The following is a 54898-nucleotide window of genomic DNA, read 5'->3' on the forward strand; positions in this document are numbered from 1 at the left end:
TTCAGACTTCCGGCATAAATATAAGGCTTATCGTTCATATCATTTTCCTTATGGATGAAATGACAGTAGGTAAATGTTATTGAGGTTTTAAATGCTCCAGCAAGAAAATCATGGCTCGCGTGTCGCCTTTCTTGGCTTTGATAAACAGAGAATTGGATATATCCGCTATCCCTTTAGCTTTTCCCCGGCGAACAGCCAGCCGGTAAAGTGAGATTGCTGATTTATCCTTCCTTAAATTATCAATGTCGATTTCCAGTGTGTCGGCTATCTGCTGTTCCGTTAATCCACGCCCTGCCAATGCCTCCACCTTATCGAGCGTCGGCTTATCCATCGTCATGCCCTCTTGGGATAGGGTTTATGACGTGATATCAGGATTTTTTTCATTTTCTTGTCGAGGGGCATCAGATATTTATGCTTTCCTGACGTTTTGAATTCTTGGGCGTTGGGATCTAAATGCTGGCGGATTGATTCAAGGTTTTGCTTTACCCCTTTGGCTGAAATACTGCGCGGGTGGGTTTTCTTACCTTTGATGATGAATGCACCCACCGTTCCGGCCCCAAATAGCCCCTCATATATCCAATTGGTGGCCTGATAAATTCCGCCATGATGATTTTGGTCTTTATCTGCATAGGAGACGATTAGCCGCAGACCAGGGCAAACATCAGCAAGAAATTTAATCGCTTTAGCCAATATCTGACTAACCGGGGATATATGCTGGCGTAATGCTACGCGGGTAAGTTCGCACACTTGATCCTGCTGCAAACTGTAAGGTTGCCCGATATGGTTATTGGCACCGCGGCTAAAAATAACGACACCAATAAATTTTCCATCTTCCCACGCCCCCACTTTTACCAATTTTCCCACTGGTACCGCTTTGGCATAATGCCAATTAAGACAAGCAAAGCTGGCCGCTTGATGAGTTGCCCAATCAACCGTGAGTGTTGTCATAAAACACCCCCACAGTGTGGACAGAGTTTGGCGTCCAGATGATCGAGCTTTCCCTGATCATCTTCGTTACCAGGCAGAAAATCGATATTCAACATTTGATCGATTTCATCAGACGAAAATCCGGTTAGACCAAGGTCAAAATTTTCTGCCAATAAATCACTTAATTCCAAAGTTAAGAGATCCTGATCCCATCCGGCATTCAGCGACAATTTATTGTCAGCAAGACGATAGGCTTTTTTCTCAGACTCCGTTAACCCAGATAATGTGATGGTAGGAACTTGTTCAATACCCAACTGTTCCGCTGCCAATAAACGACCATGACCCGCGATTACCTCACCCCGCTCATCAATAAGAATTGGGTTTGTCCAACCGAACTGTTTAATACTCGCCGCAACTTCATCTACTTGCTCCGCTGAGTGTGTTCTGGCATTTTTTGCGTAAACAATCAACGAATTGAGTGATTTATAGGCTATCTCTAATTTATTCTGATTTTTTACTATGGTCATTTTGCATGTTCCAACTATTATGACCCTGCTCTCGAGAGCAAGTGGGCCTTGGTTCGTACTCATGACCTTACCTGTGGGTATGAATGGCCGTTAGTAGCTACAACTACCAGCGGCCGCCCACCTTCCTAAATAAAAAAAACCACCAGCAACCATGCTCAGGGTGAGCGGAAGGTGTTACTGATGGCTTTGCTTGCGCATTATCAATGGCACTCAGTGAATGCCATCTGTAATGCAGTTAATATTATAATTGCGTATACAATAGGTAATACATTGAAGATTCAAGACATAAACCTAGAGTATTTCAGACCCTTTAGTAAACTAATAACTCAATCATGCGCAAGCATCGCAAGTTATTTTGTAGTAGTAAGTATCGTATTCTTAATGAGCTTTAGAGCCTCCTGTATTCATCCTACATCTGATAATCTCATTAGAAATATTACGGTCGCTATCAGCGTATTTTTAATACTTTGTTGTGCACTTGACCTAACTATACGCATCAAAGACACTTTACAGCCCAAAAGTCGGCCAAATATGATGATTTTATGGTTCTTCGCTACTTGCGCGTTTTTGATGTCGGAATTCACCTTGTTTGCAGCTGTGGACCAATTGTTTTCAACAAATATGACATGTGAAAATTTAGCTATTAAAGCAAAATAGTTCTGCTGGTGGTCAGTGATATTGACATAACCGCCAAATATACAAAAGCCGTGATTAAACGGCTCATCCATTATTTGTGTTCAAATACAAACCTACGTGAATATAGATTTATTAATAATTTTACAAACTCATCTTTAGTTGTATTGCCAGCAAGGTAGCCATTGAATCTATCGATAAGCTCATTAAATAACTCACTCTCTACCTTTCCATCGAAAAGATGTTCCGTCGCTACCCAACACCCATTACAGTTCTCATAGGTTGCAACTAAATTTTTTAGGCCTCTCGCATATTCAATGAGATTATATTTCTCAGAACCTGCGGCATCACCCATAAGTATCAAACTGTTACCTGCCGCAGCCAACTGCATGTCAAATCTATCAGGCATAAATATGAACGACTGCCTAAAGTTTAGAAGGGATTTTTTGAAACCCATTTTAGCTTTTACTTTTTCCTGCTCCCTCCATGTACTCAAAGCTTTTGCGGCATAAATAAGAGCTACACATGTCACAATAACTGAAGCCCAAGTTCCTAACGCTGATATAGCTTCCCAATTCATAGCTTTCTCCCTCTAATGAGATAAGGAAGATTACCATTATTGGTACTGATCAATGAGTTTCCTTCAAAATATTCTGTCGCCAGCCAATAACATCATCGAGCCGCCCCTTACAGATCCGTAGTTCGCGTTTTAATGCCAGCGCATAAAGACCACTATCTCCCCAAGTGGTACCGACGAATTCCGGCACTTCACATTCAATTAATGCAGACTCTGGCGGTAGCAATACAGGGCAGGTAACTGCCAGCCGTGGTACCGACTTACTCGCGCAGGATGTTAATGCTAGCGTCAGGCATGTGCTGAATAGCACACTTATCATCTGACGCCACCGCCAGAAACCGCTTGAGCCGGTCTTCACTTTCATTGCGTAGTTTCCTTTCGTTCTCTAGCTGGCGAGTTGTGGCTGCACGGTTAGCGGCTTCATTCACTTGGTATGCATCAATGATGTTGCCCAGTGCTGTGTTTGTGGTTTGCTCATCACTCAGCGCTTTTTCCGCTTTTTGGATATCATTTGAGAGGCGATAACTGTTAAAGAACAGAGCCGACACAATAACCACCAGTACAGCAATGACTAATCCGATGGCCTTATTCATCCAGCCCCCAGCATGTCAGCTCGCTTTCTTGCGCGCGGCGTTCTATCTGGCCGTAGCAATTATTAGAGCGAATATGGCAATCCTTGCCACCGTCATATACCCAGCGTTTGATTTCAGCGCATGCGCCTTTGCGGTCGCCAGCATTAAGTTTGCGGTAAAAGGTGGAGGTAAAACATTTACTCGGGCCGATGTTATAGGGGCAAAACGAAGCGATACCGGCCATCTGTGGTTCAGTCAGCGGTACCCGGACATTTTTCTTCACCCAGTTGATGGCCTTGTCAGCCTCCAGCTTATTCACCTCAGCGCATTTCTCCGCTGACAGCTTCATGCCTTTCACTACCGGCTTACCATCAACTACTGTGGCACCACGGCAAATAGTCCAAATCCCCTTTCCATCTGGATAAGCTACAAGCCGGTTACCCTCTTTCTCATTCAAAAGCTGATCAAGAATTATGGTTGCCGGTGCTGCAACCATAATCAGAGCCAGGACAGCTGCGCTTAATTTGCTTTTGGTCGAGGCCATCACTCACCATCCGGTTTATAGCCGTGGCGGCGATCCCAAATTTTCACACCTGCATTAAGCAAGAATGTCAGGGCCATAAAAAACAAAGAGCCAAGTACACCGATAACTGTCCACTCATCAGGTGTGAATCCAGCAATTAGCTCTTTAGCCCAAAAAATGAAACTACCACCCGACACGGTATAGGAGACCGCTGTTGTTATATTGCTCATTTTCATAGTCTCCCCCTCCCTGATGGGTTGGGTGTTTTTAAAAATAAAAAGGCCACGCAAAATAGCGCAGCCCCACAATTATTGGCTTGTCATTTTTCTATATCTGTTATTGATGTTAATATCCCATTTCTCATATTTAAAAAAGGAATACATCATGCGTAACACTGTAATTAATGCTCTTGAATGTTGGGCATCTAGACCGACGTGGTTCAGTTCTCATCCAAGTGACGCTATCGAGTTAAGAAAAGCAATTTCAAACCTAAAGAAAATATCCCCACTGCCAACTATCAGCGAGCTAATTGAAGCTATCACCCATCATGTTGAAGATGCACCAACCATGCCTGGCACACCGAAAAACATCGACACCGCAGTTAATGAGTTCGCACATAAAATTGTTTCAAAGTTATAGGAATCAATTTTAGTCAAATTGATTCCATATATATAAATAAAGGAAGGTGATTAATGAAAATAGAAGGACTCTCTGCTCTGTATCAGAATATGCGCACTCAGAGCATCAAACGTACTACCTTCCAATACCGTCACAATAATGTGTATTTTGATGTAATGTTTATTATAGATAGCAAACCATTCAAACTTCTTTTTGGCGCTATTGGTCATGATTGTGGGTTCTATGTAAACGTCAACCCGGGTTTTGACATCTCACCAATGATCCAGCCAAGTTCAGCATATTATGATTTATGTAAAGCTTTAGGACTAACCAAAGATTCCAACAATCCCTTTAGTACTAAAAAATTTTTCGAGCATTTTGCGGCAAAAATACCGACAAGCTGCAGTAAGGAAAACATATCACCAATTCCTTCATCTATTACTCCAAATATTGATTCCGTAGATAAGACATTTTTTAGTCACTGGAAAAATAACAGTGAGAAAAGTGGTAATGTTACAGATCAAAATCTTGCAAAAACACTTAAAGCATTTGGTTCAATCATTAAGGACTTCTGCAAAGAGATGAATATCAGTAGCTGTTGGTCTGTTATTGATAAAAATAAGAAAACCCGCGAGTAGCGGGTTAATTATAATTATGACAACATATCTAATTAACGTTAAATATGCGCTTTTTTGTTCGGTTTTGCAATATCTAGTCGCTAACTTCGTCAATAATAGGATCTGGACGACGATTTAAGACCAGTTGTAGCGCTTCTGCATCCAGTTCCTCAAAAGCCTGTTTCAGTCGTGCCCAATGCGGCGCATATACCTCACACCACGTTGAACGAGAAATACTCATAAGAGTGGCTAGCGCACTACCCGCATATTCTTTGTAAGTCTCATTGTTATTTTTTGCAGCAACGTCTTGTGCGGCAAGCCAAACGAGCGAAATAAGGCGTTTCTTTACCTTGGTTTGTACCGGATTATCAGATAGGTGCTTCTGGTATATCTCCCAAATATGTTTGCAAAATAACACTTGGTACTCAAATTTTAAATTAAAGCCATAGCAGTAATTCAGCCACGCATTTTGAAATTCATTAAGGGTGTTCACCGCTCGCCGCCATGAACACAAAGAAAACTCAAATTCATTCATTGGTGGCATTGGGCGTTTACGGCTCCGAGTTTCAAGAGCATAAGTGGGTGTCGTTAGCATGCAAACCTCCCGCCCCCCTTCGAGCTGAACTTTATGGATTTTCAAGCGACGGTAATGGTCTTTATCTGCTGGTGGATTTTCACTAAAAGCCTCAAGCTGGCCTTTGGTTCCGCCAGATATATCCACCAACGCCTTGGTTAATTCAGTGCGCGCATACTCAAGTTGCTGTGCGTTCATCAAATGAACCCCTCTTTCTTCCAAATAGCTTGTGTCCGAAAAACACCCTCGGCATGCAAAAGCCGTAACTCATCGCGGGTGTAATCTGATTTTTTTCTTCCGTCGATCGCGTCGTGGCAATCGCTGCACCCAATTGCAGCCTGTAGATCATGCGGCTTTATACCCGTTCCACAGGTACCGGCCATGCGGTAATGTGCCAATACGCTAGTTTCAGCATTACCGTTACATATTCCGACGATACGAATCTGGCACTCACGGCCTCTTGCCTCTTTGCGTAAATTAGCCATAAATCCCCCTATGCATAACTTAATAGCTGGCTGGCGGCATTTTCTGCGGCAGCAGGTGTACTAAAGGTTTTGTTCAAAATGAATTGCCAAAGCACATCAAGAGTGGCTTTGTAGAGTTCGGAGAATTCGGTATCGTCCATCGATGCAAACGAAATGGATTTAGGTTCTTTAAATTGGGAGCCGTCCGGCATTTGAATAATGGCAAAGTAACCGGCTTGAATGGTTGTCCAGCGTCGGAATGCATCAAAGGATTTAAGGAGGGTTACACGGTCTGCTCGCTGCTCTGCCAACGTATCGAGATATTGACGGGCTAATTCTTCCAACGTGTCACTATGACCGGCGTATTCAGCCAAATAGTTTACATAACCACGCACCAGCTTCTTTTCTTCAGGCGATATGGTGCCACCGGAGGGTGTCCAGTAATCAAAACCCAGATTCAATAAAGAGAAGTATTTACGGTGAAACTTTGGATTGCGGACTTGCTTAAAATCAGCGGTGAGAATAGCCCCCAGCTTGACTTTATAATGCAGAAAATCCCTAACATCGGGTGTGGCCGGTGTCAGTGTTTCATTGCCAGATTTGATAAATGAAAGTTGTGCCATCTTGCCCCCAAGGGTGATGACACAACAACAACTTAGGTTGTCAGTTGTTCAGGCTGACTTGGTTATTATACCGTTAAATATCAGGGATTGTAATGATATACCCCGCTCTTTCTGCCATATCGATAAAGGCTGGCAACGTTGCTATAAACTGATCCGATCTTAATTGTTCAATACTTATTATGTTACCTTTTTCACTATGAATTACAGTTCGACCATCCGTTGGTAAGTGTTGAATCAAGTTTTCTATAGTAATCATTAAGCTAATACCTTTATGATCTCAATAACCCCATACAGGGGACCTGGTTCAACCGATTTCATGTGAATGTCAGTTAAGTAAAGTTTCATATTCTAAATAGCGGATATAACCACATAAAAAGTATGAATATCAGCAATTTCTTGTTGATTATGCCGCCATATTCAATATTGAATATGCTTACAATTTAAGTCTCTAATTAGCATGGTTTGTAGCCGATTTCTCATTGTGAGAAATCGGCTACAAACTGATATATAAAATAAGTAAAAATAAGATGTCTAGGTGTTAAAGTAGGCTATAAAGCATAATCTATTTACGTTTAAACATATCGACAACATTTGTTCGGTGATCAATCTCAGTCAAAATATTTTTACTATTCTTGAGTTGTATTTTTGATTCAAAGCTAAGTACTGCTGACTCAGCGAGAAAACCTTTAGGAAGTGAGCATAAATCCTCAACATCACCTCTAGCCAAATTCACAAATTCAAGAAATGTTTGCTTTGAAAACACACCAGACTCAAGCAATAAATTTACACATCGAGGCAACAATCTAACAGACTCTGGTTTTCTTTGGTCATCTAAAGGCTCACCTTTACGCCATCCCCTTGAAGAAAGGCTTTTATACAACCGTTGGTATTCTATAGAGGATATAAGCTCAAGATCTCTTGCTCGTAATATCATTGATTGCGCCGACATACCCCAACGATTTTTTAATGACACAAAATTTTCTAGACTTGGGAACGAAGGCAGTTCAGCAGAGAAAGCCTCTTCAGGAAGCATAAAACAAGCGGCAAATTTATGTGCTTGTTCTTCAATAGGTTTGAAATTAATACTATCTAATCTCTTAACATATCTATGTAAAACTAAATGGCCAAGTTCGTGTGCGGCATCAAATCGACTCCGAAAATAGTTATTTTTATCACTAGCAAGTACCACATAAGGCCTACTTTCTTTTTCATTCCATTGAGAATAACCATCCATCATTACACTCCCTTGTTCAAATCGAGAGCATACAATTCCAGCATTTTCCATTACTAAGAGAAGGTCTTGAATTGGTGCGATACCTAATCCCCAAATCTTTCTACAATTCGATGCCATTCGTTCGATGATTTCATCATCAATGGACCTATAATCGTCAACATCCAAATGTGGGACATTTATATTTGGATAGTCTAAGTATTCTTGTAATGATGCAGAAATTTCCTGCAGCCACCCCATGTACACTTCCGAGGCGCTACATAAATCTTTTGCTGTTGCTGATAGTGTTCTGAAGAATACAGGATTATTTTCTTTCTCACTGGTAACTTTAATAAACCAGCTTTCAGGACAATTTAAGGCCCTACCAAGACTAGCTAAACCTTCAGCATCAGGGGAATGACTACCATTTTCCCACTTTGTAATTGTTGATGGGGAACGCTCAACCAACCTACCAAGGTTTATTTTCGATAACCCTCTGGCTTCTCTCATTTGGGTTAATCTTTTTGGCTGAAATCCTGATATTCCCACTCTCATAGTACCACCGACTTAATTCTCTTGATCTTTCAGATGCCGTTTTAGTTGAGGTAAAACATTATCAGGAATGATAATTTTTTTCTCGCCTGTATACAGCTCTAACAGTTCAATTAATGACCAATTGAAATGGAATCCTTTTAAATTGCTAAAAGGTACCACAACCCTTAAATCGAGCATTCTGCTCTGTGACTCATGGTAAGGGGGATTAATATTCAAAAGTAAGACACCCAAAGTTCCCGCTGGCCCTTGATCTAATGTCTTTTCACTAAAAAGGTCAGGCGTAAAGCCCTCTAAACTTTCGTTGAGTTCAGCTAGAAGTGTCCGATGTTTAGCTCCTTTGATGTTTGGTTCGTCATGGTTAAGCCCAATGCGACTCATTTTTACACCAGCAGAGCTAAGAACAACAAAATGCTCCCCTTTTGGGGAAGTCTCAACACTGTTATGGATCACCCCAGAATTCAATGCAGCCTCTTTGAAGGCAGCATTTAAAGTATAATGTCTTATTTGAGGCCTTAAGCGAATTTGCCCAGGGAGATCGAGTTTTAGCGCTGACCCCATAGTCACTTGTTGCGCAGCATCATACTGGGCATGAAACACATCTTGTATGTTTAACCATAAATCTCGAGGAAAGGCATTAACAATCAAATTACTAATGTCCTTCTGTATATCGACCTTACTCATTTAGATACCCTGATTTCGTTAACCGGATTTTATCTTAGTTTTTTTTCGTTTTGGCTTCAAGATTAATATGAAATTTATTGTGATTGAACACTCAAAACCAGTGCTAATAGAGAGTTAAGACCGCTACTAGCTCTGCATCACTAGTGCGGCCTGCTATCTATTGATTTACTGAGCATATTGATAAATATAGCAATTTATGTTGTTAACTCATTTACTTCTAATTGGCTTCAACTTTTTGAATTAGCCCTGAGCATCGAGTCCGCATAAAAACGCTCACTGACACTGTGCAAGGTAAATTCCGCTACCGGTTTTTCATGGCGGGTAATGTCAACATGCGGCGATTTCATCAAACCAATCATACGCATCTGCAACATGCGCAGCGTAATGCCGTGATCCGGATAGGATTTATCAAGCACGGCAAGAATGCCGGTATAGGTCAATGTTTTGCCCAACATCACCGCCACCAACTCACTGGCTTTTAGTCGCAGTGCTGATGATGTGTTAGATTTTTTGGCCGCTTTAAGCTTCTCTGATTTCGTTGCTGCCGATGTAGGAATTACCACCTTTTTCGGCTTGACCGGCGGCGTATAAGGCGCTCGGCATCTGGCGCGAGCCGCCATTCCCCAGGCATCAATGATGCAGGATGAATGATCACATTTGTCGTCAATCACTGGCCGATTGTCATTGATAAAATTATTACAGTTATTAATTTCCATTGGTCATACCTCGCTCACTACAGGGAATTCTTGTAATCCGTTGCTAACTTTTGCACCCGCCGACATTGGTCTAAATCAAACATGCCGATATGGCATTGAGACATTGAAATCTCTAACTGTCCTGCCAACCATTCATATGCTTCTGGCCGCTTCATGCCAAACTCTTGCCACAGCGGATCAAATGCGGCATGTGCCAACCGCTTCGCCGCTCGTAACTGAGCGTTAGCCAGACGGCCAAGGGGATAAGCATCACTATTTTTGTGACAGCCCACATAGGCCCCACAAGGCGCACATGACCAAAAGAACTGTGAAGCTAAGTCTTGCCGCTGAGGGTAAATTTCATGTCCCCGCACCAGCTTCGCCCCTTTGCCGCAGTAATCGCAAAAGACCGCTCGGTTGATATTGATCGTTTCCACTTTTTAATCTCCGCTATAGGGCTGTTCACCACTTTCGGTGTAAGCCTGTTTGAGATAACCCCGCCAGGCGTTATGAGCTATCGTTTCGTTTTTCATACGTAAATTGGCATTTTGGGCTTGTTTCAATGCCCTGCGTTCGGCTGAGTTTTTTGGCTCATTACCCTTGAGTACCAGCCGCCGGAATGCGCCTTCAAAATCAATATTCAAATGCCCTGCATGGGACTGGCTGGCTTTCGGCTCAAACAATCCCTGCCACTCATTGGCAATGCTTTGAGCAATGACCACCGCTGGTGCATGGCCGTTTTCCTTGAATATCGCCAGCTGATTGATTGCGCCCATTGCCCCCTGTTTGGTTTTAATTGGTTTTTTTAAATCACAACGAAATTGAACCCACTCTTCCCACAACTCAGTCGGTAACCATTCCGGCAGTTCGATATTTAACGGATCAAATGTCTTACCTTCCCTTTTCCCCTTGGGGGGTACAGGGGGGTTTTCTTTTAGTTCTTTCTCTTCCTCTAACTCTTCCTCTGGTAACGCTTTTTGATCCGGTGGTGTAACGCCGCCAGCGTTACCTTTGTTGTTACCTTTTGATTTCGAATCTCTGAATTCTGTAACGCGCCGACTGGTAACTGCCCGTTTTTTAGAGCCTTTTCCGTTATGGCGTTCAAAATGTGGGAAATACATTTTTGTGCCATCATGTTTTAACCATCCAACGGAAAGCAGTGCGTCAGCGAAGCCCGACATAAAAGTGATACGGTCAATGCCAATTCGGGTAACGCTAACGGCGTTACAATCTGCGTTACCGTCGATGGTCTGCTGATCAGCCCAGACCCAAACACGGATTAACTTTCCGAGTACGGTATCCGGGTCAACATTCAGGATTTCAGCCAGTTGGAAGATCTCCGGTTTATCTGGAGTAATCACTTCGACTTTTATCCAACTTGATGCCATACCTACCCCGATTCAGTGCTGCTCTGTAACGCTGATAACGTTACATTTGGCGTGACTAGTATTAAAAAGAGCGTTAAATGCTCTCCGTTGCCCATGCATGGCTTCACGGGTAAATTGCCGTAAAATCACCCGCGCCATATTTGCTGTAATTGGCATATTTCCGTAACGGTAACCATTGCGATAAGTCAGTTTTTTAGCCATGTGACACCCGCCACGGCTTTTTAGCTTTAACGACTTTTGCTACCGGTTTATCCCGCATCCGCTTATAGGGTTTGGCATAGGTCTTAGCCCAAGCCAATGCACTGGCAAATGTAGAGTTCGGCGTATCGGTGTAATGCTTACCGCCTTGAATAGCCGCCGATCTGGCGACTGTCTCGCTAAAACCGACACGTTGCAGTTCATCTCGTAATTGTTGCTCGACTTGTTCTCTGGAAAATCTGGCCATTGGTCATACCTCGTTATGCAATCAACTGCTGTGTCACCGGAATAAGTGCATGTATTGCCTCAGTTGCTTTAATTAATTTCTGTGACATATCAGAGCAGCCCAACAACACCGCACTCATCGCTAGCGAGAAATCGCGCAATGCTTGTGCCGCCAAATAATTCACTGAATTGGGGTTTTCCAATCTGGCACGCCGCTCTCCTGGCAATGCCTGAAGTATGGCTGGAGTAAGTTCGGCGATTTTTGCTCTGGCCTTGTCAGTGTCACTATCAACCCAGCGGAACAAGCGCTGTTTGTTGTTGTGGGTGGCGTGTTCATCCACAATGGGCGTGAGTGGAAGCTCATCACCACCGAGATCGAAATAAGCCTGTGCTACTTCTGCCGCGACAATTTCTTGTTTGGTTTCTGCTGCCCAGCTCCGCAATTCTGCGCAGATGGCATCATGTTTTAATTTCACAGTGACCTCCTTATGAAAGCTGATTTTTAAAAATCAGCGTTTACTGTGCTGGTGCTATAGGCTTGTCATAGTCAATAGGGTCGTAATGCAATTCGCCATTAGAGGCTTTCTCTAATCGAACGGCCCTTTTCTCTGGGACTAAATCACCCCAAGCAGAAACCGATGGCGGCTTAACCCCCGCAGCTTTTGCCAGAGCACTCTTGGTGCCGAAATATTGAATGGCATCTTTTTTTAACACGTCGCCTCTCCTGTTGTTAGATTTAGTTAACAAGTTATTTGTTCAGGAAATTTAAGTCAAGAGAATTTAGAATTACCTAACTATGAAAAATCCCGGTGAACGCATCAGAGAGCGGCGAAATGAGCTGCAACTAACCCAACGCAGCCTTGCAAAGGCGGTGAAAGTGTCCCATGTCACCATTTCACAATGGGAAAGCAACGACAGTTCACCTTCTGGCAAAAATCTATTTGCCCTGAGTACCGCATTACAGTGCTCACCAACGTGGATTTTATACGGGGATACAGATCAATCCCCCTCACCCGCAGTAAAGATCCCACCTGAACTTGATGAGAGAGAAGCTGAACTAATTCAATTGTTTGCGTCTCTTCCTGAATCAGAAAAAGAGCGGCACTTAACAGACCTTCGGCTTAAAGTTGATGAGTTAAACCGACTTTTTGAAGAGCTGTTACAAACCAGAAAAAAACTCGCCAAATAAATATTCATACTTTTCAAATTCTTACCGCTAATTTCGCCCTTATTGTTAAGTTTATTTAAATTTACGATTGAATTTATTGTTAGTTTAAATTAACTTTAGCCCATCAACGGCACAACAGCCGCTTAGGTAAGCAAGTTCTGACAATCTGAAAGCAGATAAAAAGGGATAGACAATGGGAAAGCTATTGGATGACCACAGTAAATATGTTGCACAAGCTAAAGCCAAGGGGGTGAATTTCATCACTCTTCGCTGCCCAATATGTAATAAAGAAATTGAAACACGCAGAGGAATAGATAACGCAGTTTGGGATTCACTAGCGACTTGCCCTCATTGCGAATCGATTTATCTAAAAATTACTGATGGTGGGAAAGCAACTGCCGAGATAATTTAACCCTTAATATTCAGGAAATTTATGGAGCAACTATTATTCGCTTTAGTTGTATCGGTATGCCCTGCTCATGAAATTTGTAGAGATATTGTCTATGAAGTTTATGACACCCAACAAGAATGTGAAAAAGTCATTTTCGAAAATAGGTTATTCAACGGCAACTGCTACCCAGTCGATGCCATTATTCATCAACAATAACGAGGTATGACCAATGAAATTTAAAGAAATTAAATTATCTATTAAACCACTTCATAATGACGTTGCTCAGTTATCCGCAGAAAATGAAGTAATCGGCTATGCCGTTAAAAATAAAGAGGCTAATTTACCGCTGGCTTCTATTGTTTTGCCTAGTGGTGAAACTTTAGGGGATTATCACTGTATGGGCTGTGCAATTAAAGCCGCCGCTCAGCATTATATTGGTATTGGCGAAGATGAAGTCATTGAGGCCAATTTCAGCTTCGGTAATAACAACGTCCGTAACTTATTATTAGCTGCTTTGTTATCAAGTGTTGTTGATGATTTAACCACTCAATCCAGACATTAATAATTGCAGCCAACACCAGTGAAACGGTCGTAAAACTCAGCTCATTAAAGTGGATATATCGACGCCGAAAACGTAACCGGCATTAAAACAGACGTAAAAAAGCCCACACAAGGTGGGCAATCTTACCGGCTTAACGTCCCGGTGACGGCAGAGTCAGCGACCAAACCGACTCTAGCGAGGTATGACCTAATGGCTTCCACCACTGGACGCCGAAATTATAGCGAGATCTCTATGCAAAAGACAACACTTAGAATCCTGGCTGATTCTATCGTCATCGCTAATGCTGCTAAATCCCCCGCATTAGTCGAAGTTGGAGCGAGTCCAGACGCAATAATGGGCACTGTTTCAGATCTAATAGAATCCGGCATTGTAGATGTACGTGATTTAATTTCTCTGGCTTTAGAAAAAATTAAAAAATGTGACGCTACGTCGTTAGATCATGTATTACCCACAGATGAATTAATAGCACTGACCGATTGTTATTATCAGATTAAAAATAATTAGCGAGGAATGACCAATGAGCTTATTTGTATGTGGGTTTCTACCCAAAAAATCAGCTATGGCAAATGGTGCTGTAGCCATGGCGATTACTGTTGATGCCAAAAATCAAAAAATGGCAACAATGAAATCCACCATGTTATTAGAAGGGGAATTCCCCGGATCAAGTAGTAATTTCTTTGCCCCTAAAGTTTGTGCTGATCGTGTGGGTTCCCCTCGACCTCCGGTACATGATGATGCTGAAGATAATGCCATATTCAGCACTGAATGGATGGAACACAATCAATGGAATGATGAAACTAAAGAATTTGAACCTATCGTCGTTGATAATACTGATGAAATTGACAATGTTAAAAACATCTTCGATTTACCAATTAACGTAAGAATTGCATATGTTTTATTATATGGCGTAGAGCCTGAAATTGTTGATAGCCATCTATTATCTAATGCATACGATTTAATTAATGATGATGAATCAGAGCCGTTATATCGTGCAGTTATTGATGGCTTGCCACGCTTACCACAAGTTAAGCACATGTACATCACTACATTGGCACAACTCATTGATGATGTTCAGGCCCACACTCCGGTATTTAAATCATGGCCGGACGTTAACAAGTTTGCTGAAAAGTGGATCAACTCTCGTCCAGATGAGCGGGAACACCCTGGCAATCAAGCGAATGAACAAGCCAATTCATCGCCTACGCCAGCGGGTCATCGTGAACGCGATTATAAGCATGATTACGCCTCTCTCGATCTTGAAGTCGCCTGCGCCCTGTTCCCCGGTGATTATGATGTTTGGGAAGTGCCATCATCCATTTATCGTGGCGCTAAAGAAAAAGTAGAGAAAGGTGATGAGGCTTGGCGGCGCTGGTCAACAGCTTTACGGATTATCCCTGCCATTTTAGCGGTTTCCCGTGATGATCTGTTTGCAATGATCCGCAGTGCTGAATTGGATATTCATAAAGACCCAGCCAAGCTGAAAGCCTATATCAATCAGTGTTTACAGCTTGATGTAATCAAAGCCGATGATGTGAAAGTAGCAAACCTTGGCGATGGCAAATTTAGTGTTGATGGCTTGACCAGCACAGCCAACGATTCACCGGCTAATACCAGCACAATCGAAAAACCAAAAACTGATACAAAAGTGCCAAAAGATGCAACAGAACAGCTAAATCATGCATCTGACACTGCCAATCGCGCCATTAATGACGAAACGGCGACCATTAACGCCGAGACCCATGCCAGTGAGCAGATAGAGCCTGAATCACTGCCTCCTACCGCAGATGAGTTCCAACAACGGGCATCACAGATTGATCAGGATATCTCTAAGTTACCAAAAGAGTCTCAGGATAATTTAAGTATCTGGAAATCAGTACAGCGCACCGATCCAGCGCGTACCAAGCGCAAAGACACGACCAAAAATGGCAAAGTTATTCGCTCTGTAACCAGCATCAATCCTACCTATCAGACAATGAGAGCCACGGAAATCTTTGGCCCCTTTGGTAGCGGCTGGGGCGTGGATATTATCAGTGAGGAATTTATACCCGGCATTCCATTTATGGAGTCGGTTCTGGATAGCAACAATCGAGAGATCGGGCGTAAACCCATGCGTGATGGTGATGGCACCATTCTACGGACATCCAACCACACTATGCGGATTGAACTGTGGTACCAACACGCAGGAGGTCGGGGCCGCTTCCCTGCTTTTGGTCATACCAAACATATTTATCAGAGTACCAACGGTTTCATATGTGACGATGAAGTCAGCAAAAAAAGCCTAACGGACGCCACGACCAAAGCATTAGCACAGCTTGGTTTCAGCGCTGATGTGTTTATGGGGCTGTTTGATGATGCTGAATACACCTCCGACAATAATATTGAGTTCAGTATTAAAAATGCCAGCACTAAAGCTGATGATGTGGTTCGTCTACGTAAAGAGTTAGACGACAAATTCAAAGCTAATACCGAGACGATGAAAACAGCAGTCACGGCGAATGAAGTGACAAAAATCAGCACCTCACTAACACGCACCATCGGGGTTCATCTCAAGAATGCCGAATCATCCCATGATGATGAACACGTCAAATATCTGACCGGCCGTCTAACCCGTTTGAATCAAATCAAAGATGAGTGCCTGGCAAAATTTGTCACTGAGGGAGAAAAAGCATGAGCACAACCGCCATATCATTAGCCACTGATTACCGAAAATTGCAGGAAATGGCCGATAGCGGTGATGAACTCACCCCCGAAATGGTCGCTGACACTCTCTCTGGTATTGAGGGCATGCTGGAAGATAAGTTCGATGCCTTGATGGCATTGGTTCGTAACACGCTGGGTCAGGCAGAGATATGTGCCAACGAAGCCAAGCGGATGAGTGCACGCAAGAAAAGTTTTGATAATCAGGCTGAAATCTACCGTAAATATATATTGGAATGCATGATTCAGGCCGGCAAAGACTCGATCAAAACGGCGTCTAATACATTCACTGCCCGAAAAGGGACAAAAAAACTCGTTATCACCGATGTAAATTTGTTGCCTGATGAATATGTAGACTCCGTTTCTCAGGTGCAAATTATCACCACCCCAAAAGCCGATGAAATCAAAGCTGCCTTAAATGAGGGCCTATTGATAGCCGGTGCCAAGTTTGAAACTGGCGAACGTTCGTTAGCCGTCCGCTAACTGATTTTTAAAAATCAAAACTGAACCGGTCAGCACGTTACTATGCTGGCCGGTCATATCGAGGTATGACCAATGGCTAAATTAATGACATTAACCGAATGGTGTGATGAAACGTATACGACTGACAAGCCGACGATTCAAACACTCCAACGCTGGGCCAGAAACGGTAACTTTTACCCTGCAGCAGAAAAACACGGCAGACAATATCGCGTGCGGCCTGGTGCCATTTATATACAGCCCAAAAGCTACAGAATGGCGAAAGCGCTGAACATTTCACATTCTACGATACCGCCAATATTGGAGAGGATTGGTTATGGCAAAAAGGCCGGGAAAGTATGACGCTAATTTGCCCAAAAACCTCACCTTTAGGCGTGTTCAACAAACTTTCTATTGGCGCAACCCGCTAACTGGAAAGGAATTATCTCTCGGCAAAATTGCCCGGCGAGACGCCATATCCCAAGCCATTGAAGTCAATAATTTCATTGAACAAAACTACACTCCTGTCGCGCTACTAGAAAAGCTCAAAGGCACGCAGGAGTACACACTAGCGGCATGGCTAAAACGATATGACGTCATCTATAAGCGCCGGGAATTGGCCGAAAACACCTATAAAGTTCGCAAGGGACAAATAGCCATAATCAGCGAAAAGATGGGCAACAAGGTGTTAGCTAAAATCAGCACGCGCCATATTGCCGAGTTTTTAGAGTTTTGGGTGGCACAGGACAAAAAAACTATGGCAGCCACCATGCGATCAGTGTTGTCTGATATTTTCCGAGAGGCGATTGTCGAGGGCCATATAGATAATAATCCAGTGACACCGACACGCTCAGCTAAACCGGTGGTGAAACGTGAGCGCCTGGAACTGGATCAGTATCTCGCTATTCGTGAGGTCGCTGACACATTACCGGCGTGGTTTGGGCTATCAATGGATCTGGCGCTAGTCACTGGCCAACGACGTGAGGATTTATCTCTGATGCGCTTTGACCAGATTGTTGATGGCAGATTACAGATAGATCAAGGCAAAACCGGAGCCATGATCTCCCTGCCCTTAGATCTTGAACTTAAAGCCGTTGGCCTACGCCTTAGCACCGTGATTGAACAATGTAGATTAGCCAGTAAAACAGATTTTATGATAAGTGCTGGCATCAGAAAAAATAGCCCTGATGGATCACTACATCCAGATAGCCTGACAAAGAAATTCGTAACGGCGAGAAAAGGAACAGATTTTTGTTTTGATGAGAGTCCGCCAACTTTTCATGAGATCAGAAGCCTGGCTGGGCGATTGTATGAAAAGGAAAAAGGTAAGGAATTTGCGATGAAACTGCTGGGGCATAAATCGGAGAAGATGACGAACAAGTATCTTGATACAAGGGGGAAAGAATACGTGATGCTATAAAAGACCGAATATCAGATTTCGATAAAATTTCGATAAATTTCGATAAATCAAAAAAATCACCTTTAAAATCAATAAATTAAAAAGAGACCGAATACGATTCCTATATTCGGTCTAGGGAAATGGCTCTTGGGAGAGAGCCGTGCGCTAAAAGTTGGCATTAACGTAGGCTTATTCAGCCTTACTCTTTAAGAGTAGTCGAGTACATGTGTTTCGCCAACCTAGCTATGGAACTAAATAGTCACGGTTGTAAATTGATTTTGATTATAGCTATTTTAACTGATCGTCGAATAGCTAACTGGCTGTTAAATATAACCTAATATCTCGATAAGCTGTAGTCAGGCTGATTTATTCTCCACACAGTGTCATTGCACGCAACTGGAATGGCTCCAAACTCATTTTTTGACCTGGTTTGGTGCTGTCATCCAACAACAATACATCTAAAGGTTTTGCCAATACGTGACCCGACTTCATTTGTTCAGTGGCAATGTCATTCAAAGGATATTGCGCTAAGGTACTGGGATTAATCACAAAAAGCGCATTCCCGGTGCGACATTCCAGCATCACTTCTTCACGGCTAAACGCCCATTGCTTGCCAAATTCAAACTTACTGACAGTGATGACTTTTCCCGCAGCAACAGCATTAGTCGACAGTATTAGCAGTGATAGTACTAGCACAAAACCTTTCATCTTCTATTTCCTCAATTAGCTGAATGCGTTGATTTTCTCGCATACATCCACATTGATGCAAGCATACTGACAATCTCTGCGGCTGTTTATTTTACGTTATACCGGAGCCATCGTGGCAAAAATGCTCACCAGCAGTAATACGGCAGCACCAAGGATGATTTCGATGCCGCTATTTACCACCAGCCAGAAGTGGGCCTTTGTCGGTAGCTGCCTGAGCATCGGAACGATCCGATAACGGTTAAGCAACGCAACCACCAGCATGAACATAACCAAAACCACCTTGCAGAGGAGTAATATCTGATAGTCCGATGTCAGTGCCAGCGAGGTATCACGCAGCATGATAATGCTGTTAATCGCACCGGTGGCCAGTACCAATGCAACCGCCAGATGCCCCCAGCTTGAAAACCGAACCAACGTAGTGATGGCTTCGCGTTTAACATCAGAGTTAAGGCTATATGTAAGGCAAATCAACAGCGCGGGTAAACACCCCACCCAATAACCTGCACTGAGTAGATGTATGATTTGATTAGTTTGATGAATCCACCCCAGAGCACCATCATGCATCGCCGCGTGCCCGGTAAATGCCAGGCTTGCCAATAATAGAGTGGAACTCCCTACCATCAATTGATAGTAAAAACGGGTTGTACCCAGCACTACAATCCACATACTCAAGATGGATAATGCAAGATGCCACTGCCATACCTGACCAAATCGGGTTCCCAATACTGCCCACCAAACGGTTAGCCGGTAAGTATCAGCCCAGCCATCGCCCATCATGCCCGCCTGAATTGCCAAAAGACCAATAGCAGAAAGCAGCCCCAGCAGTGTGCTGAAGGTAAACAGGGGTAACAGGCGCGTTCTGAGTGTCGAAGAGAAGCGATCTGGTGCTAGCAAGGCGGTGAATATACTAATACCAAACATCAGCATCACCGCCAGAAAGTGCAGAAAGCGACACAGTACGAATAGAGTCGCTAAAGACATATTTATTTCACAGTAAAGCTATATGTGCCTTTAGTTTTATGACCATCAACAGAAACCACATGCCATGAAACATTATATTTTCCGGCGGTTAAGGCATGATCGATTGGCAAAATCAATTGTGTATTGTTCGCTGGATCTAATTTTAGCTCACCGGTTTTTACCACATGGTTATCAGGGCCAATGACTTTAACACCGCTAAAATTCAGTTCTATACCTTCAGAGAAAGCCAGAGTCAGTGCCTCTGGAGCCGCATTTATAGTGGTATCGGCAGCGGGAGACTCGACTTTCAAGTGTGCATGAGCCAAAGCTTGCTGGCTGGAAAGACCAACGAATAATACAATTAATGCCGAAAGCATACGGCAGGAAGAACGTATTTTGCGAATAAACCGTACTTTAGAAACAGTCATGGTATCCCTTAATAGATGGGGAGAAGAATCAATCTACTACCAACCATATCTTATATTGGCAGCGTGAACCCCTATCACTTCCAGTCAATTGTACTACCTGTGAGATAGCACACAAAATAAAGCGCCAAATTCTGAACGACGATTGAAATATAAGCAATAAATCAAATTACTTACGCCGTTATTGCAAATGATAACGATTTAACCTTGGGAAGTCGAGAAACCCAAGCTAAACCACATGCTATTAGCACGAAAACAACAAGATAGGTAACCACACGAAATTAAATGCCGTCACTATACAACAAAAAAACCGCAGTTCCTGATCCCGTGATTTGGGGGCTGGACACTGCGGCGGGTAACTTTTTAAGGCGACGGCCAGGGGAGCGATTAAGCCTGACTGTGGCTCTGAGCCGCCATTGTTTTCAAGTCTTTATCGACAAAGAATAACGCATTACCGCTATTTCCTACCAACGCCAATTTATCCAGAATAGATTTGAACAGTTTTTCTTCTTCATGTTGTTCAGACACATACCATTGCAGGAAGTTGAATGTAGAGTAGTCGTGAGTGGTCATAGCCACATGCGCTAACTCATTAATTTTAGTCGTAATGCGTTGTTCATGCTCATACGTCAGTTCAAATACATCAGCCAGCGATGCGAAATCGATTGGCGGTGCGGTGATGGTACCCAGCACAGGCATGGAGCCAGTTCCACTAAGGTATTCAAACAAACGCTGCATATGCTGCATCTCTTCTTGAGAATGCTCTTTTAAAAATGCCGCAGCACCTTCAAAACCTTTGTCGCTGCACCAGGCGCTCATTTGTAGATAAAGATTTGCAGAGTAAAATTCCAGATTCAGCTGCTCATTGAGCTTTTTTGCCATTTCTGTTTTCAACATAATAATTCCCTTATTTTTATAATGCAGGTAAGCAACGATTAACTCGGTGTATTATGCCAAGCTAAAAACAAAATAAGAACACCCTATTCACATTAATATTTAATAAAAAAATAAATTATCTATAAGGTCATGTTTAATATGATTTTTTATGAAAATAAAAAACAGTTAATTATTATGTTAGTTATTTACATTAAGTTATGAACACTAAAAAGAACGATTCTTATTTGAATTAAAAATCACTCAATGATAATCAATACGATAAATATTAATATCATCTATTTATGGTAATTACTTTATTCTCGCAGGTAGCAACATAACCTACTTGCCAATATCTGCCGTCTGCATTACCTTTTGCGCCATAGCATATGATCCCGAAAGGAGAAAACCGTGGGATACAATTTGGCAGAACTTTCTGATGAAGAAACAGCAAAGATGAACGTTGATCTGGCCGCTTCGGGTGTAGCATTTAAAGAGCGCTACAATATGCCGGTGATTCCTGAAATGGTTGCACGCGAACAACCTGATGAGCTGCGTGAATATTTTCTGCTGCGGTTAGCTCATTACCGTAGTGAATCACACAAACTGTCGCGTCTGCCCTATGAGCCGAAAGTGAAGTGATAACCCCCTCCCGCAAGCGATTGGCTGGCGGGGGGAGTCTGTGGAGTAAGAACTTATATTCGCCTCAATGGGTAATGAGTTGTTAACCGGCGAATTTATCGGTGGCCAGAATCAACTGATGCAAAATTCCCGGTTCGTCAAAAGAGTGCCCCGCTCCCTCGACAATATGCAGTTCAGCCTCAGGCCATGCCTGCGCCAGATCCCAGGCATTCTGCGGCTGGCATGCCATATCATATCTACCATGAATAATGACCGCAGGAATATGGCGGATACGCGTCACGTTATCCAGCAACTGGTTGTCACTGTCTAAAAAACCAAGATGGGTAAAATAGTGGTTTTCGATGCGGGCAAAGGCCAGTGCAAACGCCTCTTCACCAAATGAAGAGGCGTTTTTAGTGGGTAGCAAGGTAACCGTTTCGCCTTCCCATAAGCTCCAAATCTTAGCCGCTTCCAGTTGCACAGCCCTATCAGGTGATGTCAGGCGCTTGCGGTATGCCGCCGTCACATCGTTCTGTTCTTCGGGTGATAAAATAGAAAGTACGCGTTGCCACTTCTCAGGGAAGAAACGCGATGCTCCGTCTTGATAATACCAATCCAGCTCTTTTTTGCGCAGGGTGAAAATCCCACGTAGCACCATCTCGCTGACCCGCTCAGGATGGGTTTGCCCATAAGCCAGTGCCAGCGTAGACCCCCAAGAGCCACCAAAGATCAGCCATTTATCCACTCCAGCCATTATACGCAGCCGTTCAATGTCATCCACCAGATGCCAGGTGGTGTTGTTATCGAGGCTGGCATGGGGCGTAGATCGCCCACAACCGCGTTGATCAAACAACATCACATTATATTTAGCCGGATTGAAAAGTTGCCGATGGTAAGGCGCAATTCCGCCCCCTGGACCGCCATGTATAAATACCGCAGGCTTACCATTGGGATTCCCACAGCGTTCCCAGTAAATCTGATGCCCATCGCCGGTGTCTAATAAGCCACTGTCGTAAGGTTCATACGCTGGATAAAGCCCACGTAACTGTTCCATTCTTTTTCCATGTTTGTTATTAGACATGAAGTTATCAAAGCCTATGCAGCCCACTGGGTCAACGACAAAACATCACATTTACGCCAATCAACCCATTAATTTCATCAACTGGCGATAATTACGCCATATCTTGACGACTTTGCCGCTCTCATACCGCCACATCATGACAATTAAACTGTCGCGGGATAAGTCATTATTAAATAATATTCAGGTTAAACAATAAATTAAGCGTATCAATGCTTTCTTCCCTTGCAACTTACTCGGATTAGGTGATTAATAGGTGGGCGTACCAACCTAACCGAAGGTAAAGAGAGGCAAGCCATGAGTAAGGGAATGGACAGCAAAAAGAACGCGAAGAAAAAGCCACTGAAAACGCCAGCTGAAAAAAAAGCTGAGAAACGTGACAAGAAATCATCGTCTACCAGCGCTGAATAAACGGGCTTTTCGTCTCGTCAGTAAACCCGCCACACAAGGCGGGTTTTTTGTTGCTATGATTTAGCGATAGCCTGCGGGGAATAAAAATGTATTTTCGTGTTATCGATACTGAAACCTGCGGTTTAGAAGGCGGTATCGTTGAAGTGGCATCCATTGATGTGATTGATGGTGTATTGAGTAATCCTATGAGCGACCTGATTAGCCCGGACCGACCTATCAGTATTGATGCTATGGTTATTCATCATATCACCGAAGAGATGGTTGAAGGCAAACCACGGATTGCCGTCGCTGTCAGGAAATACCAAGGTAGCCCTTATTACGTCGCTCATAATGCTCCCTTTGATCGTGGCGTCTTACCCGAGATGGGAGGACAATGGATTTGCACCCTCAAATTGGCCCGGATGCTTTATCCTGATATTAAGCACAGTAATCAATATTTGCGATACGCTTTGCGCCTGAATGTCTCAGTGCCGGATAACCTCTATCCTCATCGTGCGTTATATGACTGCTACGTTACCGCCGCACTGTTGCAGCGCATAATGAAAGACTCTGGATGGAATGCACAACAGATGGCAGAGATGACGCAGCAGCCTCTGATATTGCAGACATTTAAGTTCGGTAAATACCGAGGAAAAAGCATTGAACAGATAGCCCGGCAAGATCCGGACTACCTGCGTTGGATGCTAACCTCTATCAGCGACCTTACCCCAGATATGCGCCATACCCTGACCCATTATCTGACGTAATTTGCTGTCTGAATCAGGCCAGGGCCAGAATAAATGCGTACTCCAGAGCGATATCTTCATACGCTTTAAAGCGGCCTGATTTCCCCCCATGCCCTGAGTCCAGGTCGGTATACAACAGTAGTTGATGGTCATCCGTCTTCATTTCACGCAGCTTAGCGACCCATTTAGCTGGCTCCCAATACTGGACTTGTGAATCATGCAACCCGGTGGTCACCAGCATGTGCGGGTAATCTTGCGCTTTCACCTGATCATAAGGGCTGTACTGCTTAATGTAGTTGTAGTACACCTCATCATTCGGATTGCCCCACTCGTCATACTCACCGGTAGTCAATGGAATCGACTCATCCAACATAGTGGTAACCACATCAACAAAAGGCACCTGTGCCACGACACCTTTATACAGCTCAGGTGCCTGATTGATAACGGCTCCCATCAGCAAGCCCCCGGCGCTGCCCCCCATAGCAAACACACGGTTGGCATCACCATAACCTTCGGCAACCAACGCTCTGGTTACATCAGTAAAGTCATTGAATGTATTTAGTTTATTCAATAACTTTCCGTCCTCATACCATTGTTGACCCAGCTCGCCACCACCACGAATATGTGCCAGTGCAAAAACAAAACCACGATCCAGCAGGCTTAAACGGCTGCCACTGAATGCCGGATCCATGCTGCTACCATAAGAGCCATAACCATAGACCAGCAACGGATTACCACCAGAAATAAAGTGATCGCGGTGATAAACCAATGAAACTGGAATTTTCACGCCATCTGTTGCTGTCACCCAAATCCGTTCACTGCGATATTGCTCCGGAATGAAATTTTTCACTTCCTGCTGTTGCAACAACTGACGAGCGCCCGTGTCCATATTTAGCTCAAACATCGAGCTGGGCGTGGTCATGGAAGAGTAGCCATAGCGCAGCAGCTCTGTTTCCGGCTCTGGATTATAGGCCAGCCAGGTGACATAAGTCGGGTCATCGAAAGTGATAGATTTCTGATCGCCAGTACCCCAGTGAATCTGCCGTAAATGAGTCAGCCCTTCACTGCGCTCTTCGACTACCAACCAATCGCGAAATAGACTAAAACCTTCCAACATCACAGCTGTTCTTGGCGCAATCAAAGACTCCCACTCTGATTCATCTGAAAAATCTGTGGGTTCGCTGCTGGTTTCCGCAATTTTATACAGACCAAAATTCTTGCCGTCTTTATTAGAACGAATATAAAAATGCTGCTTATAGTGATCTAACCCATATTCATGATCTTTACGGCGTGGCCCAAACATTTGCGGCACCGCTTCAGGCTGATCGGCATCCAACAATAAGATTTCTGATGTTGTAGTACTGCTTAAGTGGATAAGGATAAAACGCTCAGAGGTGGTTTTTTCCAGGCTGACATAGAAGGTGTCGTCAGTTTCCTCATAAATCAGTTGGTCTGGTTGCGAATCGCTGCCGATAACATGGCGATAGACTTGGTATGGCAATAAGGTTTTTTCATGCTTACGCACGTAATAGAGGTTTTTTGAATCATTAGCCCACTCAAAGTTACCGGAGGTATTGCTGATCACTTCATCAAACCAGACATCATTTTGTAAATGCTTTATCCGGATATCATATTGACGGCGTGATAAAAAATCCTCTGCAACAGCCAATAATTGGTTATCAGGGCTAACATCCAATCCGCCTAAGGTATAAAACTCACTTTCTGCTGCGCGCTGATTACCGTCCAGCAACGTTTCCCAACTGCTATCGGCCCAAACTGGCTGGCGCACGTTGATTGCATATTCATTGCCAGGTTCAAAACGGGTCTGATAGCGATAACCATTTCGGGTGTAAGGAACGGACTCCTCCTGAGGCGGGATGCGATCCACCATCTCCTGATAGAGCGTCTCACGCAAGGATTGCTGCGGCTCAAGCACCGCTTTAGTGAAGTCATTTTCGGCTTGCAAGTAACCCAAAACGTCAGCATCTGTGCGTTCATCATCTCGAAGCCAATAGTAATCATCAACACGGGTATCACCGTGTAGCGTCATCGGATAGGGACGTTTATCTGCCTTTGGAGGTGTGGTCATTGATTGGGGTATCCATCTGTGTTCTTTGTTCTGTAACGTTATAGCGAGAGTGACACGATTGCCGTTTGATGCCAAGTGGCAGCACACGCTTATAATTTAGTTACTGGGAACTCATTCAATAATAAACAGGAAGATAGACAGGTGCAGGATATGTTATCGCCAGCACCTGTTTGGCCGTGATTAGCTTAACGCCAGAGTTATGGCTTTAAGCTCGTAGGGTATAGGTGATGGTGCCCGCCTTACAATCGAGGACCACCTGATAGGTTTTATCGCCTTTGTTACCACGGGCGGTAAGTGGAACCTGCCAGATATCATCGTTGCCGGTGATATCAACGGTATTGATCCATACCACCGGGCTATCTGTGCCTAACAGTTTTTTATCTGATGTCCAACGAGTGATGCGATTTTGCTGAAAGTCCCTTTTGACCTGTGTGGCGACTTGCGATTGATTTAAACCGGGGCAAGCAGCAACTTTTGCTACTCGTGGTTCCTGAGCCTGCGCGCTTACTGTCATACCCGCCAATACGGTAGCCAACACCAAGGTTAATCCTGTCTTTTTCATTGCTCCTCCACATATTATTATCTCTATCCAGCGGCAGTAGCGATGATTGAAAGGCAGATTACAGAGTGTAATAGCATTGATAAACAAGAAATTTAAGACTGTGTTATGAACACCGCGTAAACTCAATCACGTAAAACTGCTTCAGGCCGGGATAGATCTCCTGTATTACCTTTTTCAGTTCACTCAATGACATATTCTCTTGCTCAGCATGGCGTTCTGTCAGGGTATCCAAAGTGATTGGCGTGACAGACTTGACCAAAATGTGACAAAAAAACACGCCATCTTCATTACGACACACCCGTAAGGTTTCCCCTGGGTAGAAATCGGCTTCACTGCTATCCCGGATAGTGATCGTTTTACGATCAGCCAGAATATCCGCCTCAAAGCGACGGAAGAAGGTGATTTCACGATTCATTTTAGATCCCTTTTTCACTTTCTGCCGAAAGTTGCCAGATTAAGCCGCTTGATTCTCTTCAGGTTTGGCTTTTTTATCCGCGTTGTTCTTTTCAGATTTTACTTTTTGTATGCCATCAATGGGTATCGCAGGGCTGACACCACGCAGAATCTGCCCTAAGGCATCTTTGTTTTCTGCCAGGAAGAAGCTTAATGACTCGCGTTGTTCTTCTTCAAGTGACAGAGGTGACTGTGACAACCATTCTGATAAGTTATCCGCCAGATCCAGCATTTTATCGTAAGCATCGGCTTCTTTTTTGGTTGTGAACGTCATTTTTTCCTCACCTTGTCTTACTCCGACGAATTTTATTTCAACGGCCATTTTTCTATATCCTTCTCGCCCATCAGTAACTGTATATAAACACAGTATATAGTGATTTTTCGGGGTGAGCAACTGCCCTTCCCCCGACGTGATTATTTAAGTAAACGGGCTTTGCAATTTTTGCCTTTGATCTTACCTTGCTGCAACTGTTGTAAGGCTCGTTTGGCGCTGGCTTTGCGAATAGCAACATAGGCGTGGACCGGGAACATGTCGATTTTACCTACATCTGCCGCCGTCAAGCCTGCATCACCGGTTAAAGCACCCAGAATATCACCGGGGCGGATCTTGGCTTTACGCCCACCGTCAATACACAGCGTCACCATTTCCGGCTCCGGCATGGTGTTGGTACTGCGGCTAATCTGCTCTGCGGAAGTCCACTTCAATTTAATTTGCAGATAATCTTCAATGGCATGGGCGCGGGTCATCTCTTGTGGCGTACACAGGCTGACGGCCAGGCCGCTCATCCCTGCTCGCCCAGTGCGACCAATACGGTGAACATGCACTTCAGGATCGAACGCCAGTTCAAAGTTAACCACCAGCGCTAAATCTTTGATATCCAGACCACGGGCAGCAACATCGGTTGCAACCAATACCCGGCAACTATGGTTAGCAAAACGCACTAATACCTGATCGCGATCGCGTTGTTCCAAATCACCGTGTAAGGCCAGAACACTGATACCACGGGATTCCAAAGCCTCATAAACGCTCTGGCAGTCTTTTTTGGTGTTACAGAACACCACGCAAGAATCTGGCTGATAATGGCTTAATACTGAAATCAGCAGCGGTAAGCGTTTCTCACGGGTGGTTTCAAACAGCACCTGCTCAATTGCCGGCTCTTCATCACCATCATCGACTTCAACATTCAGCGGTTCACGCTGCACTCTGGCGCTGATCCGCTCAATACCTGCCGGATAGGTGGCAGAGAACAGTAAAGTCTGGCGCTGCACAGGGGTGTAAGCAATCACATCGTCAATGGCATCGGTAAAACCCATATCCAACATGCGGTCAGCTTCGTCTAAAACCAGAATTTTCAGTTCATCCAGTACCAGTGTCTTTTTACGCAGGTGCTCCTGAATGCGCCCTGGTGTACCCACGACGATATGAGGCGCATGAACCAGAGAATCCAATTGGTGGCCCATCGGTTGGCCGCCGCACAGTGTTAGGATTTTAATGTTTTGAGTAAAGCGCGCTAAACGGCGTAACTCTTTACTGACCTGGTCTGCCAGTTCGCGAGTCGGGCATAGAATCAGCGCCTGGGTAACAAACTCCCCCACCGCGATTTTGTCGAGCAGCCCGATACCGAATGCGGCGGTTTTGCCACTGCCGGTTTTAGCTTTCGCCCGCACATCCTGCCCATTGAGGATGGCGGGTAATGCCGCGGCCTGTACCGGTGTCATCTCGGTATAGCCAAGTTCGTTTAGATTAGACAACTGCTCAGCAGGCAGTGTCAGGGAAGAAAAGGACATTGTGCTCACGGCGGTAACTCTTATAACTGGATGGAATGGCAGCGATGGCCTGAAGGCAAGCGCAAGATTTTGGCGCGATAATACCAGAGATAGGCCCGATGCCGGAATGAAACCGCAAAAAACAGGCTAAATACGCAATGCGCTGCGCAAATGGCTCAGGCAGGTTTCTATTCCTGCCCAGATACGCAATCGTTTTCGTCGCTGTTTTCTCGTATACTATTTCCGGTAAAATTTATCGTGCGTCAAATTAATCCGCCATTTTCTCACTGATGTAGGTAACGAACTATGTTGACTATTGGAACCGCTCTGCGCCCCGGTGCAACCCGTGTCATGTTGCTCGGCTCTGGCGAGTTGGGCAAAGAAGTGGCTATCGAATGCCAAAGATTAGGGTTGGAAGTTATCGCCGTTGATCGCTACGCAGACGCGCCCGCGATGCATGTCGCTCATCGCAGCCATGTGATTAACATGCTGGATGGCGCGGCACTCAAGCAGGTAGTTGAGCTGGAAAAACCACATTATATCGTGCCTGAAATAGAAGCTATCGCCACCGATATGTTGGTTGAACTTGAGACGCAGGGCCAGCGTGTGGTGCCGTGCGCCGAAGCCACCCGCCTGACCATGAACCGCGAGGGTATTCGCCGTTTGGCGGCGGAAACCCTGAAATTACCAACATCCAGCTACCGTTTTGCCGATACTGAAAGTGCGTTCCATCAAGCCGTGAGTGCGATCGGTTTCCCCTGTATCGTTAAGCCGGTGATGAGTTCGTCTGGCAAAGGCCAAAGCCTGATCCGGGGCGAAGAGCAGCTTAAAGCCGCATGGGATTATGCCCAGCAAGGGGGGCGTGCCGGGGGTGGCAGGGTCATTGTTGAAGGTTTGGTACGTTTTGATTTTGAAATTACCTTGCTGACCATCAATGCTATTGATGGCATCCATTTCTGCGCGCCAATTGGCCACCGTCAGGAAGAGGGAGATTATCGTGAATCATGGCAGCCGCAAGCCATGAGTCATATCGCCTTACAGCGCGCGAAAGAGATTGCGGAAAATGTAGTGAAAGCACTTGGAGGATTCGGGCTATTTGGTGTGGAATTATTTGTTTGTGGCGACGAGGTTATCTTTAGTGAGGTCTCTCCGCGCCCACACGATACCGGCATGGTAACCTTGATATCACAGAATATGTCTGAGTTTTCTTTACATGTTCGCGCATTTTTAGGCTTACCCATCGGCACCATTCGCCAATATGGTCCGGCGGCCTCCGTGGTCATTTTGCCAGAGCTTACCAGCCAAAATGTGGCTTACCACGGTTTAGAAAATGCCTTGAGCGGAGATACGCAAATTCGCTTATTTGGTAAACCTGATATTGCCGGCAAGCGCCGTTTAGGGGTTGCGCTGGCAGTGGCAGAGGATATTACGGTGGCGATTGAAGTGGCAAAACGAGCGGCTGATGCCGTGGTGGTGAGTGGCAAGTAGCGCTATTAACAAACCCGCCTTGTGTGGCGGGTTTAGTTGTGAGTCGGTAACGGCGTGAGGCATTACCCCTCGTAAGGGTCCTCGATTTCATCCGCATCTTGTTCATTATCACGGCGATAATCTGACTCAGAGTGTTCATCAAAATCATCGTCTTCAAAAATAGCCATCGCTTGGGGATCGTCCTGGTGCCGCTCACGGATCTCCGCTGCCACCAATGCAATCGCCTCGCCACTGCTCATCCCTTCCGACATGAATTTGTGAATACGTTCGACCGCTTCTTGCTGTTCCTCATGGGAAAGTGAAGGCATACCCGCTAGCATTGATTTATCTCCTGCATATAATTCTTAAGTATACCCCAGCAACGCTAAGCACGGAGGGTCTATACCTGGTTATTTTTGTCTGCGGTGACCCACTGCCACTAAACTATCTGCCCATTAAATTGAGTAAATTATGGTAATCTATCAGGCAGTTTCGCTGTGAGCGCGGCGATTATGCCACTGGACAGCCATTTCTCTAAATATAATCATCTGAAAGAAAAGAATAGCCATTCATGAGTGAGAAATCCCTGACTTTCAAAGTCTTGCCTTATCAGCCTGAGGCCGTAATCCAACAATTTTTCCCGCTTGCTCATCAAGCCTGGGCGATGCTGCTGCATTCTGGTTTTGCCGAACACACTCACAATCGCTTTGATATTTTGGTCGCTGACCCACAGGTAACACTCACGACCCACGGCCTGGAAACCCAGATCATGGGTGCGCAAGGGCAGGAATGCTCACTTGCCGACCCGTTCTCTTTATTGCAGCAACAACTGGATAATTTCTTGCCTCTTATCTCACCACATCCTGATCTGCCATTTCTGGGCGGAGCCTTGGGGTTATTTGGTTATGATTTGGGGCGGCGCGTGGAGAAATTACCTGCGTTGGCGATTCCAGATGTCGCGTTGCCGGATATGGCTATCGGCTTGTATGATTGGGCACTGATTGCTGATCACCAATTGCACAAACTGACCTTAGTTTGCCACGGCGATGTGGAGCAGCGCTGGCAGTGGCTACAGCAGCAAAAAAAACCTGAAACGGTCATGCCATTCAAACTGACCAGCCAATGGCAAGCAAATATGTCGCGGGCACAATATGGCGAGAAATTCCGCCAGATTCAGGAATATCTGCACAGTGGCGACTGTTATCAAATTAATCTCGCGCAGAGATTCAGTGCTGAATATCAGGGAGATGAATGGCAAGCGTTTCTGTCACTGAATCGCAGCAACCGGGCTCCCTTTTCAGCCTTTATCCGCTTGCCGCATAATGCAATTCTGAGTGTCTCGCCGGAACGTTTTTTATGGTTGGAAAACCATCAAATTCAGACTCGCCCCATTAAAGGCACGTTGCCACGGTTGCCGAATCCCGAGCAGGACCGTTTGCAAGCTGAACGTCTGGCGCATTCAGCCAAAGATCAGGCGGAAAATCTGATGATTGTCGATCTGTTACGTAATGACATTGGCCGCGTCGCTCAACCAGGTAGTGTGCGAGTACCTGAGCTGTTTGTGGTTGAGCCTTTCCCGGCAGTGCATCATTTGGTTAGCACCATTACCGCCACGCTCCCCACTGATTGTCCGGCTACCGCGTTGCTGCGCGCCTGTTTCCCTGGTGGTTCGATTACCGGCGCACCTAAAATCCGCGCGATGGAGATCATTGAGCAACTTGAGCCACATCGGCGTAATGCCTATTGCGGCAACATTGGCTATATTAGTTGCTGCGGCACGATGGATACCAATATCACCATTCGTACCTTATTGACGGAAAACGGTAAAATATATTGCTCTGCTGGCGGGGGGATAGTGGCTGATAGTCAGGAACAGGCTGAATATCAGGAAACCTTCGATAAAGTTGCCCGCATCTTGCCGCAGTTGGGAAATCAATCATTTGGTGAGTAACTGTCTGTGAATGATGGAATGACAGGGCGTGCCCTGATGGAGTTTATCAGCCGTTTTCAGCTACAACTGCCTCCGACGGGCAGTTTCTCGGCTAACAGCCGTCATGCGGCGGTGTTGATCCCAATTATTTGCCGCCCAGAACCCACGCTGCTGTTAACGCGGCGCTCAAACCACTTGCGCAAACATGCCGGTCAGGTTGCTTTCCCCGGCGGCAAAGCCGATCACGATGACCGCTCACTGATTGATACCGCGCTGCGCGAAGCTGAAGAAGAAGTGGCTATCCCAGCATCCTCAGTGCATGTCTTGGGGCAATTGGCCCCACTCGATAGCTCCAGTGGCTATCAGGTAACCCCCATAGTAGGATTAGTCCCCGCCGATATTGCTTTTCATGGCAATGAAGAAGAAGTCGCCGGGCTATTCGAAATCCCCTTACATGAAGCACTCAGCCTCTCTCGTTATTATGCACTGGATATTCATCGTGGAGGGTTCAATCACCGCGTCTATCTTTCCTGGTATGAAAGCCAATTTATCTGGGGGCTAACGGCGACCATCATCCGCCGTCTGGCACAGCAGGTCACTCTCTGACAGTAAAACGCGGTGCCCAATACGGGGTATCAGTGACAACCGTCACATCGTGACAGCTAAAAAATCGCAATAACAGCATAAAGCGATCCCTATCACCACATCACATCGATTTTTACCCTATTTTTCCTGCACATCCATTTTAAAAAAACTGTAAAATCGCCTGTCAGCGTTATGAAATATCTGTAAAATAACATTCATCACTATAAACCACTAAAAAAGTAAGGTTAAAACCTGGTAGTGATAGCGATTAATTGGTAGCGAGATGACATTGTTGCGATATCAAATTGATACCGCCAACACCAGTAGGACCCAAACTAACAGGGCCTGTGATAGCAAGACTTAATACAAAGTAACCTGCTGCTATCCACAGCGCTCTTATACTTAATACAGATATTCTCGGCCACATTCATATGCACCGGGAATAACAAAAGGCTTTGTTAAGGAGTTTTAGCGTGATTAGCGTTTTTGATATGTTCAAAATTGGTATTGGGCCGTCCAGTTCTCATACTGTTGGGCCAATGAAAGCCGGTAAGCAGTTCTCTGACTTACTGATATCTCAAGGACTGATGCCTTCTGTCACACGGGTTGCCGTTGATGTTTACGGCTCACTGTCACTCACTGGGAAAGGTCACCACACCGATATTGCCATTATTATGGGGTTGGCAGGCAACATGCCAGACACCGTGGATATCGACAGTATTCCGGCCTTTATCCGTGATGTAGAATTACGGCAAAAACTGATGCTGGCCAATGGCTTGCACGAGGTAGACTTCCCGCGTGAAGGTGGGATGGTGTTCCGCAGCGATAATCTGCCGCTGCATGAAAATGGTATGCAGATCCACGCCTTCGCTGGCAATGAGAAAGTGCTCAGCAAAACCTACTACTCCATCGGTGGTGGTTTTATCGTCGATGAAGAGCATTTTGGCAAAGCGGCAGTCAATGAAGTGAGCGTGCCTTATCCGTTTGATTCTGCGGAAGAAATTCTGGCCAACTGTGAACAAACAGGGATGTCTATCTCTGGAATGGTGATGCAGAATGAGCTGGCGATGCACAGTAAAGAAGAGATTGAGTCATATTTCACCGCGATCTGGCAGACTATGCGTGCGTGTATCGATCGCGGCTTGAATACCGAGGGAGTGCTACCGGGGCCATTGCGCGTACCACGTCGTGCATCCGCATTGCGCCGTTTGCTGGTTTCCTCCGATAAACTGTCCAACGATCCTATGGTTGTCATTGATTGGGTCAATATGTTCGCACTGGCCGTTAACGAAGAGAATGCAGCGGGTGGCCGTGTGGTCACCGCCCCCACTAACGGCGCCTGCGGTATCGTTCCGGCCGTACTGGCCTATTATGATCACTTTATCGAGCCAGTGACGCCTGAAATCTTTATCCGCTACTTCCTGTCATCCGGTGCTGTTGGTATTTTGTATAAGATGAATGCATCTATTTCTGGTGCAGAAGTCGGCTGTCAGGGTGAAGTGGGCGTGGCATGTTCAATGGCAGCGGCTGGTCTGGCTGAATTACTGGGTGCCAGCCCGATTCAGGTCTGTATCGCCGCTGAAATTGGCATGGAACACAACTTGGGGCTGACCTGTGACCCGGTTGCAGGTCAAGTACAAGTGCCTTGCATTGAACGTAATGCGATAGCCTCCGTGAAAGCGATCAACTCTGCACGTATGGCAATGCGCCGTACCAGCGAACCGCGCGTCTCACTCGATAAAGTTATCGAGACCATGTTTGAGACGGGCAAAGATATGAATGCTAAATACCGCGAAACCTCCCGCGGGGGGTTGGCAATCAAGGTGCAATGTAATTAATTTCTTTCCGTAAAAGAAATCGTGATCACCAAGGGGAGCCGAAGCTCCCCTTTTTTATGCGGTCAGATGTTTTATGCAGTCAGATACGGGGTAACGACGTCATCAGGCAGGGAAATGTGCCGAATGGGTCGCCGCAGTGTGCCCATCAGTGCAGTCGCGCCATCCGTTTCCAGAAGATAAACTCGCCTTACTCTTCCTGATCGTTATGCAGCTTGGTAATGCGCACCAGTTCGATGCGGTAATCTGATACTTCCATAATCTCAAAACGCAGATTATGCAGCTCAACCACATCACCCGCCGTCGGCATGTGGCCTGAGTGCGACAGCAGCATACCGGCGAGTGAGGCATAATCTGCCGTCGGGCTAACCAGCTCCTGACAATCCAGCGCCTGCTCCAGAGAGTGCAAGTCTGCCCCGCCCTTCACCAGCCAACTATCACCGTCAGTAATGATATCCGGTGTTTCATCTTCGTCAGGGAACTCACCGGCGATCGCTTCCAGCACATCCAGCGGCGTAACCAGCCCCTGCACCACGCCGAACTCATCATTAACCACCACTAAGCGCCCCTTGGCTTTACGCAGTACCCCCAACAGATTAATCACATCCATGGTGTCCGGCACCACAATAGGGGGGGTTGCCGCAGCAAACTCACAGATAGAATCACCACGTTCAATGGCAACCAGCAAATCCTTCGCGCGAACCACACCAATTATCTGATCTAATGAATCACGGCAAACGGGAAACAAGCTGTGCGGTGTATCCAGCAGTTGCTCGCGGATCTCTGCTTGTGAGCGATTGCAATCCACCCAGGAGATCTCAGTACGCGGTGTCATGACGCTGCGCATTGAGCGCGAAGCCAGCGTCAGTACGCCGCTAATCATATAGCGCTCTTCTTCTGCAAACGCTTCTGCTGGCATCGTCTGCTGTGTGTCGCCGTGTTGTGGCTCCTGCTGCTGACGCCCGCCCATCAAACGGATAATCGCTTCAGCGGTACGCTGACGCCGTGGCAAGCGGGATTCCTGCTTGATAAAGTTCCGCCGTGCAATCTGGTTGAACAGCTCTATCAAGATAGAGAAGCCAATCGCGGCGTACAGATAGCCTTTCGGAATATGGAAGCCGAAACCTTCTGCGATCAGACTCAGGCCGATCATCAACAGGAAGCTCAGACAGAGCACCACCACGGTAGGATGCGCGTTAACAAACCGGGTCAGCGTTTTCGACGCCAGTAACATCACGCCCATAGCAATCACGACAGCGGTCATCATGATAGCCAAATCATTAACCATCCCCACAGCAGTGATGACGGCATCCAGTGAGAAGACCGCGTCCAACACCACTATCTGCGCCACAACGGCCCAGAAACTGGCGTAACCCCGATTCGCACTGTCATCGTGCTGGTTACCCTCCAGCCTTTCGTGTAGCTCCGTAGTGGCTTTGAATAGCAGGAATAGCCCCCCCACTAACAGAATCAAATCTCGTCCGGAGAAGCTAAAACTGCCGACACTGAACAGCGGTGTGGTCAGCGTTACCATCCAGGAGATGACCGATAGCAGCCCCAAACGCATGATCAGCGCAAGAGATAAACCGATGATACGGGCTTTATCTCTCTGTTTAGGCGGCAGTTTATCGGCCAATATGGCGATAAAGACCAGGTTATCGATACCCAGAACAATTTCCAGTACCACTAACGTCATTAACCCTGCCCAGATTGAGGGGTCCATTAGAAATTCCATGTCAGACTCCGTAAATAAGAACACGATTTAGATGATGAGCACTCGACAACAGACGCAGCAAAACGCCGCAGTACGGTTGTCAGAATAAATACGCAGAAAGATCGGGTGACATTAGACGCAGCAGATGTGCGTGATTTGATAACCAGATTTAACCCCACTGGCTGGGTATTAACGCTAAGTAAACAGTAACTTCGGTGACAGTCCATAGGGAGAGCTGAGGCCCTTAACTCCTGACAATTAATAGAAGCGCCAACTTTATCAGGAATTTTTTTGTTGGCATAGTCGCATTTATCCAATGAGTTGGTACAAAAATTCATTCTGATTAAATTCACCGTTTCGCTCGTTAAACAAAACCGCTCGTCCGACCATGATCCTGCTCACTTAAGTGACGTTTAATTATCCAAGTAAGCTAAATCATTCATAACATGTCTGAATAAATGAACAGCGTCACATAATTTATTTTTTCACTGACTAAAATAAATCCCATCCAATAACTTTGGAACATACACCTGAATCGATTCATTGATGTTATGACTAAATCGGCGGTGGTAAGACAATATTGCGGCTATCATTAATGGATTCAATGTGAACCGAAGTGTTTTTGGTGAAAGTAGTTTTGGTCAAAGTGATTTTTCTGTACGTGTGAGAACTCAATTCTGAGTTAACAGAGGGGGTAGCGAGTGAGTATAGCTATTATCATTGGCACACATGGGGCTGCGGCAGAACAACTGCTAAAGACAGCTGAAATGATTTTAGGCGAGCAAAGTAATGTCGCTTATATCGATTTCGTCCCAGGTGAGAATGCCGAAACGTTGATTGAAAAATACGACGGTAAGTTGACCGGATTAGACACCAGTAAAGGTGTTTTATTCCTGGTTGATACCTGGGGTGGCAGCCCGTTTAATGCCGCCAGCCGCATTGCTATCGATAAAGAGAACTATGAGGTCGTCACCGGGGTTAACATTCCAATGTTGGCTGAAACCTTTATGGCGCGTGATGATGATCCATCATTTGCCCAATTGGTTGCAGTCGCGGTGGAAACCGGTCGTGAGGGCGTGAAAGCATTAAAAACGGTTAACCCTGATGTGGCTACCGCTCTCCCGCAATCCCCTGCCGCTGCACGTAAAGCTGCCGCAGCTCCTGCCGTCGCTTTAGGCCCGAATGATCATATGAAGATCGGATTGGCGCGCATTGATGACCGTTTGATACATGGTCAGGTCGCCACCCGCTGGACCAAAGAAACTAACGTAAATCGTATTATTGTCGTCAGCGACGAAGTTGCTGCCGACAAAATGCGTAGCACCTTGCTAAAACAAGTTGCTCCTCCCGGCGTCACCGCGCACGTCGTTGATGTTGAAAAAGCGATTCGCGTCTATGACAACCCGAAATATGCCAAAGACAGGGTCATGCTGTTATTTACTAACCCAACTGACGTCGTGCGTATGGTTGAGGGTGGTGTAGACATCAAGTCAGTCAATATCGGTGGTATGGCATTCCGTCAGGGTAAAACCCAGGTGAATAATGCGGTCTCCGTTGATGAAAAAGATATTGAAGCTTTTAATAAACTCAATGCGCGTGGTATTGAGCTGGAAGTGCGTAAAGTCTCTTCGGATAGCCGACTCAAGATGATGGATTTAATCAGCAAACTTAATAAATAGCTTTATTAAAAACACGTAGAAAGGTAATGCCCTGTTCTGTTTTGGAACACGGTTATTTTACTCAGCTTTTTTGGTCATAGGAGAAGTACAATGGAGATCACTACTCTTCAGATTGTGCTGATATTTATCGTTGCCTGTATCGCCGGGATGGGTTCCATTCTGGATGAGTTCCAATTTCACCGCCCTCTCGTTGCTTGTACTCTGGTAGGTCTGGTTCTAGGTGATATGAAAACCGGTATTATTATCGGCGGTACCTTAGAAATGATCGCGCTCGGCTGGATGAACATCGGTGCTGCTGTCGCACCTGATGCCGCGCTAGCGTCAATTATTTCGACCATTCTGGTTATTGCTGGTGGTCAAGACATCGGTGCCGGTATTGCTCTGGCAATTCCGTTGGCGGCAGCCGGTCAGGTATTAACCATCATCGTTCGTACCATTACCGTGGCCTTCCAACACGCCGCCGATGGTGCCGCCGAACGTGGCAGCCTACGCGCGATAACCTGGATCCACATTTCTGCCCTGTTCTTGCAGGCGATGCGTATCGCTATCCCTGCCCTGATCGTTGCCCTGTCTGTTGGGACATCTGAAGTTCAGATGCTGCTCAGCTCGATTCCTGATGTGGTTACCAGTGGCTTGAACATTGCCGGTGGTATGATCGTCGTAGTCGGTTACGCCATGGTTATCAACATGATGCGTGCTGGCTACCTGATGCCATTCTTCTACTTAGGTTTCGTCACTGCCGCATTCACCAACTTCAACCTGGTGGCCTTGGGTGTTATTGGCGTGGTTATGGCCTTGCTGTATATCCAGCTCAGCCCGAAATACAACAAGTCTCAAGTTGTACAGTCTGGCCCGTCAAATAATGATCTTGATAACGAATTAGACTAGGAAAAGGTGAGAGAAATGGTTGATACAACAACTGTGCTTGATAAAACCAGTGTTGATAAAACAACGACTGGTGAAAAGAAACTCACGCCCGCCGATATCCGCGGTGTGTTTATCCGCTCTAACCTCTTCCAAGGGTCGTGGAACTTCGAACGTATGCAGGCGCTGGGTTTCTGCTTCTCTATGGTACCGGCCATTCGTCGCCTGTATCCGGAGAATTCGGAAGAGCGCAAACAGGCAATCAAACGCCATTTGGAATTCTTCAACACCCAACCCTTCGTGGCCGCCCCAATTCTGGGTGTCACGCTGGCGATGGAAGAACAGAGAGCCAATGGTGCAGAGATTGACGATGCAGCAATCAACGGGATCAAAGTCGGTCTGATGGGGCCGCTGGCCGGTGTGGGTGATCCTATATTCTGGGGTACGGTGCGCCCGGTATTGGCGGCGCTCGGTGCCGGTATCGCGATGAGCGGTAGCTTGCTTGGCCCGTTGCTGTTCTTTGTTCTGTTTAACCTGGTTCGTTTGCTGACGCGTTATTACGGTGTGGCCTACGGCTACAAAAAAGGCGTCAATATCGTCAGCGATATGGACGGTGGCCTGCTACAAAAACTGACGGAAGGGGCGTCTATCCTCGGCCTCTTTGTTATGGGGGCTTTGGTCAACAAATGGACACACGTCAACATTCCGGTGGTGGTGTCCAAAATAACCAATCAAGCGGGTGAAACCACTGTCACTACGGTACAAACCATTCTTGACCAGTTGATGCCAGGCTTGGTGCCATTACTATTAACCTTCGGCTGCATGTGGTTATTACGCCGTAAAGTTAACGCACTGTGGATCATTATGGGCTTCTTTGCCATCGGTATCTTCGGCTACTGGATTGGCTTCCTGGCACCATAATTCTACGGTTAGATTGAGCAAAACCGGGGGAATAACCTCCGGTTTTTTATTTCGGATATATACCCATACCTAATAAATTTCACAGTGCAGGATGGCGGAAAATACACCTGCAATTTGCAAGATAAAGGGTATGTTAGGAGTTTTTGCATGTCGGTTACTGATGCCATCCTCGTGGTTTTTATCGCCCTACTGCTAGCTTATGCCATCTTCGATGAATTCATCATGAACATGATGAAAGGTAAAACCCGGCTACAAATTCACCTGAAACGTAAAAGTAGACTCGATTGCGCTATCTTTGTCGGATTAATTGGCATCCTTATTTACAATAATGTCATGGCGCACGGTGCTGCCTTAACCACTTATTTATTGTTAGGTTTAGCGTTAATTGCAGTCTATATTTCTTACATTCGCTGGCCCAAGTTATTGTTAAAAAATACAGGTTTCTTCTACGCCAATACCTTTATTGAATACCATCGGATAAAAAGTATGAATTTATCTGAAGATGGCATTTTAGTGATTCAGTTAGAACAGCGTCGGTTACTGATCCAAGTTAAACAATTAGATGACCTGGAAAGAATTTATAATTTTTTCCTTGAAAATCAATCATAAAAATAACAACTGGGAATGAAATCAATTAACTAACAACTTGATTGATTAATTTCCCAGCAAAATACAAACGTCCCCCAGCGCTTATTTCCACACCGTTATTGATGCTTATATACTCTATTCTTGCTAATCCTGCGTTAATGAAAATCATTATCAATATCAATTGATATACCTTATTCTATTTGGGGTTGTGAATATAATAATTTATATGTTAAGGTTGCGCCGTTCATGGGGAGTAGCCGGTTTCTGTGCAATATATCAGCGGATATGTTGATAAGCAGAAACGCCCGTATCAACATACTCGTTTCATCTATTGAAGCGTGGTGCGGGCAGCCTTGGTAAGGTTGGCGAGACCATAGACACGTAGCTCCGTCGTTAGGTTGGGGGTGGGTTACGTGTATATGGAGCCGCCCGGCCGAGTCTATTTCTATGAATCTATCTGCAACACTTATTCTTGCTTTTGCTATGTCTATGGACGCATTTGCCGCATCAATTGGTAAAGGCGCTAGCCTGCACAAACCTCGCTTTAGAGAAGCTATCCGCACAGGTCTGATATTTGGCGTAATAGAAGCGATAACTCCGCTCATTGGCTGGTGTATCGGCCTGTTTGCCAGCCAGTATATTCTGGAATGGGATCACTGGATTGCTTTCAGTCTGCTGTTTATTCTCGGATGCCGCATGATATTTGAAGGCGCAAAACAGCAGGTCGAAGAAAGCGAAAAAATGCGCAGCCACAGCTTCGGGGTATTAGTCATGACCGCGATTGCCACCAGCCTTGATGCTATGGCCATTGGTGTTGGTTTGGCATTCCTGCAAGTGAACATTGTTCACACCGCAATGGCGATTGGGTTAGCCACCATGATTATGGCAACACTCGGGATGCTGATTGGCCGCTATATTGGCCCGCTGCTGGGTAAACGCGCGGAAATTATCGGTGGCATTGTGCTGATAGGTATCGGCTTTAATATCCTTTACGAGCACATCTATCGCCTCGCCTAGTGGCGAAGAGCTTTTATTCTCACGGTAAAATAAAGCCCAGATAAAAAATAAACCCCGCGTTCGTGGAGAACTGCGGGGTTTTTATTCTATCAACTATCGGCAAATATCAATTCAGTATTAGAAATCCATTGAGACTGATAATTTCAGTGCTCGTGGGTCGCCCTGATAGATGTAAGTGCCAGAATCTTCAACCGACTCCCAGTAACGTTCGTTGGTCACGTTCTCAACGTTAGCACGCCATGTCAGGCTAGTATCTTTCATTGGCATGGTATAACGCACGCCCAAGTCCAGACGCGTCCAAGGTTTCAGTTTCAAGGTATTGGCTTCGTTGGCATATTGGGAACCAGAGCGCACTACTGTACCGGTTGCGGTCAGGCCTTCAACCACAGGAATATCATATTCGCCGCCAAACACTAACTGGTAGTTGGCAACACCGACGGCATCATTGCCGTTATTGGCACTGTCAGCCGCTTTGGTCAGTTTAGGGTCTAACCACGTTGCGCTCGCTAACAGACGGGTACCAAATACCGGTTCGCCGAATACATTCAGCTCAATACCGCGGTTGCGTTGTTCGCCGTAGAAACCATAGACGTTAGTCGCTGGATCAACCATACCCGTTGGTCGGGTGATTTCAAACAGAGCCAACGTACCACCGTAGCGTTGGTTATCAAACTTCACACCGATCTCATTCTGTTTGGAATGAATAATGCCCGGAATTTGACCTGCGTTAACCACCGGCTTGCCATTAAATTGATAAGGCGCGGATTTGCCCGGCCCTAACGCTTCAATGTGGTTAGCATACAGAGAGACTTTCTCCCACGGCTTGACCATGATGCCGTAAATTGGCGTGACCTTCATCGCATCCAGTGAACCTGCGCTATTTGGCACTCCGCTGTCGAAGTTGCGAACGGTGACTTCCTGACGGCGCACACCCAGCATCAATGATACTTTGTCATCCATCATCGATAAGGTATCAGACAATGAAAGCCCCGAAGCACGAACCTGACTATTCAACTGCGGATCCTGATTTGCGCTAAAATAAATTGGATTACTTGACGTCGGTGGGAAGAGAATTAGACCCGGATTATAGATGTTAGTTTCTACAGGTTCTGACATGTTAAAGGCTGATTTAGCCGTACGATAGTTAGCGGCATAACCCAGATTGACTTTGTGCGTAACGAAGCCAGTATCAAAATGACCCCGAACCCCCCCCAGACCGGCAACAGAATCAGCAACATACGGCACATACAGACGAGAAATCGTGGCATCACCATTATTGGCGCTGGTCAGAGATGGCGAACCATACTGACCGGTTTCTTCATTACGGCTGGCACCCACGGAACCATAGACCGTCCAGTTCTGGCTGACATCATACTCACTGCGCAGCATACCGAAGGTGGTCTCCATATCGGTATACACCCACGACTGACCGTAGTTTAAAGAATTTGATGGCGGTTCTGGTATCACTGTCGCGCCACCAATGGCGACATCAGTACGCATATGATGAATAGTTTGCTTCTGATAACCCACATCCAATGAGGTCCGCGCGCGGTCACCGCGGTAATCAAGACCGGTCGAAATGGCGGTCAGACGATTTTTCTCATCGTTAATCGCTGTTTCACCTTCGCGATGCAATACGTTTACCCGTACACCAAATTGGTCGTCATCGCCATAACGGCGGCCAATATCCAGCCCACCACCAATTTGTGAGGCAGATTCATAATCTAAGCTGACGCGAGTCAGTGGTGTATCACCGGCGCGTTTAGGTTCCAGATTGATCATCCCGCCTACCCCGCTGCCGCTTGGGGAAATACCGTTAATAAAGGCATTAGCACCTTTAAATACTTCAACTCGCTCAACCATGCTGGTAGAGACTATCTGGCGTGGTAACACGCCGAACAGACCACCGAATGAAATATCATCGCCATCGAGGTTGTAACCACGAATGCGATAGTTTTGTGACGGGTTACCGTAACCGCGCACATTCTGCACTGACGCGTCATTTTTAACCACATCAGCAATAGTATTTGCCTGCTGATCCTCAATCATCTTAGAGGTGTAACTAATCACGTTAAATGGCACGTTGCGCGCGTCTTGCTGCCCAAGGAAACCAATACGGCCACCATTCGCCACCTGACCATCTAAATAGGTTGGAATTAAATCATTGCCACCGGCCCGGAAAGTTTCCTGAGTGCCGACGACAGTAATGGTGTCAGTTTTTGCAACGTTCTCGGTTGCAGTTTTATCCGCAGTAGTCGTGGTATTTTTCGTGCTTTTAGCTGTATTTTCAGCGGCAGTAGCAGACCATGCCGAAGCCGATAAGGTGCCTAATGCTGCACCGATCATGACGCACAATAGGCGCGGTGCAAGCCGCCTCTGATCGATGCTACGAGATGTTGCCTGATTCATCGTGTTAATGCCCCTGAAGTTTGCAAATATATCACTAATGAGAATGCTTATTATAAGGATTCAGGATTATCCGTATAACACTTCTCAATGCAAGCATTTCCGCAATTCAGCATATAAATTATTGTTTTTTTTTGATGACGTGAATGGATTGAATAAAGCATGTAATACAGATGATAACTACAGGTAACGACATGGCGAAAATTGCCTGCGATCAACGCGTGGCACCCTGCTGTTTATACGGTTATTTTCACTGCTTGCTCAGCAAGTAGATGCTGATCAAAATATCGCTAATTACGCTGTGATATATAAAGTTCATCATCTGATAACTTTGAAGGGAAGATATGCCGTACTTCACGGTCAGTATCGTTTTGCATAATGCAGTGGATGGCGACTATGAGGCACTTAATAAAAAAATGGTCGATGCAGGCTTTACCCGCCTGATAGGTAGAGAGAAAATCTATAAATTACCTGAAGGAGAGTTCAATTATGAGAGTGGTATATCGAATAAACAAGAAGTTGCTGATTTAGCACTAAAAATTGCTGAGGGAATACGCTTCGTTCCCTCTGTTCTTGTAACGGAGTCCGGAGGGCGAACATGGCGCAATCTGGATCTAAAATAACAAACCTGTAATATATAAACTTATAAATTTGAGTTAAGTGTGTTATTTATTCTTCATCAGGGACATTCTTCATTAATATGATAATGCCATTTATTCCGCCCACGGTGTGGCATGAGTTTAATACTGAATTTATACAAAGTTATGCATTCGAGGCCTGCCATTGACAGGCCAGAGCAAGCTCTTACTCGCACTCGATCGCATCCCGTTCTTTGCGGCGATGTAGCGCAATAACAAAATCCGTTTCGCAGACAAAAGATTGTCGGGCGGCCAATGCCTGTCCACACTCGATAGAGGCGCGCCAGGCGAAAGGTGTCATCTGCAATAAATTAAAACCTTGTTTACCAGGCAACTTCATTTCATAAGCCAGCCTTTCACTACTGACCCGTTCGAACCCTTCCAGATGCTCTTCATTATCCGCATGGAGCTGCACTTCAGAATAAATAAGGGCTTTAAGCTGATAAAGGTGACGTGGACCGGGTGCTACAGTGACCACAATCCCACCGGGCTTGATAGTGCGGGCCAGTTCTGCTGCTTTGCAAGGCGCATAAATACGTAACATCGCATCAAGTGTTGCATTGGCAAAAGGCAGGCGGTGACTGGATGCAACACAGAAGTTAACCTTAGGGTAGCGCTTGGCCCCATATTTTACCGCGACTTTGGCTACATCGAGGCCGAAAACAGCCATTTGCCGCACTCGGTTTAACCGGTCAGCTACGGCGGCAGTGTAATAGCCCTCACCACAACCGATATCCAGTAGCATGGTGGCATCAAGCGGCAATGCCTCATCGAGTATTTCGGCCACCCGCTGTTGTAAGGGTTGGTAATAACCCGCATCCAAAAATGCCCGCCGCGCCTGCATCATCTCAGGGCTGTCTCCGGGTTGCTTTGAACCTTTATGCTGCACCGGCATTAAATTGACATAACCCTCTTTGGCGCAATCAAATTGATGATTATTGCTGCAACGCCATTGCTGCTGGTTTAGCTGCAAGACCTGATGACAAAGGGGGCATTGATAAGACATGGTTGAAAGTTCCAGATAACAGATAAATAACCGCCAGAATAGCGGGCAGATGCGGCGTTAGTCTAAAGAAGCACACCCTTTGTTGCAAGCTGCCACCGGCCTGTTACACAAGTTATCCTAGTAATCACTTGAGATTAGCTGTGGCGAGTCCCATCGGAGGGAATGGCATCCGGTGCAACATTCATGGTACGCAATATTTGCCCCATAATATCGCTAAATACCGGAGCCGAAACTGCCCCACCGTAATACTTACCGCCTTGTGGGTTATTAATGACCACCACCAAAGCAAATCGCGGCTGGCTGGCTGGGGCAACACCGGCGGTATAAGCAATATATTTATTCACATACTGCCCATTAAGGCCGATCTTCTTGGCGGTACCGGTTTTAACCGCCACCCGATACCCTCTGACTGCAGCTTTAATACCACCACCTCCTGGTAGCGCGACACTTTCCATCATGTGCTCAACCTGACGAACCAAGGCTTGCGGAAAGACCTGCGTCCCCAAGACCGGCGGATCAACCTTTGTTATCGATAATGGCCGGTAGATGCCGAAGCTACCGATAGTGGCGTACACCCGAGCCAGTTGCAGTGGCGTCACCATCAGGCCGTAACCAAAAGAAAATGTTGCACGGTCTAAATCGCTCCAACGCTGGCGGTGGGGCATCAAACCGCGGCTTTCACCGGTCAGGCCCAACTGAGTCGGTTTGCCTAAACCAAACAAGCTATAGGTTTGTATCAGTGCGGAAGCGGGCATGGCCAAGGCCAGACGAGACACGCCGACATCACTCGACTTTTGCAAAACACCGGTCAACGACAGTGCTGGGTAAAGCGCCACATCTTTAATTTGGTGGCCACTGAGGATATAAGGGTGAGTATCCAGCACCGTATCTGGTTGTACCAGATGCCGCTGTAATGCGGTCATTACCACCATCGGTTTCACGGTCGAACCGGGTTCAAAAATGTCACTGATAGCCCGATTACGGAAATTCTCTTCCGGCGTGGCGGCACGATTATTGGGATTAAAGAGAGGATAGTTAGCCATCGCTAATACCTCGCCGGTATGAACATCAATCACAATAGCTGAACCAGAGTCGGCCTTATTAAACATTACGGCATTCGTCAGCGCATGTGAGGCTTCTGCCTGTAACCGCTCATCAATGCTCAGTTGAACATTCTGTGCCGGATGGCTATCGGTAGAAGAAATATCCTCGACCACTCGGCCAAAACGATCTTTACGCACGACACGGCTCCCTGCGGTGCCATTTAGTAGTGAGTTAAAGCTTTTTTCAACACCTTCAATGCCTTGAGCATCAATATTGGTGAAACCCACCAGATTGGCGGCAATATCACCGGCAGGATAAAAGCGGCGTGATTCGGCTTTTGTCGCGATACCAGGCAGTTTAAGTCGTTGAATATAATCGGCAACATCCGGTTCTACCTGCCTTGCCAGATAGATAAAACGGGCGGCTGGCGCTTGGTTAATCCGGTTGATTAAGTAATCTAACGGTAAATTTAACGCTTGGGCTAACGCCTGCCAACGCGCTGAATTGCCCGCGCCACCTTGCTCAAGCACGATTTTCGGATCAGCCCAAATGGCCTCAACCGGCACACTGACCGCCAGCGGCTGCCCGTTACGGTCAGTAATCATGCCTCGCGAATTCTGCGTTACCACCACCCGCAATGAACGCATATCTTCTTCTTTGACTAACGGATCAGGCTCAATAACTTGTAACCAAGCAACGCGAGCTAACAGGCCGGCCAACGACATGAAAATAGCCCCGCATAGCAAGCTAAAACGCCAGCGGATAAAGTTGTTATTGTCATTTTTTACTTTAGAGATCACTGGGATCAATCCTGAATGGTCGCCACTTACATAGCCGTCATTAGACCCCATCTCCAGTGAAAACTGAGATAAAACAGTGATACAAGATGCGTTATTTTGCAACAATTCGCTAACCGTGCTTTTTATCAGAAAAGGTGACTGGTCAACAACTTAAAAATCGGCTTACACTGAGTGAGCACTTTTTCTCTCTCAGGTAAGCCTTATGATCGATTTTTCACCACAACTTAGCCAAATCACAGCAATACGCCACGGTTTTGGGAGTAAATCCGTATTATTACCTGAGTGCCTACAGCCTTATCAGGCTTCTCAGGCCAATAAAAAGCAGGTTCATGGTACGACCATTATTGATGTAACAGAACCAGGGCAACAGTGTGGCGAAGCTGATGGGCTTTATACCGCTCAGCCCGGCATCTTATTAACCGTGCTGACAGCAGATTGCTTGCCGATTATCTTCAGTCAGCGCCAGGGGAAAGGAATCGCGGTTGTTCATGCCGGATGGCGTGGGTTATTGGATGGCATTGTTTTACGTATGATCGAGCGTATTTCCCGCGATGACGAGCCAGCTAATTGGGTGGCCGCTATTGGGCCTGCCGCCCGCCCCTGCTGTTATCAAGTTAATGAAGAGTTGGTCGAACGCTTTATTGATGAATTGCCGATGGCGAGAAATATCATTACGCCACGTTTTCGCCACCTTAATCTGGCGGCTATTGCCGAAGACCAATTACGCAGCGCAGGGATTTTGCTTATTGACCGGGTGGGCAGTTGCACTATATGCACGACGACGGCAACAGAGGCGGGCACTCAAGCACAGTTCAAATACACCAGCTTTCGCCGAACCTGCCAGCAACAGGCTATTAACCCCCATCACCCCGGAATTAAAGGCCGCAATCAATATTCCGGCTTGATTATATTGCCTTAATAGGTGGATAGCGGTTCTGCTATTTTTTAACGTAAACAAGTGACTGAACCGAAAAAACCCGCACAAAGGCGGGTTTTTAACAGCAAAAGAGCTGGTTAGATTGCAGTAACGTTTACTGCAGACGGACCTTTCTGACCGTCTTGGATTTCGAACTCTACGTTCTGGCCTTCAGCCAGGGTTTTGAAGCCATTACCCTGGATTGCAGAGAAGTGTACGAACACATCTTTGCTGCCGTCAGCTGGAGTGATGAAACCGAAACCTTTAGACTCGTTGAACCACTTAACTTGACCTTTGATCTTTGCCATCTTGAGTATTTCCTTTGGATTGTTTAACTCGCCCGTAGGCGTTTACATAGACAAACTAGAGTCGTTACTGCTTGAGGCACTAAGATAAGGATCGGCAGAGAAGCGGTATTCAACGCTAACGTCTTTACTCAGAACTTCTTTACTGAAAATGCCACACATATACAGAACTGTACCTCGTTTTACCCATATGCGTTATCACATACTCTGTATTCGATGGCAAGCCATTTTTAATGAAGGGTGAACCTGTCGCACATATTTAAAACTATTACACATAAAAAATGCGTAAATATGCCAAAATTTGTTGAAGGTTATCGTATTTTCTGCTCTATTTTATTATACTGTCACATTGTGCTTTCTTGCTGTTTTTTAACATTTAATCTAACTTTTTTTATAATACTGCTTACGTCACCACCTTCCATTCTATAGTTAAGATATTAGGTAAGAAAAACGGATTGCATAAACTTTATTAGCATTAAATATATAAAAATTGAATATATAATCTGTATGAATGAACACCCTTCTCAATCCACCTATCGTTTATAGACGTTTGTTTTCGATGAGCTAACCCCTTACTTAACCTCAGGTTATTATCTATAGATGAATAATGTCACTTATTATTTAAATTCGTTAAAACTTTGTTTGTCTTCTTTTCAAAAAATAAGAAATCAGTAATGAATGTAAAGTCCGATAAGACATTTATCTAAAAAGTAAAGATGAATAATAAATAGACATATGAATTATTAAAACATAATTATCTTAATGACAAGTTCTGATGTTAGAATCGTTTAATAAAATCTATTCACAAGCTATGACGCACTAAAATGGTGCGTTCATGCTTCAAAAAACAGGTATAAATATACGGGTAATAATGATTTATTAGTCACTTTTGAACCCGATCAAATCACTCGTTTCGCTGGCATTTCGTGCTTAAAAATAAAAAGTCGGATATTTCTTGATGTGCTATTCTTGAGTTTTAATTACTCTGTCGCACAGTTTTAAACTCTATATTACCTTTTCGTTATAGAATCGTTTAGGTTTAGGGTTATATCCTCTACTTAATTATAAATTATGTGTTAATTGACAATACACCTTTGATAAGTACCAAGATTGTCTGATGCACAGAGATCTTATTTCCCTTATCAGCATCAGAGATCTACATCATGAATTATAAACACATTATCAGCACCTGCATGTTGAGTGGGTTATCGTACGGCTTGGTGTTACCCGCTCTGGCAGAGACTGCCCCACTAGCCACCCAACCCTCTGTTGCTCATGAGCCGACGGATCTCACCGACAATGGCAACTTGTGGCAGCGTCTGATGCGCAATATCTCCCTCGCCTGGGACTCCCCTAATCAGGAGCTGTATATCCCACTGAACACCTGGCATAACCGCTGGACCTATGATGATGACAAGATAGCGTCATACAACGAGCGGCCGTGGGGCATCGGTTATGGTAAGTATCGCTATGATGAGGATAACAACTGGCACGCAGTCTATGCGATGGCGTTTATGGATTCACACAACGAAGTTGAGCCAATCATAGGATACGGCTATCAAAAGATGTGGATACCCGGTGAGATGGACGGGTGGCGTTTTGGTGTAGGATTTACGGCCAGTATCACGGCTCGTCATGAGTATCATTACATCCCAATTCCGTTGCCATTACCATTGCTTTCAATTGAGTATAATAAGTTTGCCTTACAAACCACCTATATACCTGGCACTCATAATAACGGAAATGTCTTGTTTACCTGGATGCGTTGGCAATTCTAATTGAAGATTTTATTAAACTACTTACCCCACTTATAACCATATTATAAACGTGGCTATGGGGGGTGTTAGGAATTAATATCAATTAGCGTCAACGATCCAAATCAGTGCAACGATGTTTGTCTATTAAAATACGCTTAACTTTTTACTAATTTGACACTGTGCTGTAAACAAAAAGATATTAGACCTGATACGTTCTTTGATTTAAATAGCCGGATATGCTGTACACATATCCGGCTGTGCTATCGCCTTATTGCTAACCGGCTAGACTGCATTTGAATCATTAACTTCAGTTAATCTATTTTTATGTTTGCGGCGGGTGAGGATAAAACCACACCATAATAATACGACCCAAACGGGCATCATTAACACTGAGATCTGAACCCCCTCAGTGAGATACATAATGACCAGAATGAAGGCAAGAAATACCAGGCACAGATAATTACCGTAAGGGTACCACAAGGCTTTAAAGCGTGGTTCGCTCCCCTCTTTCATCTTGGCCGCGCGGAATTTCAGGTGAGCCAGACAAATCATTACCCAATTGATAACTAGCGTCGATACCACCAGAGCCATCAATAGCTCGAAAGCTTTACCCGGCATGACATAGTTAATCACCACACCGGCTGAGGTAGCCAATGCTGAGAGCGCAATGGACAAGATAGGCACACCGCGTTTATTCACTTTGGTCAGCAACTTAGGTGCATTACCTTGCGATGCCAGGCCAAACAGCATTCGGCTGTTGCAATACACACCACTGTTGTATACCGATAGCGCCGCTGTCAGAACCACTACATTCAGGATGGTGGCGACCAGATTGCTGTCCAGTGCATGGAAGATCATCACAAACGGGCTACCGCCTTCCACGACATTGCCCCACGGATAAAGGGAGAGCAGCACCGTCAGCGAGCCGATATAAAAAATCAGGATACGGTAAACCACTTGATTGGTTGCTTTTGGAATGCTGTGCTGCGGATCTTCTGCCTCTGCGGCAGTGATACCCACCATTTCCAGTCCGCCGAAAGAAAACATAATGACCGCCATCGCCATCACCAAACCGCCAAGGCCATGAGGCATAAAACCGCCTTGTGCCCAGAGGTTAGTCACTGAAGCGCCCGGCCCACCGGAGCCTGATGCCAACAAATAAGCACCGAACACAATCATACCGATAATAGCCGCAACTTTTATGATAGCGAACCAGAATTCAGTCTCACCGAACATGCGAACGTTTATTAAATTGATGGCATTAATCAGAACAAAGAACACTGCGGCTGAAACCCATGTGGGTATCTCCGGCCACCAATATTGAATATAGATCCCCACCGCAGTCAGTTCAGCCATACCCACCAGGATAAACATGGCCCAGTAATTCCAACCGGATAAGAAACCGGCAAAATCACCCCAGTATTTATAGGCAAAATGGCTAAATGAACCGGCAACAGGTTCTTCAACAACCATTTCACCGAGCTGCCGCATGATGAGAAATGCGATAAAACCGCCAATGGCATAACCCAGGATTACCGAGGGGCCAGCCATTTTGATGGTCTGCGCTATCCCTAAGAATAATCCGGTACCTATCGCCCCACCCAAAGCAATAAGCTGAATGTGTCTATTTTTTAAACCGCGTTTTAGCGTTGAATCCTGCAACTGCTCTTCCATCCTATCCTCTGCCGCACCCATGACACAGTGCGTTTCATAAATGAATCTGCGGCGGTTTTTTAACACTTAAACCCGCCAGCATCAAGGATAAAGGTAGTTTGATGCCTGTTGGATAGGCATCTATAAATTTAATTAATTTAAGTAATTCGTTTCATTGAGCAAGGGCAGCATGAATCCATGCCATAAACTTGAGCTAATCAAGGCAACAATGCCGCAACACCACAGAGTTTACTCAGATTACGAGCACCAATCATTAATGTTGCGACATAAGACTGACGTCGGGTAACAACTTCAACAGCAACACGATTATTTTTGTAACGAATAAGATAAGTTGAAGGCCAGCCTTGACGCCGCTCACCATAAGATTTTTGATGATGGTCAATCGCGGCATGAGCAATGACCAAGTGAGACAAATTTAAATCCCCTTTAATAATACGTTTCATCATCAGCCCCAGAAGATCAGTAACAGATCTGTTATTCATCGCTATTCCCTCACCAGTAAAATACGCGTGGGATAGACATTCTTGCTGAAAATAGTCACTTATCTGTTCAAACATCCTGGCTGAGCAGATAACAAATCATGGCGGCACGCAACGGGCTTTGGCTATAAGCCTGCCATTCACCTTGCGGATTAGTCATTCGGGCATTCCACTGATTATTGTCATTAACATCGGGGGAATAAATACCAATCTTGTTGGCATAAATAATAGGCCATGCATCGGAGGGATTCTTACAGTAATCCTTGCCCTTAATACCGCCGTAAGGATACCACTTACCGGGGTCCTCACCGGTTAGCAGCGCAATCCCTCGATTCACTTCACTGTCACTTTCTTCATACCATTTAATCATCTTAAGTCACCGATTCTATGAAAAGTCATGGCTACATTACGGTGAGAATAAGACAGATTTATGACAAATGACGGGGTTTATTTTTTATTGATAAGGGGGGCCGGAATTAGCTGACACTGCAAGATAGCAGTGCCAGAATCGGAAAATTATCTTTCCGGAATAAAGCCTTTGAAGTCGAGCGGGGAAACAACATCTTCATCGTCTTGCCCAACCTTGACACCGGTGGCATTTTCCAACAATGCATTAAGCAATTCTGTTTGCCGTTTTTGCTGTTCGGCTATCTCTTGCAATAAACTAACTTGTTCATTCGCTCGTACACTGGCGCGACTCAAAAAGAACCAAACTATTAAGAGGAAAATAACGATAAGCAGTGACAAAGCGATGGAGGCGATCCCGAAAGCGCCCATATTTGTATCCAACATTGACTACCCTATTACATGCATGAGGAAGGCACTATCTTATCACTCTGCCCACTATAAAGGTGAATCAGAGAATGACGAATAACATGATTAATAATAACTAAGTGGGATAATTTCTCCTTAAAATTAAATAAACGAGCAGCAATCTACCGTTACCAAGGAATAATTGTCGTAATAGTACAAATACCGGTAGAGAAGCCCCCGCCCTGATCGCAGTAGCTGTCAAGAGCTAATAGATAAAACAAGCAACAAACGGCAATGATAGCAACCGCCGCAACAAGTTTTTTTATGTTCAAATCAGGCACCTTTCTCAACATTTTTTCTAATTATACTGCATTAGACATGAACCATTTATAGCCAAGATGTAATTACTCATGTTGAATATATCACCAACAGCATTTTCTTCTAGCATATGACTTTTTAAGCTTATAAATCAATATTATTTAGGATTTTTACTATTAACTAACACATCATTACAATCTAAACTGTTAAGTACACTGTTTAGAAAAAAGCAAAGTTAATTATCTGGAGTGATTACATGAGTCTATTCCGCGTGTTACTGGTAATCGCCATTATCTACCTCGCCCTGCTCTTTTCAGGTTACGGCGTACTTATTGGTAGTGAAAAAAATGCTGCTGGCATCGGTTTGCAGTGTAAGTATCTAACCGCCAGAAATGTCGCTACAGCCCAATATATCAATGGCGAAAATGGCATTATCGGTATAACTAACTGCCCATTGTTCAAGAAGATAGGCAATAATGTGTTCGAATAACTGTGCTGCGGGCTTGTTATAAGCCCGCAGCACACTGTAGTGCGAATTCTCATTCCATTACAGCTACAGCACCCCATCGTTACGATACCGATGGGCCATGCGCTACTTTTGTGTGAACTTCATGTCAATGAGTGCAATTGCTTTTTCTATCGCCCGCTTGGTCACAGGGTCTGCACCGACAGGATGTGTGGAGAAATCAATAGTTTTGAGCTGATGTGACATTTTATCGCGTATCTCAGCCGGTGCAATAACATCAATAACATCAAGGATCTGCTTAATGACTAGTTGGCAAGCAACCAAGTCAGAGACTAGCTCTTGGTCATTAGTGAACATTTCAGACATAAATAATTCCATCAAAATAATATTTTTAAGGATATCACGCTAATAGACAGATTTCCTTAGTCCTATGTGTCATTGACTGGCTTGGTTCGAAGAGAAATGCTGTATAGATCTTTTGGGGCGGAATTGGGGCGTAAAAAAACCAGGTTTGATAGCTATCAATCACCTGGTTCCAGAAAGTGTCATTACATTCATACCAATCACAATCTTCCTATTCTCACAGTTCATCCCCTCCAGCACCTTTGCTGTTATGCAAGACCATTACTGGCATCTTTAGAAAGACGGTCACGCCCACAACCGCTATCAGAGTCATAATCACTGTTATCAACATGCGATCACCTCATCATTCTTGATTTCTATTTTTCCAAACTTAGCCTTTAAATCCCCAATAAATGCTCTTTTCAGATGGTACAACGTC

At 45.3% G+C, this 54898-nt stretch carries 69 protein-coding genes, 1 pseudogene and 1 riboswitch; of the genes and pseudogenes, 26 read left to right on the top strand and 44 right to left on the bottom strand.

Annotated elements, in window-relative coordinates; translation table 11 throughout:
• Window positions 1–76: 76 nt before the first annotated feature.
• From AT01_RS03725 to AT01_RS03760, 8 genes are all read right to left on the bottom strand, one after another.
• Window positions 77–331: a hypothetical protein gene (locus tag AT01_RS03725; protein ID WP_042546137.1), complete on the bottom strand. Its 255-nt coding sequence runs from the start codon at window positions 329–331 to the stop codon at window positions 77–79.
• A 2-nt stretch (window positions 332–333) separates the two neighbouring features.
• Window positions 334–948, bottom strand: coding sequence for a Mom family adenine methylcarbamoylation protein (locus AT01_RS03730; protein ID WP_042546138.1), 615 nt, complete (start codon window positions 946–948; stop codon window positions 334–336).
• A complete protein-coding gene (locus tag AT01_RS03735; RefSeq protein ID WP_052489936.1) occupies window positions 945–1454 on the bottom strand; it encodes a ParB/Srx family N-terminal domain-containing protein in 510 nt (169 codons plus the stop codon). Before AT01_RS03735 ends, AT01_RS03730 begins: the two co-directional genes overlap by 4 nt.
• A gap of 727 nt (window positions 1455–2181) precedes the next feature.
• A complete protein-coding gene (locus AT01_RS20160; RefSeq protein WP_052489937.1) occupies window positions 2182–2667 on the bottom strand; it encodes a hypothetical protein in 486 nt (161 codons plus the stop codon).
• Between the two features lie 49 nt (window positions 2668–2716).
• Window positions 2717–3028 carry an Rz1-like lysis system protein LysC gene (lysC, locus tag AT01_RS22630; RefSeq protein ID WP_456156789.1) on the bottom strand — a complete coding sequence of 104 codons (312 nt, stop codon included), beginning with the start codon at window positions 3026–3028 and terminating at the stop codon, window positions 2717–2719.
• Window positions 2925–3257, bottom strand: coding sequence for a DUF2570 domain-containing protein (locus tag AT01_RS03750; RefSeq protein ID WP_042546140.1), 333 nt, complete (start codon window positions 3255–3257; stop codon window positions 2925–2927). Before AT01_RS03750 ends, lysC begins: the two co-directional genes overlap by 104 nt.
• Window positions 3250–3780, bottom strand: coding sequence for a lysozyme (locus AT01_RS03755; protein WP_042546141.1), 531 nt, complete (start codon window positions 3778–3780; stop codon window positions 3250–3252). Before AT01_RS03755 ends, AT01_RS03750 begins: the two co-directional genes overlap by 8 nt.
• Window positions 3780–3995, bottom strand: a complete 216-nt coding sequence (locus AT01_RS03760; RefSeq protein WP_042546142.1) for a phage holin — start codon at window positions 3993–3995, stop codon at window positions 3780–3782. Before AT01_RS03760 ends, AT01_RS03755 begins: the two co-directional genes overlap by 1 nt.
• A 148-nt stretch (window positions 3996–4143) precedes the next feature.
• On the opposite strand from AT01_RS03760, the gene AT01_RS03765 reads away from it, so the two are divergent.
• A complete protein-coding gene (locus AT01_RS03765) occupies window positions 4144–4398 on the top strand; it encodes a hypothetical protein (protein ID WP_042546143.1) in 255 nt (84 codons plus the stop codon).
• A gap of 53 nt (window positions 4399–4451) precedes the next feature.
• Window positions 4452–5015: a DUF6037 family protein gene (locus AT01_RS03770; RefSeq protein ID WP_042546144.1), complete on the top strand. Its 564-nt coding sequence runs from the start codon at window positions 4452–4454 to the stop codon at window positions 5013–5015.
• Window positions 5016–5088: 73 nt separating this feature from the next.
• On the opposite strand, the gene AT01_RS03775 is transcribed toward AT01_RS03770, so the two are convergent.
• From AT01_RS03775 to AT01_RS03835, 13 genes and pseudogenes are all read right to left on the bottom strand, one after another.
• Window positions 5089–5766 (bottom strand): bacteriophage antitermination protein Q, encoded by a 678-nt coding sequence (locus AT01_RS03775; RefSeq protein WP_042546145.1) that lies wholly within the window; start codon window positions 5764–5766, stop codon window positions 5089–5091.
• On the bottom strand, window positions 5766–6053 hold the full coding sequence (locus tag AT01_RS03780) for a DUF1364 domain-containing protein (RefSeq protein WP_042546146.1): 288 nt from the start codon (window positions 6051–6053) through the stop codon (window positions 5766–5768). Before AT01_RS03780 ends, AT01_RS03775 begins: the two co-directional genes overlap by 1 nt.
• 8 nt (window positions 6054–6061) lie before the next feature.
• A complete protein-coding gene (locus AT01_RS03785) occupies window positions 6062–6655 on the bottom strand; it encodes a DUF1367 family protein (protein WP_042546147.1) in 594 nt (197 codons plus the stop codon).
• A 73-nt stretch (window positions 6656–6728) separates the two neighbouring features.
• Window positions 6729–6911: a hypothetical protein gene (locus tag AT01_RS03790; RefSeq protein ID WP_042546148.1), complete on the bottom strand. Its 183-nt coding sequence runs from the start codon at window positions 6909–6911 to the stop codon at window positions 6729–6731.
• Window positions 6912–7217: 306 nt separating this feature from the next.
• Window positions 7218–8420 carry a helix-turn-helix domain-containing protein gene (locus AT01_RS03795; RefSeq protein ID WP_042546149.1) on the bottom strand — a complete coding sequence of 401 codons (1203 nt, stop codon included), beginning with the start codon at window positions 8418–8420 and terminating at the stop codon, window positions 7218–7220.
• Window positions 8421–8432: 12 nt separating this feature from the next.
• Window positions 8433–9101 carry a hypothetical protein gene (locus AT01_RS03800; RefSeq protein ID WP_042546150.1) on the bottom strand — a complete coding sequence of 223 codons (669 nt, stop codon included), beginning with the start codon at window positions 9099–9101 and terminating at the stop codon, window positions 8433–8435.
• 227 nt (window positions 9102–9328) lie between these two features.
• Window positions 9329–9817, bottom strand: coding sequence for a hypothetical protein (locus AT01_RS03805; RefSeq protein WP_042546151.1), 489 nt, complete (start codon window positions 9815–9817; stop codon window positions 9329–9331).
• Between the two features lie 17 nt (window positions 9818–9834).
• Window positions 9835–10233 (bottom strand): zinc-finger-containing protein, encoded by a 399-nt coding sequence (locus tag AT01_RS03810; protein WP_230079694.1) that lies wholly within the window; start codon window positions 10231–10233, stop codon window positions 9835–9837.
• 231 nt (window positions 10234–10464) lie between these two features.
• Window positions 10465–11184 (bottom strand): annotated as a pseudogene (locus tag AT01_RS22205) (hypothetical protein); the annotation flags it as partial.
• 12 nt (window positions 11185–11196) lie between these two features.
• A complete protein-coding gene (locus tag AT01_RS03820; protein WP_025378512.1) occupies window positions 11197–11385 on the bottom strand; it encodes a hypothetical protein in 189 nt (62 codons plus the stop codon).
• Window positions 11378–11629 carry a hypothetical protein gene (locus tag AT01_RS03825; protein ID WP_025378513.1) on the bottom strand — a complete coding sequence of 84 codons (252 nt, stop codon included), beginning with the start codon at window positions 11627–11629 and terminating at the stop codon, window positions 11378–11380. Before AT01_RS03825 ends, AT01_RS03820 begins: the two co-directional genes overlap by 8 nt.
• Before the next feature lie 13 nt (window positions 11630–11642).
• Window positions 11643–12083, bottom strand: coding sequence for a toxin YdaT family protein (locus tag AT01_RS03830; protein ID WP_042546152.1), 441 nt, complete (start codon window positions 12081–12083; stop codon window positions 11643–11645).
• A gap of 40 nt (window positions 12084–12123) precedes the next feature.
• Window positions 12124–12321 carry a Cro/CI family transcriptional regulator gene (locus AT01_RS03835; protein WP_042546153.1) on the bottom strand — a complete coding sequence of 66 codons (198 nt, stop codon included), beginning with the start codon at window positions 12319–12321 and terminating at the stop codon, window positions 12124–12126.
• An 82-nt stretch (window positions 12322–12403) separates the two neighbouring features.
• Here AT01_RS03835 and AT01_RS03840 point away from each other — a divergent pair, with 82 nt between their 5' ends.
• The 9 genes from AT01_RS03840 to AT01_RS03875 all read left to right on the top strand — a co-directional run bounded on the left by AT01_RS03840 (window position 12404) and on the right by AT01_RS03875 (window position 18304).
• Window positions 12404–12796, top strand: coding sequence for a helix-turn-helix domain-containing protein (locus AT01_RS03840; RefSeq protein ID WP_042546154.1), 393 nt, complete (start codon window positions 12404–12406; stop codon window positions 12794–12796).
• Between the two features lie 172 nt (window positions 12797–12968).
• Complete coding sequence (locus tag AT01_RS03845; protein ID WP_025378516.1) at window positions 12969–13187, top strand: hypothetical protein; 219 nt, start codon at window positions 12969–12971, stop codon at window positions 13185–13187.
• A gap of 21 nt (window positions 13188–13208) precedes the next feature.
• Complete coding sequence (locus AT01_RS21560; protein WP_100273932.1) at window positions 13209–13382, top strand: DUF1482 family protein; 174 nt, start codon at window positions 13209–13211, stop codon at window positions 13380–13382.
• A gap of 13 nt (window positions 13383–13395) precedes the next feature.
• Window positions 13396–13728 (top strand): hypothetical protein, encoded by a 333-nt coding sequence (locus tag AT01_RS03850; protein WP_025378517.1) that lies wholly within the window; start codon window positions 13396–13398, stop codon window positions 13726–13728.
• Window positions 13729–13917: 189 nt separating this feature from the next.
• On the top strand, window positions 13918–14232 hold the full coding sequence (locus tag AT01_RS03855) for a hypothetical protein (protein ID WP_042546155.1): 315 nt from the start codon (window positions 13918–13920) through the stop codon (window positions 14230–14232).
• 13 nt (window positions 14233–14245) lie between these two features.
• Entirely contained in the window at window positions 14246–16399 is a 2154-nt protein-coding gene (locus tag AT01_RS20165; RefSeq protein WP_052489938.1) for an exonuclease family protein, read from the top strand.
• Window positions 16396–16908 (top strand): siphovirus Gp157 family protein, encoded by a 513-nt coding sequence (locus AT01_RS03865; protein ID WP_042546156.1) that lies wholly within the window; start codon window positions 16396–16398, stop codon window positions 16906–16908. Before AT01_RS20165 ends, AT01_RS03865 begins: the two co-directional genes overlap by 4 nt.
• Window positions 16909–16980: 72 nt before the next feature.
• A complete protein-coding gene (locus tag AT01_RS03870; protein ID WP_042546157.1) occupies window positions 16981–17247 on the top strand; it encodes an excisionase in 267 nt (88 codons plus the stop codon).
• Entirely contained in the window at window positions 17222–18304 is a 1083-nt protein-coding gene (locus AT01_RS03875) for a tyrosine-type recombinase/integrase (protein ID WP_042546158.1), read from the top strand. The genes AT01_RS03870 and AT01_RS03875 overlap by 26 nt, the downstream gene beginning before the upstream one ends.
• 345 nt (window positions 18305–18649) lie before the next feature.
• Here the strand turns inward: AT01_RS03875 and AT01_RS03880 are convergent, their stop codons facing one another.
• From AT01_RS03880 to ftnA, 4 genes are all read right to left on the bottom strand, one after another.
• Complete coding sequence (locus AT01_RS03880; RefSeq protein ID WP_042546159.1) at window positions 18650–18991, bottom strand: YebY family protein; 342 nt, start codon at window positions 18989–18991, stop codon at window positions 18650–18652.
• A 96-nt stretch (window positions 18992–19087) separates the two neighbouring features.
• Window positions 19088–19972, bottom strand: a complete 885-nt coding sequence (gene copD / locus AT01_RS03885) for a copper homeostasis membrane protein CopD (RefSeq protein WP_042546160.1) — start codon at window positions 19970–19972, stop codon at window positions 19088–19090.
• Window positions 19973–19974: 2 nt separating this feature from the next.
• On the bottom strand, window positions 19975–20379 hold the full coding sequence (yobA, locus tag AT01_RS03890; RefSeq protein ID WP_042546161.1) for a CopC domain-containing protein YobA: 405 nt from the start codon (window positions 20377–20379) through the stop codon (window positions 19975–19977).
• 384 nt (window positions 20380–20763) lie between these two features.
• Complete coding sequence (ftnA, locus tag AT01_RS03895) at window positions 20764–21273, bottom strand: non-heme ferritin (RefSeq protein ID WP_042546162.1); 510 nt, start codon at window positions 21271–21273, stop codon at window positions 20764–20766.
• A gap of 387 nt (window positions 21274–21660) precedes the next feature.
• Here ftnA and AT01_RS03900 point away from each other — a divergent pair, with 387 nt between their 5' ends.
• Window positions 21661–21891: a DNA polymerase III subunit theta gene (locus tag AT01_RS03900; RefSeq protein ID WP_004701745.1), complete on the top strand. Its 231-nt coding sequence runs from the start codon at window positions 21661–21663 to the stop codon at window positions 21889–21891.
• A gap of 82 nt (window positions 21892–21973) precedes the next feature.
• Here the strand turns inward: AT01_RS03900 and pip are convergent, their stop codons facing one another.
• Complete coding sequence (gene pip, locus AT01_RS03905) at window positions 21974–22924, bottom strand: prolyl aminopeptidase (protein WP_042546163.1); 951 nt, start codon at window positions 22922–22924, stop codon at window positions 21974–21976.
• A 521-nt stretch (window positions 22925–23445) separates the two neighbouring features.
• Here pip and exoX point away from each other — a divergent pair.
• Window positions 23446–24105: an exodeoxyribonuclease X gene (exoX, locus tag AT01_RS03910; protein WP_042546164.1), complete on the top strand. Its 660-nt coding sequence runs from the start codon at window positions 23446–23448 to the stop codon at window positions 24103–24105.
• A gap of 13 nt (window positions 24106–24118) precedes the next feature.
• On the opposite strand, the gene AT01_RS03915 is transcribed toward exoX, so the two are convergent.
• The 5 genes from AT01_RS03915 to dbpA form a co-directional block, all read right to left on the bottom strand.
• Complete coding sequence (locus AT01_RS03915; protein WP_042546165.1) at window positions 24119–26173, bottom strand: S9 family peptidase; 2055 nt, start codon at window positions 26171–26173, stop codon at window positions 24119–24121.
• Window positions 26174–26378: 205 nt separating this feature from the next.
• Complete coding sequence (gene yebF, locus AT01_RS03920; RefSeq protein WP_042546166.1) at window positions 26379–26735, bottom strand: protein YebF; 357 nt, start codon at window positions 26733–26735, stop codon at window positions 26379–26381.
• Between the two features lie 103 nt (window positions 26736–26838).
• Entirely contained in the window at window positions 26839–27150 is a 312-nt protein-coding gene (gene yqfB / locus AT01_RS03925) for a N(4)-acetylcytidine aminohydrolase (protein WP_042546167.1), read from the bottom strand.
• Between the two features lie 39 nt (window positions 27151–27189).
• Window positions 27190–27510: a YebG family protein gene (locus AT01_RS03930; RefSeq protein WP_042546168.1), complete on the bottom strand. Its 321-nt coding sequence runs from the start codon at window positions 27508–27510 to the stop codon at window positions 27190–27192.
• Window positions 27511–27602: 92 nt separating this feature from the next.
• The gene (dbpA, locus tag AT01_RS03935) at window positions 27603–28985 is read right to left on the bottom strand and encodes an ATP-dependent RNA helicase DbpA (protein WP_042546169.1); all 1383 of its coding nucleotides are present in this window, start codon (window positions 28983–28985) and stop codon (window positions 27603–27605) included.
• Window positions 28986–29261: 276 nt separating this feature from the next.
• Between dbpA and purT the strand changes: the two genes are divergently transcribed.
• Complete coding sequence (gene purT, locus AT01_RS03940) at window positions 29262–30443, top strand: formate-dependent phosphoribosylglycinamide formyltransferase (RefSeq protein ID WP_042546170.1); 1182 nt, start codon at window positions 29262–29264, stop codon at window positions 30441–30443.
• Window positions 30444–30505: 62 nt separating this feature from the next.
• Here the strand turns inward: purT and AT01_RS03945 are convergent, their stop codons facing one another.
• Entirely contained in the window at window positions 30506–30763 is a 258-nt protein-coding gene (locus AT01_RS03945) for a YoaH family protein (protein WP_004701726.1), read from the bottom strand.
• A gap of 230 nt (window positions 30764–30993) precedes the next feature.
• Between AT01_RS03945 and pabB the strand changes: the two genes are divergently transcribed.
• From pabB to AT01_RS03960, 3 genes are all read left to right on the top strand, one after another.
• Entirely contained in the window at window positions 30994–32373 is a 1380-nt protein-coding gene (pabB, locus tag AT01_RS03950; RefSeq protein WP_042546171.1) for an aminodeoxychorismate synthase component 1, read from the top strand.
• Window positions 32374–32391: 18 nt separating this feature from the next.
• Window positions 32392–32958, top strand: a complete 567-nt coding sequence (locus tag AT01_RS03955) for a CoA pyrophosphatase (protein WP_042546172.1) — start codon at window positions 32392–32394, stop codon at window positions 32956–32958.
• A 452-nt stretch (window positions 32959–33410) separates the two neighbouring features.
• Window positions 33411–34775 carry an L-serine ammonia-lyase gene (locus AT01_RS03960; protein ID WP_004701720.1) on the top strand — a complete coding sequence of 455 codons (1365 nt, stop codon included), beginning with the start codon at window positions 33411–33413 and terminating at the stop codon, window positions 34773–34775.
• A gap of 187 nt (window positions 34776–34962) precedes the next feature.
• On the opposite strand, the gene AT01_RS03965 is transcribed toward AT01_RS03960, so the two are convergent.
• Complete coding sequence (locus AT01_RS03965; protein ID WP_042546173.1) at window positions 34963–36507, bottom strand: TerC family protein; 1545 nt, start codon at window positions 36505–36507, stop codon at window positions 34963–34965.
• Between the two features lie 680 nt (window positions 36508–37187).
• On the opposite strand from AT01_RS03965, the gene manX reads away from it, so the two are divergent.
• The 5 genes from manX to mntP all read left to right on the top strand — a co-directional run bounded on the left by manX (window position 37188) and on the right by mntP (window position 41555).
• Window positions 37188–38165, top strand: coding sequence for a PTS mannose transporter subunit IIAB (gene manX / locus AT01_RS03970; protein WP_042546174.1), 978 nt, complete (start codon window positions 37188–37190; stop codon window positions 38163–38165).
• 90 nt (window positions 38166–38255) lie between these two features.
• Window positions 38256–39053: a PTS mannose/fructose/sorbose transporter subunit IIC gene (locus AT01_RS03975; protein WP_004701713.1), complete on the top strand. Its 798-nt coding sequence runs from the start codon at window positions 38256–38258 to the stop codon at window positions 39051–39053.
• Window positions 39054–39068: 15 nt separating this feature from the next.
• The gene (locus tag AT01_RS03980; RefSeq protein ID WP_004701712.1) at window positions 39069–39950 is read left to right on the top strand and encodes a PTS mannose transporter subunit IID; all 882 of its coding nucleotides are present in this window, start codon (window positions 39069–39071) and stop codon (window positions 39948–39950) included.
• 147 nt (window positions 39951–40097) lie between these two features.
• Window positions 40098–40559, top strand: a complete 462-nt coding sequence (locus AT01_RS03985) for a DUF986 family protein (protein ID WP_042546175.1) — start codon at window positions 40098–40100, stop codon at window positions 40557–40559.
• 215 nt (window positions 40560–40774) lie between these two features.
• Window positions 40775–40979: riboswitch (yybP-ykoY riboswitch) on the top strand.
• Window positions 40980–40985: 6 nt separating this feature from the next.
• Window positions 40986–41555, top strand: a complete 570-nt coding sequence (gene mntP / locus AT01_RS03990; protein WP_004701706.1) for a manganese efflux pump MntP — start codon at window positions 40986–40988, stop codon at window positions 41553–41555.
• Window positions 41556–41672: 117 nt separating this feature from the next.
• On the opposite strand, the gene AT01_RS03995 is transcribed toward mntP, so the two are convergent.
• The gene (locus AT01_RS03995; RefSeq protein WP_042546176.1) at window positions 41673–43964 is read right to left on the bottom strand and encodes a TonB-dependent receptor; all 2292 of its coding nucleotides are present in this window, start codon (window positions 43962–43964) and stop codon (window positions 41673–41675) included.
• A gap of 341 nt (window positions 43965–44305) precedes the next feature.
• Between AT01_RS03995 and AT01_RS04000 the strand changes: the two genes are divergently transcribed.
• Window positions 44306–44584: a hypothetical protein gene (locus tag AT01_RS04000; RefSeq protein WP_004701701.1), complete on the top strand. Its 279-nt coding sequence runs from the start codon at window positions 44306–44308 to the stop codon at window positions 44582–44584.
• 181 nt (window positions 44585–44765) lie between these two features.
• On the opposite strand, the gene rlmA is transcribed toward AT01_RS04000, so the two are convergent.
• Together rlmA and ftsI are read right to left on the bottom strand one after the other, a co-directional pair.
• Window positions 44766–45605 carry a 23S rRNA (guanine(745)-N(1))-methyltransferase gene (gene rlmA / locus AT01_RS04005; RefSeq protein ID WP_042546177.1) on the bottom strand — a complete coding sequence of 280 codons (840 nt, stop codon included), beginning with the start codon at window positions 45603–45605 and terminating at the stop codon, window positions 44766–44768.
• A gap of 134 nt (window positions 45606–45739) precedes the next feature.
• Window positions 45740–47449 (bottom strand): peptidoglycan glycosyltransferase FtsI, encoded by a 1710-nt coding sequence (ftsI, locus tag AT01_RS04010; protein ID WP_042546178.1) that lies wholly within the window; start codon window positions 47447–47449, stop codon window positions 45740–45742.
• Between the two features lie 202 nt (window positions 47450–47651).
• On the opposite strand from ftsI, the gene pgeF reads away from it, so the two are divergent.
• Entirely contained in the window at window positions 47652–48368 is a 717-nt protein-coding gene (gene pgeF, locus AT01_RS04015) for a peptidoglycan editing factor PgeF (protein ID WP_042546179.1), read from the top strand.
• Between the two features lie 95 nt (window positions 48369–48463).
• Here the strand turns inward: pgeF and cspE are convergent, their stop codons facing one another.
• Window positions 48464–48673, bottom strand: coding sequence for a transcription antiterminator/RNA stability regulator CspE (gene cspE, locus AT01_RS04020; RefSeq protein WP_002221949.1), 210 nt, complete (start codon window positions 48671–48673; stop codon window positions 48464–48466).
• 42 nt (window positions 48674–48715) lie between these two features.
• Window positions 48716–48832 (bottom strand): DUF2627 domain-containing protein, encoded by a 117-nt coding sequence (locus tag AT01_RS04025; protein WP_002211058.1) that lies wholly within the window; start codon window positions 48830–48832, stop codon window positions 48716–48718.
• A gap of 1001 nt (window positions 48833–49833) precedes the next feature.
• Between AT01_RS04025 and pagP the strand changes: the two genes are divergently transcribed.
• Window positions 49834–50448 (top strand): lipid IV(A) palmitoyltransferase PagP, encoded by a 615-nt coding sequence (gene pagP / locus AT01_RS04030; RefSeq protein ID WP_004701668.1) that lies wholly within the window; start codon window positions 49834–49836, stop codon window positions 50446–50448.
• A gap of 261 nt (window positions 50449–50709) precedes the next feature.
• On the opposite strand, the gene AT01_RS04035 is transcribed toward pagP, so the two are convergent.
• The 5 genes from AT01_RS04035 to mgrB form a co-directional block, all read right to left on the bottom strand.
• Window positions 50710–52101, bottom strand: coding sequence for an amino acid permease (locus AT01_RS04035; RefSeq protein WP_042546180.1), 1392 nt, complete (start codon window positions 52099–52101; stop codon window positions 50710–50712).
• 197 nt (window positions 52102–52298) lie between these two features.
• Complete coding sequence (locus tag AT01_RS04040) at window positions 52299–52544, bottom strand: DUF4060 family protein (RefSeq protein WP_042548489.1); 246 nt, start codon at window positions 52542–52544, stop codon at window positions 52299–52301.
• A 106-nt stretch (window positions 52545–52650) separates the two neighbouring features.
• Window positions 52651–52950 (bottom strand): phage protein NinX family protein, encoded by a 300-nt coding sequence (locus tag AT01_RS04045; RefSeq protein WP_004701661.1) that lies wholly within the window; start codon window positions 52948–52950, stop codon window positions 52651–52653.
• 146 nt (window positions 52951–53096) lie between these two features.
• The gene (locus AT01_RS04050; protein WP_042546181.1) at window positions 53097–53372 is read right to left on the bottom strand and encodes a YebO family protein; all 276 of its coding nucleotides are present in this window, start codon (window positions 53370–53372) and stop codon (window positions 53097–53099) included.
• A gap of 149 nt (window positions 53373–53521) precedes the next feature.
• Complete coding sequence (gene mgrB, locus AT01_RS22465; protein ID WP_071841563.1) at window positions 53522–53665, bottom strand: PhoP/PhoQ regulator MgrB; 144 nt, start codon at window positions 53663–53665, stop codon at window positions 53522–53524.
• A 242-nt stretch (window positions 53666–53907) separates the two neighbouring features.
• Here mgrB and AT01_RS04055 point away from each other — a divergent pair, with 242 nt between their 5' ends.
• Complete coding sequence (locus AT01_RS04055; protein WP_042546182.1) at window positions 53908–54141, top strand: YobH family protein; 234 nt, start codon at window positions 53908–53910, stop codon at window positions 54139–54141.
• 102 nt (window positions 54142–54243) lie between these two features.
• Here AT01_RS04055 and AT01_RS04060 read toward each other — a convergent pair whose 3' ends face one another.
• Complete coding sequence (locus AT01_RS04060; RefSeq protein ID WP_042546183.1) at window positions 54244–54483, bottom strand: DUF2766 family protein; 240 nt, start codon at window positions 54481–54483, stop codon at window positions 54244–54246.
• Between the last annotated feature and the right edge of the window lie 415 nt (window positions 54484–54898).

The sequence above is a fragment of the Yersinia aldovae 670-83 genome (assembly GCF_000834395.1).
Classification (GTDB): domain Bacteria; phylum Pseudomonadota; class Gammaproteobacteria; order Enterobacterales; family Enterobacteriaceae; genus Yersinia; species Yersinia aldovae.

Excerpts from the sequence above, each read along its gene's own strand:
- AT01_RS03725 (WP_042546137.1), bottom strand. The coding sequence starts at position 331 with ATGGATAAGCCGACGCTCGATAAGGTGGAGGCATTGGCAGGGCGTGGA.
- AT01_RS03730 (WP_042546138.1), bottom strand. The coding sequence starts at position 948 with ATGACAACACTCACGGTTGATTGGGCAACTCATCAAGCGGCCAGCTTT.
- AT01_RS03735 (WP_052489936.1), bottom strand. The coding sequence starts at position 1,454 with ATGACCATAGTAAAAAATCAGAATAAATTAGAGATAGCCTATAAATCA.
- AT01_RS20160 (WP_052489937.1), bottom strand. The coding sequence starts at position 2,667 with ATGAATTGGGAAGCTATATCAGCGTTAGGAACTTGGGCTTCAGTTATT.
- lysC (WP_456156789.1), bottom strand. The coding sequence starts at position 3,028 with ATGAAAGTGAAGACCGGCTCAAGCGGTTTCTGGCGGTGGCGTCAGATG.
- AT01_RS03750 (WP_042546140.1), bottom strand. The coding sequence starts at position 3,257 with ATGAATAAGGCCATCGGATTAGTCATTGCTGTACTGGTGGTTATTGTG.
- AT01_RS03755 (WP_042546141.1), bottom strand. The coding sequence starts at position 3,780 with ATGGCCTCGACCAAAAGCAAATTAAGCGCAGCTGTCCTGGCTCTGATT.
- AT01_RS03760 (WP_042546142.1), bottom strand. The coding sequence starts at position 3,995 with ATGAAAATGAGCAATATAACAACAGCGGTCTCCTATACCGTGTCGGGT.
- AT01_RS03765 (WP_042546143.1), top strand. The coding sequence starts at position 4,144 with ATGCGTAACACTGTAATTAATGCTCTTGAATGTTGGGCATCTAGACCG.
- AT01_RS03770 (WP_042546144.1), top strand. The coding sequence starts at position 4,452 with ATGAAAATAGAAGGACTCTCTGCTCTGTATCAGAATATGCGCACTCAG.
- AT01_RS03775 (WP_042546145.1), bottom strand. The coding sequence starts at position 5,766 with ATGAACGCACAGCAACTTGAGTATGCGCGCACTGAATTAACCAAGGCG.
- AT01_RS03780 (WP_042546146.1), bottom strand. The coding sequence starts at position 6,053 with ATGGCTAATTTACGCAAAGAGGCAAGAGGCCGTGAGTGCCAGATTCGT.
- AT01_RS03785 (WP_042546147.1), bottom strand. The coding sequence starts at position 6,655 with ATGGCACAACTTTCATTTATCAAATCTGGCAATGAAACACTGACACCG.
- AT01_RS03790 (WP_042546148.1), bottom strand. The coding sequence starts at position 6,911 with ATGATTACTATAGAAAACTTGATTCAACACTTACCAACGGATGGTCGA.
- AT01_RS03795 (WP_042546149.1), bottom strand. The coding sequence starts at position 8,420 with ATGAGAGTGGGAATATCAGGATTTCAGCCAAAAAGATTAACCCAAATG.
- AT01_RS03800 (WP_042546150.1), bottom strand. The coding sequence starts at position 9,101 with ATGAGTAAGGTCGATATACAGAAGGACATTAGTAATTTGATTGTTAAT.
- AT01_RS03805 (WP_042546151.1), bottom strand. The coding sequence starts at position 9,817 with ATGGAAATTAATAACTGTAATAATTTTATCAATGACAATCGGCCAGTG.
- AT01_RS03820 (WP_025378512.1), bottom strand. The coding sequence starts at position 11,385 with ATGGCTAAAAAACTGACTTATCGCAATGGTTACCGTTACGGAAATATG.
- AT01_RS03825 (WP_025378513.1), bottom strand. The coding sequence starts at position 11,629 with ATGGCCAGATTTTCCAGAGAACAAGTCGAGCAACAATTACGAGATGAA.
- AT01_RS03840 (WP_042546154.1), top strand. The coding sequence starts at position 12,404 with ATGAAAAATCCCGGTGAACGCATCAGAGAGCGGCGAAATGAGCTGCAA.
- AT01_RS03845 (WP_025378516.1), top strand. The coding sequence starts at position 12,969 with ATGGGAAAGCTATTGGATGACCACAGTAAATATGTTGCACAAGCTAAA.
- AT01_RS21560 (WP_100273932.1), top strand. The coding sequence starts at position 13,209 with ATGGAGCAACTATTATTCGCTTTAGTTGTATCGGTATGCCCTGCTCAT.
- AT01_RS03850 (WP_025378517.1), top strand. The coding sequence starts at position 13,396 with ATGAAATTTAAAGAAATTAAATTATCTATTAAACCACTTCATAATGAC.
- AT01_RS03855 (WP_042546155.1), top strand. The coding sequence starts at position 13,918 with ATGGCTTCCACCACTGGACGCCGAAATTATAGCGAGATCTCTATGCAA.
- AT01_RS20165 (WP_052489938.1), top strand. The coding sequence starts at position 14,246 with ATGAGCTTATTTGTATGTGGGTTTCTACCCAAAAAATCAGCTATGGCA.
- AT01_RS03865 (WP_042546156.1), top strand. The coding sequence starts at position 16,396 with ATGAGCACAACCGCCATATCATTAGCCACTGATTACCGAAAATTGCAG.
- AT01_RS03870 (WP_042546157.1), top strand. The coding sequence starts at position 16,981 with ATGGCTAAATTAATGACATTAACCGAATGGTGTGATGAAACGTATACG.
- AT01_RS03875 (WP_042546158.1), top strand. The coding sequence starts at position 17,222 with ATGGCAAAAAGGCCGGGAAAGTATGACGCTAATTTGCCCAAAAACCTC.
- AT01_RS03880 (WP_042546159.1), bottom strand. The coding sequence starts at position 18,991 with ATGAAAGGTTTTGTGCTAGTACTATCACTGCTAATACTGTCGACTAAT.
- copD (WP_042546160.1), bottom strand. The coding sequence starts at position 19,972 with ATGTCTTTAGCGACTCTATTCGTACTGTGTCGCTTTCTGCACTTTCTG.
- yobA (WP_042546161.1), bottom strand. The coding sequence starts at position 20,379 with ATGACTGTTTCTAAAGTACGGTTTATTCGCAAAATACGTTCTTCCTGC.
- ftnA (WP_042546162.1), bottom strand. The coding sequence starts at position 21,273 with ATGTTGAAAACAGAAATGGCAAAAAAGCTCAATGAGCAGCTGAATCTG.
- pip (WP_042546163.1), bottom strand. The coding sequence starts at position 22,924 with ATGGAACAGTTACGTGGGCTTTATCCAGCGTATGAACCTTACGACAGT.
- exoX (WP_042546164.1), top strand. The coding sequence starts at position 23,446 with ATGTATTTTCGTGTTATCGATACTGAAACCTGCGGTTTAGAAGGCGGT.
- AT01_RS03915 (WP_042546165.1), bottom strand. The coding sequence starts at position 26,173 with ATGACCACACCTCCAAAGGCAGATAAACGTCCCTATCCGATGACGCTA.
- yebF (WP_042546166.1), bottom strand. The coding sequence starts at position 26,735 with ATGAAAAAGACAGGATTAACCTTGGTGTTGGCTACCGTATTGGCGGGT.
- yqfB (WP_042546167.1), bottom strand. The coding sequence starts at position 27,150 with ATGAATCGTGAAATCACCTTCTTCCGTCGCTTTGAGGCGGATATTCTG.
- AT01_RS03930 (WP_042546168.1), bottom strand. The coding sequence starts at position 27,510 with ATGGCCGTTGAAATAAAATTCGTCGGAGTAAGACAAGGTGAGGAAAAA.
- purT (WP_042546170.1), top strand. The coding sequence starts at position 29,262 with ATGTTGACTATTGGAACCGCTCTGCGCCCCGGTGCAACCCGTGTCATG.
- AT01_RS03945 (WP_004701726.1), bottom strand. The coding sequence starts at position 30,763 with ATGCTAGCGGGTATGCCTTCACTTTCCCATGAGGAACAGCAAGAAGCG.
- pabB (WP_042546171.1), top strand. The coding sequence starts at position 30,994 with ATGAGTGAGAAATCCCTGACTTTCAAAGTCTTGCCTTATCAGCCTGAG.
- AT01_RS03955 (WP_042546172.1), top strand. The coding sequence starts at position 32,392 with ATGACAGGGCGTGCCCTGATGGAGTTTATCAGCCGTTTTCAGCTACAA.
- AT01_RS03965 (WP_042546173.1), bottom strand. The coding sequence starts at position 36,507 with ATGGAATTTCTAATGGACCCCTCAATCTGGGCAGGGTTAATGACGTTA.
- AT01_RS03975 (WP_004701713.1), top strand. The coding sequence starts at position 38,256 with ATGGAGATCACTACTCTTCAGATTGTGCTGATATTTATCGTTGCCTGT.
- AT01_RS03980 (WP_004701712.1), top strand. The coding sequence starts at position 39,069 with ATGGTTGATACAACAACTGTGCTTGATAAAACCAGTGTTGATAAAACA.
- AT01_RS03985 (WP_042546175.1), top strand. The coding sequence starts at position 40,098 with ATGTCGGTTACTGATGCCATCCTCGTGGTTTTTATCGCCCTACTGCTA.
- mntP (WP_004701706.1), top strand. The coding sequence starts at position 40,986 with ATGAATCTATCTGCAACACTTATTCTTGCTTTTGCTATGTCTATGGAC.
- AT01_RS03995 (WP_042546176.1), bottom strand. The coding sequence starts at position 43,964 with ATGAATCAGGCAACATCTCGTAGCATCGATCAGAGGCGGCTTGCACCG.
- AT01_RS04000 (WP_004701701.1), top strand. The coding sequence starts at position 44,306 with ATGCCGTACTTCACGGTCAGTATCGTTTTGCATAATGCAGTGGATGGC.
- rlmA (WP_042546177.1), bottom strand. The coding sequence starts at position 45,605 with ATGTCTTATCAATGCCCCCTTTGTCATCAGGTCTTGCAGCTAAACCAG.
- pgeF (WP_042546179.1), top strand. The coding sequence starts at position 47,652 with ATGATCGATTTTTCACCACAACTTAGCCAAATCACAGCAATACGCCAC.
- cspE (WP_002221949.1), bottom strand. The coding sequence starts at position 48,673 with ATGGCAAAGATCAAAGGTCAAGTTAAGTGGTTCAACGAGTCTAAAGGT.
- AT01_RS04025 (WP_002211058.1), bottom strand. The coding sequence starts at position 48,832 with ATGTGTGGCATTTTCAGTAAAGAAGTTCTGAGTAAAGACGTTAGCGTT.
- pagP (WP_004701668.1), top strand. The coding sequence starts at position 49,834 with ATGAATTATAAACACATTATCAGCACCTGCATGTTGAGTGGGTTATCG.
- AT01_RS04035 (WP_042546180.1), bottom strand. The coding sequence starts at position 52,101 with ATGGAAGAGCAGTTGCAGGATTCAACGCTAAAACGCGGTTTAAAAAAT.
- AT01_RS04040 (WP_042548489.1), bottom strand. The coding sequence starts at position 52,544 with ATGAAACGTATTATTAAAGGGGATTTAAATTTGTCTCACTTGGTCATT.
- AT01_RS04045 (WP_004701661.1), bottom strand. The coding sequence starts at position 52,950 with ATGATTAAATGGTATGAAGAAAGTGACAGTGAAGTGAATCGAGGGATT.
- AT01_RS04050 (WP_042546181.1), bottom strand. The coding sequence starts at position 53,372 with ATGTTGGATACAAATATGGGCGCTTTCGGGATCGCCTCCATCGCTTTG.
- AT01_RS04055 (WP_042546182.1), top strand. The coding sequence starts at position 53,908 with ATGAGTCTATTCCGCGTGTTACTGGTAATCGCCATTATCTACCTCGCC.
- AT01_RS04060 (WP_042546183.1), bottom strand. The coding sequence starts at position 54,483 with ATGTCTGAAATGTTCACTAATGACCAAGAGCTAGTCTCTGACTTGGTT.